Origin of the sequence: Dolomitihabitans soli (assembly GCF_022213955.1) — a bacterium.
In the GTDB taxonomy this organism is placed as follows: domain Bacteria; phylum Actinomycetota; class Actinomycetes; order Streptosporangiales; family Streptosporangiaceae; genus Streptosporangium_A; species Streptosporangium_A soli.
This window is the reverse complement of record NZ_JAKNTW010000052.1, coordinates 1-56,705: the sequence shown is the minus strand read 5'-3', so window position 1 is coordinate 56,705 and position 56,705 is coordinate 1. Positions and strand designations below refer to the sequence as shown.

At 69.9% G+C, this 56,705-nt stretch carries 53 protein-coding genes; 36 read left to right on the top strand and 17 right to left on the bottom strand.

Features of this window, described 5'->3' with window-relative positions; all coding sequences use genetic code 11:
• Positions 1–87: 87 nt before the first annotated feature.
• The 9 genes from atpB to MBA17_RS47875 all read left to right on the top strand — a co-directional run bounded on the left by atpB (position 88) and on the right by MBA17_RS47875 (position 7,438).
• Positions 88–876, top strand: coding sequence for a F0F1 ATP synthase subunit A (gene atpB / locus MBA17_RS47915; protein WP_238505633.1), 789 nt, complete (start codon positions 88–90; stop codon positions 874–876).
• Positions 877–949: 73 nt separating this feature from the next.
• A complete protein-coding gene (gene atpE, locus MBA17_RS47910) occupies positions 950–1,180 on the top strand; it encodes an ATP synthase F0 subunit C (protein WP_238505632.1) in 231 nt (76 codons plus the stop codon).
• A 33-nt stretch (positions 1,181–1,213) separates the two neighbouring features.
• On the top strand, positions 1,214–1,750 hold the full coding sequence (locus tag MBA17_RS47905) for a F0F1 ATP synthase subunit B (RefSeq protein ID WP_238505631.1): 537 nt from the start codon (positions 1,214–1,216) through the stop codon (positions 1,748–1,750).
• A 2-nt stretch (positions 1,751–1,752) separates the two neighbouring features.
• Complete coding sequence (locus tag MBA17_RS47900) at positions 1,753–2,562, top strand: F0F1 ATP synthase subunit delta (RefSeq protein ID WP_238505638.1); 810 nt, start codon at positions 1,753–1,755, stop codon at positions 2,560–2,562.
• A gap of 22 nt (positions 2,563–2,584) precedes the next feature.
• Positions 2,585–4,231 (top strand): F0F1 ATP synthase subunit alpha, encoded by a 1,647-nt coding sequence (atpA, locus tag MBA17_RS47895; protein ID WP_238505625.1) that lies wholly within the window; start codon positions 2,585–2,587, stop codon positions 4,229–4,231.
• Between the two features lie 9 nt (positions 4,232–4,240).
• A complete protein-coding gene (locus tag MBA17_RS47890; protein ID WP_238505624.1) occupies positions 4,241–5,143 on the top strand; it encodes a F0F1 ATP synthase subunit gamma in 903 nt (300 codons plus the stop codon).
• Position 5,144: 1 nt separating this feature from the next.
• Positions 5,145–6,572: a F0F1 ATP synthase subunit beta gene (gene atpD / locus MBA17_RS47885; protein WP_238505623.1), complete on the top strand. Its 1,428-nt coding sequence runs from the start codon at positions 5,145–5,147 to the stop codon at positions 6,570–6,572.
• 61 nt (positions 6,573–6,633) lie between these two features.
• Positions 6,634–7,038, top strand: a complete 405-nt coding sequence (locus MBA17_RS47880; protein WP_238505621.1) for a F0F1 ATP synthase subunit epsilon — start codon at positions 6,634–6,636, stop codon at positions 7,036–7,038.
• Positions 7,039–7,066: 28 nt separating this feature from the next.
• A complete protein-coding gene (locus MBA17_RS47875; protein WP_238505619.1) occupies positions 7,067–7,438 on the top strand; it encodes a DUF2550 domain-containing protein in 372 nt (123 codons plus the stop codon).
• A 30-nt stretch (positions 7,439–7,468) separates the two neighbouring features.
• Here the strand turns inward: MBA17_RS47875 and MBA17_RS47870 are convergent, their stop codons facing one another.
• Entirely contained in the window at positions 7,469–8,059 is a 591-nt protein-coding gene (locus MBA17_RS47870; protein ID WP_238505618.1) for a cob(I)yrinic acid a,c-diamide adenosyltransferase, read from the bottom strand.
• 107 nt (positions 8,060–8,166) lie between these two features.
• On the opposite strand from MBA17_RS47870, the gene MBA17_RS47865 reads away from it, so the two are divergent.
• The 5 genes from MBA17_RS47865 (at position 8,167) to MBA17_RS47845 (ending at position 12,038) form a co-directional block, all read left to right on the top strand.
• Positions 8,167–9,132 carry an ABC transporter ATP-binding protein gene (locus MBA17_RS47865; protein WP_238505617.1) on the top strand — a complete coding sequence of 322 codons (966 nt, stop codon included), beginning with the start codon at positions 8,167–8,169 and terminating at the stop codon, positions 9,130–9,132.
• The gene (locus MBA17_RS47860; RefSeq protein WP_238505616.1) at positions 9,129–9,929 is read left to right on the top strand and encodes an ABC transporter permease; all 801 of its coding nucleotides are present in this window, start codon (positions 9,129–9,131) and stop codon (positions 9,927–9,929) included. The genes MBA17_RS47865 and MBA17_RS47860 overlap by 4 nt, the downstream gene beginning before the upstream one ends.
• A gap of 13 nt (positions 9,930–9,942) precedes the next feature.
• Positions 9,943–11,076: a sensor histidine kinase gene (locus MBA17_RS47855; protein ID WP_238505614.1), complete on the top strand. Its 1,134-nt coding sequence runs from the start codon at positions 9,943–9,945 to the stop codon at positions 11,074–11,076.
• The gene (locus tag MBA17_RS47850; protein WP_238505612.1) at positions 11,073–11,666 is read left to right on the top strand and encodes a response regulator transcription factor; all 594 of its coding nucleotides are present in this window, start codon (positions 11,073–11,075) and stop codon (positions 11,664–11,666) included. The genes MBA17_RS47855 and MBA17_RS47850 overlap by 4 nt, the downstream gene beginning before the upstream one ends.
• A gap of 66 nt (positions 11,667–11,732) precedes the next feature.
• Positions 11,733–12,038, top strand: coding sequence for an STAS domain-containing protein (locus MBA17_RS47845; protein ID WP_238505611.1), 306 nt, complete (start codon positions 11,733–11,735; stop codon positions 12,036–12,038).
• 41 nt (positions 12,039–12,079) lie between these two features.
• Here MBA17_RS47845 and MBA17_RS47840 read toward each other — a convergent pair whose 3' ends face one another.
• The 3 genes from MBA17_RS47840 to nucS all read right to left on the bottom strand — a co-directional run bounded on the left by MBA17_RS47840 (position 12,080) and on the right by nucS (position 15,071).
• A complete protein-coding gene (locus tag MBA17_RS47840; RefSeq protein ID WP_238505610.1) occupies positions 12,080–12,661 on the bottom strand; it encodes a TetR/AcrR family transcriptional regulator in 582 nt (193 codons plus the stop codon).
• 110 nt (positions 12,662–12,771) lie between these two features.
• Entirely contained in the window at positions 12,772–14,256 is a 1,485-nt protein-coding gene (locus tag MBA17_RS47835; RefSeq protein ID WP_238505608.1) for an aldehyde dehydrogenase family protein, read from the bottom strand.
• Positions 14,257–14,408: 152 nt separating this feature from the next.
• Positions 14,409–15,071 carry an endonuclease NucS gene (gene nucS / locus MBA17_RS47830; RefSeq protein ID WP_238505606.1) on the bottom strand — a complete coding sequence of 221 codons (663 nt, stop codon included), beginning with the start codon at positions 15,069–15,071 and terminating at the stop codon, positions 14,409–14,411.
• A gap of 106 nt (positions 15,072–15,177) precedes the next feature.
• On the opposite strand from nucS, the gene MBA17_RS47825 reads away from it, so the two are divergent.
• From MBA17_RS47825 to MBA17_RS47810, 4 genes are all read left to right on the top strand, one after another.
• Entirely contained in the window at positions 15,178–15,501 is a 324-nt protein-coding gene (locus MBA17_RS47825) for an ATP/GTP-binding protein (protein ID WP_238505604.1), read from the top strand.
• 30 nt (positions 15,502–15,531) lie between these two features.
• On the top strand, positions 15,532–16,245 hold the full coding sequence (locus MBA17_RS47820; RefSeq protein ID WP_238505602.1) for an alpha/beta hydrolase: 714 nt from the start codon (positions 15,532–15,534) through the stop codon (positions 16,243–16,245).
• Positions 16,246–16,277: 32 nt separating this feature from the next.
• Complete coding sequence (locus tag MBA17_RS47815) at positions 16,278–17,036, top strand: SDR family NAD(P)-dependent oxidoreductase (protein ID WP_238505597.1); 759 nt, start codon at positions 16,278–16,280, stop codon at positions 17,034–17,036.
• 78 nt (positions 17,037–17,114) lie between these two features.
• Positions 17,115–17,888: an alpha/beta fold hydrolase gene (locus MBA17_RS47810; protein ID WP_238505596.1), complete on the top strand. Its 774-nt coding sequence runs from the start codon at positions 17,115–17,117 to the stop codon at positions 17,886–17,888.
• Between the two features lie 166 nt (positions 17,889–18,054).
• On the opposite strand, the gene MBA17_RS47805 is transcribed toward MBA17_RS47810, so the two are convergent.
• The 3 genes from MBA17_RS47805 to mce all read right to left on the bottom strand — a co-directional run bounded on the left by MBA17_RS47805 (position 18,055) and on the right by mce (position 21,274).
• Positions 18,055–19,191, bottom strand: coding sequence for an AI-2E family transporter (locus tag MBA17_RS47805; protein ID WP_238505594.1), 1,137 nt, complete (start codon positions 19,189–19,191; stop codon positions 18,055–18,057).
• Positions 19,192–19,312: 121 nt separating this feature from the next.
• Positions 19,313–20,623 (bottom strand): DivIVA domain-containing protein, encoded by a 1,311-nt coding sequence (locus MBA17_RS47800; RefSeq protein ID WP_238505589.1) that lies wholly within the window; start codon positions 20,621–20,623, stop codon positions 19,313–19,315.
• 222 nt (positions 20,624–20,845) lie between these two features.
• On the bottom strand, positions 20,846–21,274 hold the full coding sequence (gene mce / locus MBA17_RS47795; protein WP_238505588.1) for a methylmalonyl-CoA epimerase: 429 nt from the start codon (positions 21,272–21,274) through the stop codon (positions 20,846–20,848).
• 82 nt (positions 21,275–21,356) lie between these two features.
• Here mce and MBA17_RS47790 point away from each other — a divergent pair, with 82 nt between their 5' ends.
• Positions 21,357–22,544, top strand: coding sequence for an acetyl-CoA C-acetyltransferase (locus MBA17_RS47790; RefSeq protein WP_238505582.1), 1,188 nt, complete (start codon positions 21,357–21,359; stop codon positions 22,542–22,544).
• Between the two features lie 5 nt (positions 22,545–22,549).
• Complete coding sequence (gene meaB / locus MBA17_RS47785) at positions 22,550–23,491, top strand: methylmalonyl Co-A mutase-associated GTPase MeaB (protein ID WP_238505580.1); 942 nt, start codon at positions 22,550–22,552, stop codon at positions 23,489–23,491.
• Positions 23,492–23,494: 3 nt separating this feature from the next.
• On the opposite strand, the gene MBA17_RS47780 is transcribed toward meaB, so the two are convergent.
• Both MBA17_RS47780 and MBA17_RS47775 read right to left on the bottom strand, forming a co-directional pair.
• Entirely contained in the window at positions 23,495–24,187 is a 693-nt protein-coding gene (locus MBA17_RS47780; RefSeq protein WP_238505578.1) for a DUF4230 domain-containing protein, read from the bottom strand.
• A 31-nt stretch (positions 24,188–24,218) separates the two neighbouring features.
• Complete coding sequence (locus tag MBA17_RS47775) at positions 24,219–25,712, bottom strand: hypothetical protein (protein WP_238505577.1); 1,494 nt, start codon at positions 25,710–25,712, stop codon at positions 24,219–24,221.
• Positions 25,713–26,119: 407 nt separating this feature from the next.
• Here MBA17_RS47775 and MBA17_RS47770 point away from each other — a divergent pair, with 407 nt between their 5' ends.
• From MBA17_RS47770 to MBA17_RS47735, 8 genes are all read left to right on the top strand, one after another.
• Entirely contained in the window at positions 26,120–26,626 is a 507-nt protein-coding gene (locus MBA17_RS47770) for a MarR family winged helix-turn-helix transcriptional regulator (protein WP_238505575.1), read from the top strand.
• Between the two features lie 131 nt (positions 26,627–26,757).
• Positions 26,758–27,192: a YbaB/EbfC family nucleoid-associated protein gene (locus MBA17_RS47765; protein WP_238505573.1), complete on the top strand. Its 435-nt coding sequence runs from the start codon at positions 26,758–26,760 to the stop codon at positions 27,190–27,192.
• Positions 27,171–27,470: a hypothetical protein gene (locus tag MBA17_RS47760; protein WP_238505571.1), complete on the top strand. Its 300-nt coding sequence runs from the start codon at positions 27,171–27,173 to the stop codon at positions 27,468–27,470. Before MBA17_RS47765 ends, MBA17_RS47760 begins: the two co-directional genes overlap by 22 nt.
• Positions 27,471–27,474: 4 nt before the next feature.
• Positions 27,475–31,548 carry a WXG100-like domain-containing protein gene (locus MBA17_RS47755; RefSeq protein ID WP_238505570.1) on the top strand — a complete coding sequence of 1,358 codons (4,074 nt, stop codon included), beginning with the start codon at positions 27,475–27,477 and terminating at the stop codon, positions 31,546–31,548.
• Position 31,549: 1 nt separating this feature from the next.
• Complete coding sequence (locus MBA17_RS47750; RefSeq protein ID WP_238505568.1) at positions 31,550–32,272, top strand: hypothetical protein; 723 nt, start codon at positions 31,550–31,552, stop codon at positions 32,270–32,272.
• A gap of 245 nt (positions 32,273–32,517) precedes the next feature.
• Positions 32,518–34,191 carry a coenzyme B12-dependent isobutyryl-CoA mutase large subunit gene (locus tag MBA17_RS47745; RefSeq protein ID WP_238505566.1) on the top strand — a complete coding sequence of 558 codons (1,674 nt, stop codon included), beginning with the start codon at positions 32,518–32,520 and terminating at the stop codon, positions 34,189–34,191.
• A gap of 261 nt (positions 34,192–34,452) precedes the next feature.
• Positions 34,453–35,448: a winged helix-turn-helix domain-containing protein gene (locus MBA17_RS47740; RefSeq protein ID WP_238505561.1), complete on the top strand. Its 996-nt coding sequence runs from the start codon at positions 34,453–34,455 to the stop codon at positions 35,446–35,448.
• Between the two features lie 49 nt (positions 35,449–35,497).
• Positions 35,498–36,460, top strand: coding sequence for a tetratricopeptide repeat protein (locus tag MBA17_RS47735; RefSeq protein WP_238505557.1), 963 nt, complete (start codon positions 35,498–35,500; stop codon positions 36,458–36,460).
• A gap of 291 nt (positions 36,461–36,751) precedes the next feature.
• Here MBA17_RS47735 and fdhD read toward each other — a convergent pair whose 3' ends face one another.
• Genes fdhD through MBA17_RS47710 form a run of 5 tightly spaced genes read right to left on the bottom strand, consistent with a single transcriptional unit; the run spans position 36,752 to position 43,245 of the window.
• A complete protein-coding gene (gene fdhD, locus MBA17_RS47730; protein ID WP_238505555.1) occupies positions 36,752–37,582 on the bottom strand; it encodes a formate dehydrogenase accessory sulfurtransferase FdhD in 831 nt (276 codons plus the stop codon).
• 5 nt (positions 37,583–37,587) lie between these two features.
• Positions 37,588–38,457 carry a 2Fe-2S iron-sulfur cluster-binding protein gene (locus MBA17_RS47725; RefSeq protein WP_238505551.1) on the bottom strand — a complete coding sequence of 290 codons (870 nt, stop codon included), beginning with the start codon at positions 38,455–38,457 and terminating at the stop codon, positions 37,588–37,590.
• Positions 38,454–40,271, bottom strand: coding sequence for an NAD(P)H-dependent oxidoreductase subunit E (locus MBA17_RS47720; protein WP_238505550.1), 1,818 nt, complete (start codon positions 40,269–40,271; stop codon positions 38,454–38,456). Before MBA17_RS47720 ends, MBA17_RS47725 begins: the two co-directional genes overlap by 4 nt.
• A gap of 6 nt (positions 40,272–40,277) precedes the next feature.
• On the bottom strand, positions 40,278–42,203 hold the full coding sequence (locus MBA17_RS47715) for a molybdopterin oxidoreductase family protein (RefSeq protein ID WP_238505549.1): 1,926 nt from the start codon (positions 42,201–42,203) through the stop codon (positions 40,278–40,280).
• A 52-nt stretch (positions 42,204–42,255) separates the two neighbouring features.
• Positions 42,256–43,245 carry a 2-dehydropantoate 2-reductase gene (locus tag MBA17_RS47710; protein ID WP_238505548.1) on the bottom strand — a complete coding sequence of 330 codons (990 nt, stop codon included), beginning with the start codon at positions 43,243–43,245 and terminating at the stop codon, positions 42,256–42,258.
• An 80-nt stretch (positions 43,246–43,325) separates the two neighbouring features.
• Here MBA17_RS47710 and MBA17_RS47705 point away from each other — a divergent pair, with 80 nt between their 5' ends.
• The 7 genes from MBA17_RS47705 (at position 43,326) to MBA17_RS47675 (ending at position 52,997) form a co-directional block, all read left to right on the top strand.
• On the top strand, positions 43,326–44,483 hold the full coding sequence (locus MBA17_RS47705) for a molybdopterin molybdotransferase MoeA (protein WP_238505547.1): 1,158 nt from the start codon (positions 43,326–43,328) through the stop codon (positions 44,481–44,483).
• A gap of 135 nt (positions 44,484–44,618) precedes the next feature.
• On the top strand, positions 44,619–46,334 hold the full coding sequence (locus MBA17_RS47700) for a thiamine pyrophosphate-binding protein (protein ID WP_238505546.1): 1,716 nt from the start codon (positions 44,619–44,621) through the stop codon (positions 46,332–46,334).
• Positions 46,335–46,345: 11 nt separating this feature from the next.
• Positions 46,346–47,572 carry a formyl-CoA transferase gene (frc, locus tag MBA17_RS47695; RefSeq protein ID WP_238505545.1) on the top strand — a complete coding sequence of 409 codons (1,227 nt, stop codon included), beginning with the start codon at positions 46,346–46,348 and terminating at the stop codon, positions 47,570–47,572.
• Between the two features lie 3 nt (positions 47,573–47,575).
• The gene (locus MBA17_RS47690) at positions 47,576–49,711 is read left to right on the top strand and encodes an acetate--CoA ligase family protein (RefSeq protein WP_238505544.1); all 2,136 of its coding nucleotides are present in this window, start codon (positions 47,576–47,578) and stop codon (positions 49,709–49,711) included.
• Positions 49,712–49,843: 132 nt separating this feature from the next.
• Positions 49,844–51,352, top strand: a complete 1,509-nt coding sequence (locus tag MBA17_RS47685) for an Nramp family divalent metal transporter (RefSeq protein WP_238505543.1) — start codon at positions 49,844–49,846, stop codon at positions 51,350–51,352.
• Between the two features lies 1 nt (position 51,353).
• Positions 51,354–51,899 (top strand): hypothetical protein, encoded by a 546-nt coding sequence (locus MBA17_RS47680; RefSeq protein WP_238505542.1) that lies wholly within the window; start codon positions 51,354–51,356, stop codon positions 51,897–51,899.
• Between the two features lie 54 nt (positions 51,900–51,953).
• Entirely contained in the window at positions 51,954–52,997 is a 1,044-nt protein-coding gene (locus MBA17_RS47675; protein ID WP_238505541.1) for a TerC family protein, read from the top strand.
• A gap of 184 nt (positions 52,998–53,181) precedes the next feature.
• Here MBA17_RS47675 and MBA17_RS47670 read toward each other — a convergent pair whose 3' ends face one another.
• From MBA17_RS47670 to MBA17_RS47660, 3 genes are all read right to left on the bottom strand, one after another.
• Positions 53,182–53,373 (bottom strand): hypothetical protein, encoded by a 192-nt coding sequence (locus tag MBA17_RS47670; protein ID WP_238505540.1) that lies wholly within the window; start codon positions 53,371–53,373, stop codon positions 53,182–53,184.
• 298 nt (positions 53,374–53,671) lie between these two features.
• Complete coding sequence (locus MBA17_RS47665) at positions 53,672–54,394, bottom strand: GntR family transcriptional regulator (RefSeq protein WP_238505539.1); 723 nt, start codon at positions 54,392–54,394, stop codon at positions 53,672–53,674.
• Between the two features lie 125 nt (positions 54,395–54,519).
• Positions 54,520–55,860: an MFS transporter gene (locus MBA17_RS47660; protein WP_238505538.1), complete on the bottom strand. Its 1,341-nt coding sequence runs from the start codon at positions 55,858–55,860 to the stop codon at positions 54,520–54,522.
• Positions 55,861–55,966: 106 nt separating this feature from the next.
• On the opposite strand from MBA17_RS47660, the gene MBA17_RS47655 reads away from it, so the two are divergent.
• Positions 55,967–56,705, top strand: a 739-nt coding sequence (locus MBA17_RS47655) for an ATP-grasp domain-containing protein (RefSeq protein WP_238505537.1), incomplete at its 3' end; no start/stop codon positions are given.

The window sequence follows — 56,705 nt, the reverse complement described above, 5'->3', positions numbered from 1 at the left end:
TCATCTGCTCGATCTTCCTGATCCCTCGCCACAAGGTCACAGGACAGCGGAAGACATCCTGATCCACCACGACGAAGGGAACGCCGAGTGAGCGCCGCGCCGCTTCTCGCCGCCGACGAGTTCCAGGCCCCCGGGCTGGGCCTGTTCGACTGGCCGCCGCTCGTGGAGGGCGCGGCCTGGTTCAACAAGCCGGCCCTGCTGGCACTGGTCGCGGCGCTGCTGGTCATCGTGTTCGTCTACGCCGCGTTCTCCCGGCCCAAGCTGGTGCCGCGTGGTGTGCAGAACATCGGTGAGCTCGCTTACGAGTTCACTCGGGAGCAGATCGCCCGGCCGTTCCTCGGCAAGGACAGCGACCGGTGGATGCCGCTGCTGTTCAGCATGTTCCTCTTTGTGTGGATCATGAACTTGTTCGGGTCCATCATCTTCGTCCAGTTCCCGGTGATGTCGCGGATCGGCTACCCCGCCGTGCTGGCGATCGGCGTGTGGGTGCTGGTGATGTATCTCGGCATCAAGCACCAGGGCCCGATCGGCTTCTTCAAGAACGTCATGTTCCCGCCGGGACTGCCGGGCTGGATCTACGTGATGGTCGCTCCGATCGAGCTCGTCTCGACGTTCTTCCTGCGGCACATCACCCACGCGATCCGGCTCTTCGCCACCATGATGGCGGGCCACCTGATCATCGCGCTCTTCTCCGAGGTCGGCTGGCACTTCCTGTTCGTCCAGCTCACGCCGCTCGGCGCGCCGGTCGGGGTGCTGGGTGTCATCATGACGATCCTGCTGACCGCCTTCGAGTTGTTCATCCAGGCCCTTCAGGCCTACGTGTTCGCGCTGCTGACCGCCATGTTCATCAATGACGCTCTGCGCCCCGCGCACTAAGACTTACCGCCCCCACAATCGCCCGACTGTTCCGGTGGATACTCCATCGGTCGATAGAAAAGGAAACGAAAGCATGAGTGGTGTGCTTGCTGAGGTGACCGGCAACCTCGGTTCGATCGGGTACGGCCTCGCCGCCATCGGCCCCGGTGTCGGTATCGGCATCATCTTCGGCCAGGGTGTGCAGGCGATCGCCCGCCAGCCTGAGGCCTACGGCCTGATCCGCCAGAACATGATTCTGGGCTTCGTCTTCGCCGAGGCGCTCGCCCTGATCGGTATCGCGCTCGCGTTCGTCTTCCGGGCCTGACGGCGACCGGGCCCCTGACGGGAGGCAGCACCTATGTATTTGCTAGCCGCTGAAGAGAACAATCCGCTGATTCCGCATCCGGCCGAGATGGTCGTCGGTGGTTTCGCGTTCTTGCTCGTCCTGTTCTTCGTCGGCCGCCTCTTGGTGCCGCGTATCCAGAAGACCCTTCAGGAGCGCACCGAGGCGATCGAGGGCGGTCTGAAGAAGGCCGCCGACGCGCAGGAAGAGGCGCAGCAGGCGCTCAAGGAGTACCGCGAGCAGCTTGCCGAGGCCAGGCACGAGGCCGCCCGCATGCGGGATGAGGCTCGTGAGCAGGGCGCCCAGATCAAGGTCGAGCTCCGCGAGGAGGCGCAGGCCGAGGCCCGCCGCCTCGTCGAGGCCGCGCACGTCCAGATCGAGGCCGACAGGCAGCAGGCGTTCGCGCAGCTTCGTACGGAGATCGGCCGGTTGTCCACCGACCTGGCCGCCCGCATCGTGGGTGAGTCCCTTGAGGACGAGGCCAGGCAGCGCCGTACCGTCGACCGGTTCCTTGAGGAGCTGGAGAGTTCCAACACGCAGGCGGTGCGCTGATGATGCGCGGCCTGAGCAGGACCTCGCTGGCCGAGGTCGAGGAGCGTTTCAACGCGGTGGCGGGCGGTGCCGACCTCGGTGCGCTCGCCGGCGAGTTGTTCGCCCTTGCGGACCTGCTCGACCGTGAGCACGGGCTGCGCCGTGGCCTGTCCGACCCGGCCCGTCCGGCGGAGCAGAAGGCGCAGACCCTGCGGATCCTGCTTGAGGGCAAGGTCGGCGACGCCACGCTGGAAACCGCGGTGGCGGCGGTCGAGGCCAGGTGGGCACGCGCCGGCGACCTCGCCGACGCGCTGGAGCGGCTGGGCGTGATCGCGGCTTCGGCCGCGGCCGAGGCGGCCGGTCAGATCGACGACGTCGAGGACGAACTGTTCAGGTTCGGCCGCATCGTCGAGGGCAACCCCGGCCTGCGCGCCGTCCTGACCGACTCCGGCGTGCCGGCCGCGCGTAAGGGCGAGCTGCTCGCCTCGCTCATCGATGGCAAGGTGGCGCCGATCTCCGCGACGCTCATCACGCAGGTCGTGACGAGCCCACGGGGACGTAGCCTGGAGAAGGGCCTGACGGAGTACGGCCGTCTGGTCGCCGCCCAGCGGCAGCGACTGGTCGCGGTGGTGCGCAGTGCCGTCCCCTTCAGCGAGGAGCAGAAGCGGCGGCTGGCCGCCACGCTCAGCACCTCCTACGGCCGCGACGTTCACCTGAACGTCGAGGTGGATCCGCGAGTGCTCGGTGGGTTCTCCGTGCGAATCGGAGACGAGCTCATCGACACCACCATCGCGGGACGTATCGAAGAAGTCCGCCGCCGGTTGGCCGGCTAGGCGAATAGGGAGACAGAGAGAGATGGCGGAGCTGACGATCCGGCCGGACGAGATCCGGAACGCGCTTGAGCGCTTCGTCCAGGCGTACGAGCCGGAAGGCGCCGCGCGCGAGGAGATCGGGACCGTCGTCGACTGTGGCGACGGTATCGCCCATGTCTCCGGCCTTCCTTCGGCGATGGCGAACGAGCTGCTTGAGTTCGAAGACGGCACGCGTGGCCTGGCACTGAACCTTGACGTCCGAGAGATCGGCGTCGTGGTCCTGGGTGACTTCAGCAAGATCGAGGAAGGCCAGACGGTACGGCGGACCGGCGAGGTCCTGTCCGTGCCCGTCGGCGACGACTTCCTCGGACGCGTGGTCGACCCCCTGGGCAACCCACTTGACGGCAAGGGCGCGATCGAGTCGACCGAGCGGCGTGCACTTGAGCTGCAGGCCCCCTCGGTCGTGCAGCGTCAGTCGGTGAAGGAGCCGCTGCAGACCGGTCTCAAGGCGGTCGACGCCATGACGCCGATCGGCCGCGGCCAGCGCCAGCTGATCATCGGCGACCGCGGCACGGGCAAGACCGCGATCGCCGTGGACACGATCCTCAACCAGCGCGACAACTGGCACTCGGGTGACCCGAGCAAGCAGGTGCGCTGCGTCTACGTCGCGATCGGCCAGAAGGGCTCGACGATCGCGCAGGTCAAGGCTCGCCTGGAGGAGGCGGGCGCGCTGGAGTACACCACCATCGTCGCCGCCCCGGCCTCCGACCCGGCGGGTTACAAGTACATCGCCCCTTACACCGGTTCGGCCATCGGCCAGCACTGGATGTATCAGGGCAAGCACGTGCTCATCGTCTTCGACGACCTCACCAAGCAGGCCGACGCCTACCGCGCCGTGTCCCTGCTGCTGCGCCGCCCGCCGGGCCGTGAGGCGTTCCCCGGTGACGTCTTCTACCTCCACTCGCGTCTCCTGGAGCGCTGCGCCAAGCTCTCCGACGACCTCGGCGCGGGTTCGATGACGGGCCTGCCCATCATCGAGACCAAGGGCAACGACGTCTCGGCGTTCATCCCGACCAACGTCATCTCCATCACCGACGGCCAGTGCTTCCTGGAGACCGACCTCTTCAACCAGGGTGTGCGGCCGGCCATCAACGTCGGCGTCTCGGTCTCCCGAGTCGGCGGCTCGGCCCAGGTCAAGGCCATGCGGAAGGTGGCGGGCACGCTCCGTCTCTCCCTGTCGCAGTATCGCGACCTGGAGGCCTTCGCCTCCTTCGCCTCCGACCTCGACGCGGCCTCCAAGGCCCAGCTCGAGCGGGGTATGCGCCTGGTGGAGCTGCTCAAGCAGTCGCAGTACAGCCCCTTCCCGGTGGAGAAGCAGGTCGTGTCGGTGTGGGCCGGCACGAGCGGCGAGCTCGACGAGGTGCCGGTCGAGGACATCCGGCGCTTCGAGACCGAGTTCCTCGACTACCTCGGGCGCGAGAGCAAGGGCGTCTTCGACAGCATCAGGGAGACCGGGCAGCTCAGCGACGACACCGTCACCACCCTGAAGGACGCGGTCACCGAGTTCAAGAAGGGCTTCGAGACGGCTTCGGGCGAGCTCCTGGTCAAGGACGAGCCGGTGGAGGCGCTCGGTGCCGACGAGGTCGGCCAGGAGAAGATCACCAAGGTCGTCCGCAAGGCCGAGAAGTAGTAGGCGGCCATGGGAGCTCAACTAAGGCTGCTGAGGCGGCGGATCAAGTCGGTCAAGTCGACCGCCAAGATCACGCGCGCCCAGGAGCTCATCGCCTCTTCGAAGATCATGAAGGCGCAGGCGCGGATGCAGGCGGCCCTGCCGTACGAGCGTGAGATCACTCGCGCCGTGTCGGGGGTCGTCAGCAACACCGCCAGCGTCGACCACCCGCTGACCGTGGAGAAGGACCAGCCGACCCGCGCGGGCGTGCTGATCATCACCAGCGACGGCGGCTTCTGCGGTGGCTTCAACGCCAACGTCCTGCGCGAGGCCGAGGCCCTGAAGGGCCTGCTCGAAGGGCGCGGCATCACGGCTGTGCCGTACGTGGCGGGCACCAAGGGCGTCACCTGGCACAGCTTCCGCAGCAGGGAGATGGGCGGCCGGTGGACCGGCTTCTCCAGGCAGCCGTCCTATCGTGACGCCAAGGAGATCGCCGAGACGCTGATCGAGTCGTTCAAGGCGGAGGACGGGATCGACGAGATCCACATCGTCTCCACCGAGTTCGTCTCGATGCTCACGCAGACCGTCGTGGTCAAGCGGATCCTGCCGTTGGAGGTCGTCGAGACCGAGGCGGAGACCGAGGACGCCATCCTGCCCTACTTCGAGTTCGAGCCGACCGCGGAGGCGGTGCTGGAGTCGCTGCTGCCCCGCTACGTGGAGTCGCGCATCTTCACCGCGTTGCTCCAGTCGGCCGCCTCCGAGGAAGCCGCACGCCGCCGGGCCATGAAGTCGGCGACCGACAACGCCAACGAACTGATCAAGACGTTCACCCAGCAGATGAACCAGGTTCGGCAGGCGGAGATCACCCAGGAAATCAGCGAGATCGTCGGTGGCGCGAACGCGCTGGCTGACGCCGCAGCGGGGAAAGAGTGAAATGACTGCACAGACTGTTGAGACCGGCGTGGGCCGCGTCGCGCGGGTCACCGGTCCCGTCGTCGACGTGGAGTTCCCCGTCGAGGCGATGCCCAAGCTCTACAACGCGCTCACCGTCGAGGTCACCCTCGCCGGCAAGACCAGCACGCTGACCCTGGAGGTCGCCCAGCACCTGGGTGACAACCTGGTCAGGGCCATCTCCATGCAGCCGACCGACGGTGTGGTCCGCGGCTCCGCGGTGACCGACACCGGCGCGTCCATCTCGGTGCCCGTCGGCAACGTCGTCAAGGGCCACGTGTGGAACGCGCTCGGCGAGTCGCTCGACGTGCCGACCGCGTCGCTGAAGATCGAGGAGCGCTGGGGCATTCACCGCCCGTCGCCCCCGTTCGACCAGCTCGAGTCGCGCACCGAGCTGCTGCCCACCGGCATCAAGGTCATCGACCTGCTCACGCCGTACGTGCAGGGTGGGAAGATCGGCCTGTTCGGTGGTGCGGGGGTCGGTAAGACGGTCCTCATCCAGGAGATGATCCGCCGGGTCGCCCGTAACTTCGGCGGCACCTCCTGCTTCGCCGGTGTCGGCGAGCGCACCCGTGAGGGCAACGACCTCTGGGTGGAGATGGAGGAGGCGGACGTCCTCAAGGACACCGCCCTGGTCTTCGGCCAGATGGACGAGCCGCCGGGCACCCGCCTGCGGGTCGCCCTGTCCGCTCTCACGATGGCGGAGTACTTCCGCGACGTGCAGAAGCAGGACGTGCTGCTGTTCATCGACAACATCTTCCGGTTCACCCAGGCGGGTTCCGAGGTCTCCACGCTCCTCGGCCGCATGCCGTCCGCGGTGGGTTACCAGCCCACCCTGGCGGATGAGATGGGTGTGCTCCAGGAGCGCATCACCTCGACGCGCGGTCACTCGATCACCTCCATGCAGGCGATCTACGTGCCCGCGGACGACATCACCGACCCGGCGCCGCACAACGCGTTCGCGCACCTCGACGCGCAGACGGTGCTCTCCCGGCCGATCTCGGAGAAGGGCATCTACCCCGCGGTGGACCCGCTCGACTCCACCTCGCGGATCCTCGACCCGCAGATCGTCGGCGTGGAGCACTACGCGGTCGCTCAGGAGACGAAGCGAATCCTGCAGAAGTACAAGGAACTGCAGGACATCATCGCCATCCTCGGCATCGACGAACTGTCGGAAGAGGACAAGGTGACGGTCCAGCGGGCACGCCGGATCGAGCGGTTCCTGTCCCACCCGATGTACGCCGCGGAGGCGTTCACCGGTCAGCCGGGCGAGAACGTCCCGCTGGACGAGACCATCGCCTCGTTCAAGGGCCTGTGCGCCGGCGAGTACGACCACCTTCCCGAGCAGGCGTTCTTCATGGTCGGCGGCATCGAGCAGGCCATCGCCAAGGCCAAGGACCTCGCCCGCTAGTCGCCTCGGTGCCGGTACGGCGAGCCGTACCGGCACCTCATCGGAAAGGAGACTCGTCGAAGTGGCGAAGCTGCGAGTAGGGGTCGTTTCACCGGAGCGCGAGATCTGGTCCGGCGAGGCGGACATGGTCATTGCCAAGACCGTGGACGGCGAGATCGGTATTATGCCTTCACACGCTCCTGTGCTCGGCGTTCTGGTCGAGGGTGGTGTCCTGCGTGTGAAGCGTGGTGGCGACGAGGGCGACCTGGTCGCCGCCGTTCACGGCGGGTTCATCTCAGTGGCCGACAACGAGGTGTCGGTGCTGGCCGAGCAGGCGGAGCTGGGCTCGGAAGTGGACGTAGCGGCCACTCGCGACGCCTTGCAGCGTGCTCAGGCCTCGGTCGACGCCGACGCGGAGGACGCTGAGGCGGCGCTTGAGGCCAAGCGGGCCAAGGCGCGGCTGCGTGCGGCAGGCGAAGAGGTCTAACTTAATTGTGAATCAGGTGGGGGCTGCGATGTCGGCGACGCTGGCGGTTTTGATAGGCGTGCTGCTGATCGCGGCCCTCATGCTCATTCGCGGGCTGGTTCTCGCCCGTTATCGAGGTTTTGTCCCCTGTCGCCTCAGCGACGGGGGAAGGAGCTGGCAGAACGGAGTAGCCCGGTACGCCGACGGGGAGCTCCACTGGATTCCGCTCCTGGGCCTGCGGATGAGGCCGCGCCACGCTATCGCGAGGCGCGGCCTTCGTGTTTCCGGCCGGAGGCCGCAGGGCGAGCTGTGGGCCGTCGACTGCGGTGCGGTGTCGCTGGCGATGAGCGAGGACGCGCTCACCGGCTTCCTCGCCTGGCTGGAGTCGGCCCCGCCGGGCGCCTACCTGGACGTGGCCTGACACGCCCGAGGGACGACTCCGGGCTAACGGTCAGGTGCGGGTGCCGCCGGGCTTCCAGAGGATCTCGTCACCGTCGGCGGCGATCCGGCACAGGATGAACAGCAGGTCGCTGAGCCGGTTGAGATACTTCACCGCGAGCGGGTTGACGTCGTCGTGGGCCTCGACGGCCGCCCAGGCCGTGCGTTCCGCTCGCCGTACGACGGTGCGGGCGACGTGCAGGTGCGCGGTGGCGGGGGTGCCGCCGGGCAGGATGAAGCTGCGCAGCGGTTTGAGCCGCTCGTTGAAGAGGTCGCACTGCGCCTCCAGCCACTCGACGTAGGACGCCTCGACGCGTAGCGGGGGGAACTCCGGGTTCTCGGTCACCGGGCACGCGAGGTCGGCGCCGAGGTCGAACAGCTCGTTCTGGACGCGGTCGAGCACCTGCGCGATGTCGGGGGCGAGCCCGAAGGCCAGTGCCACGCCGAGGGCGGCGTTGGCCTCCTCCACGTCGGCGTAGGCGGCCAGCCGGGGATCGGTCTTGGCGGTGCGGCTCATGTCGCCGAGCGCGGTCGTGCCGTCGTCGCCGGTGCGAGTGTAGATCTTCGAGAGTACGACCGGGTTGTCCTTGTCAGCGCGGGTCATGCCGCCCAGCGTAATGACAGATGTCATTCCCGCCACCCGTGAGACGCATGTCGGCGCGGTGATTTCGGCGACTACCCGCCGGGTGGCGGCGCGGCGAGGATCGAGGCATGCGAACGACACAGGCGGCGATCGAGGTGGACGGCCTGCGCCAGGGCTACGGCGACTTCGAGGCGGTCCGGGGGATCTCCTTCACGGTGCGCGAGGGCGAACTGTTCGCCCTCCTGGGCACCAACGGCGCGGGCAAGACCACCACGATGGAGGTGCTGGAAGGCTTCACGAAGGCCCGCGGCGGGCAGGTCCGGGTGCTCGGCCTGGACCCCCACCGGCAGCGGCGCGAGCTGCGGCCACGGGTGGGGATCATGCTCCAGGAGGGCGGCTTCCTCGGCGATCTCACGGTCGCCGAGACGATCGCGATGTGGCGCGGCATGGCGGCCGACGTGGGTCGCCGGCCGATGACGGACGCCCTCGCGCTGGTCGGGCTGGAGCACCGGGCCGGAACCCGGGTGCGGCAGCTCTCCGGCGGCCAGAAGCGCCGCCTGGACCTCGCGTTGGCGGTGCTGGCCCGGCCCGAGGTGCTCTTCCTCGACGAGCCGACCACCGGGATGGATCCCGAGGCGCGCCGTGACACCTGGAAGGTCATCCAGGACCTGAAGGCGGAGGGGGTCACGGTGCTGCTCACCACGCACTACCTGGAGGAGGCCGAGCGGCTGGCCGACCATCTGGCGATCATGCACGAGGGGGTCGTCCACACCCACGGCTCGGTCGAGACGGTGGTGGCGGCCGCGGGGGACCAGGTCGCCTTCCGGCTGCCGATCTCCCCGGAGGCGCTGCGGGCGCGAACCGGCGACGGGCTGCCGTTCCTCGCGGGCGCGGCTCCGGCGGCGGTGGTCGCGGGCGAGGTGACCCGCGTGACGTACACGCTGCCGGCCACGTCGTCGCCGGACGGCGCGCACGCCGCCCTCCGGCCGTTGATGGCCTGGGCGGAGAAGTGCGAACTGCCCCTGGAGCGGCTGGAGATCCGCAGGGGGACCCTGGAAGACGTGTTCCTGCGAGTGGTGGGAGATGCCCGATGAGAACCGATGTGATGCACGCCGTACGGCTGGCGCGGGTCGATCTGAAGCTGCTCGGCCGGAACCAGACCGCGATGATCAACGTGGTGCTGTTGCCGCTGATCATGGGCTGGCTGTTCACGGTGACGCTCGGTGGGGAGCAGCTCGCGGGCGTGTCGATGACCCTGTTCGTGCTGACCGGGTTGCCGGGCGTCATGCTGGGGTTCGCGGTGTTCGTCCATCTGGTCATCACCTTCACCGCGCGACGTGAGGAACTGGTGCTCAAGCGGCTGCGCGGCGGGCAGGCGTCTCCCGTGGGCATCCTCGGCGGGTCGGCGCTCGGCGCCCTGGCGATCTGGGTGTTCCAGGTGGTGCTGGTGGTCTTCTGGACCAACCGAATGGAGGATGACGGCCTGCCGGGCAACGTGCCGCTGCTGTTGCTGGGCGGGCTGCTGGGGGTGGCGGTGTTCGCGCTGCTCGCGGCGGCGGTGTCGGGGATCACCAGGAGTGCGGAGCTGGCGCAGGTGGCGGTGCTGCCGGTGGTGCTCCTGATCATGGTGGCCTCGCCGGTTTTGATGCCGCTGTCCGCGATGCCGGCCGCGATTCGGGTGGTGGCCGAGGTGGTGCCGGTGACGCCGGTCATCGAGATCATGCGGACCGCCTACGTGGGCAGGGACTTCTTCGACTACGGGGGCCAGGTGATGGGGATGGGCGAGCAGTGGGTCGCGGCGCTGCCGTCGATCGGGATCCTGCTGGTCTGGATCGCCGTGGGCACGCTGCTGGCCAGGTGGCTGTTCCGGTGGGATCCGCGGCACGGCTAACGTGGAGGCCACCATGTCCGCACCCTCCCCCGTGTCATCGGATTACGAGCGCCTCAGAAAGGTGACCTTGTGGTCGCTGGCCATGATGGTGCTGGTCGCCTGGCTGGGTGCGGGTCTGGCGGTGTTCGCGGCCCCGTGGCCGCCTTCCACGGGTGCGCTGGTGTTCCCGGTGGCGGCTCTCATCGCCTTCAGCGTGCTCTATCTGCGCGCCGCCGCCAGGGCGGTGGAAGGGTGTTCCCCGGTTGTGGGCGAACTCACCGCGGCCGGTCTGCTCTCGGCCGCGGTGATTCTCTCGCAGGGCGCCGTTCCGTGGTCCTGGGGGGTCATCGGGGCGGCGTGGACCGGCATGGTGGCGTTCGGCGGGACGTTGTGGCGGGTGGTGGCCGCGTCCGCCGCAACCGGCGCGATCTGCTTCGTCGCCGCTCTCGGGAGCGGCGATCCGTTTCCCGCCCTGTTCAACGCCGTGTTCATGTCCGCGATGCTGTCCGGCGCGAACCGGTTCCAGCTCTGGTTCTGGAAGGTCGTCAAGGCCGCGAACGAGGGGAAGGAGGCGCAGGCGAGGCTGGCGGTCACCGAGGAACGGCTGCGTTTCTCTCGTGACCTGCACGACCTGGTGGGACACAGTCTCTCGGCCATCGCGGTCAAGAGCGAGGTGGCCACCAAGCTGGCCGCCGCCGATCCCGCCCGTGCCGCCGCCGAGATGGCCGAGGTGCGCCGGCTGGCACGGGAGGCGCTGCGTGAGATCCGTACGGCGGTGCGCGGCTACCGCACGGTCGACTTCCAGGCGGAGCTGCACAGCGTGCGGGCGGTCCTGGACGCGGCGGGCATCCGGTGCGCGCTCACGACGCCGGCGGCCGAGGTGCCCGCCGAGCTGGGCACGCTGCTGGCCTGGGTCGTCAGGGAGGGCACCACCAACGTGCTGCGCCACAGTACGGCGACGCGGTGCCGGATCGAGGTGACCGTGGACGAGCGGCTCGTCACCCTGGAGATGGTCAACGACGGCGCCGGAGCAGGCGGGGCCCGGGGCACCGGCCTCGACGGCCTGGCCGAGCGGGTCGCCGCCTTCGGCGGTGAGGTGACGGCCGGTCCGGCGGACGGCGGGGAGTTCGTGCTCAGGGCCGTGGTTCCAACTGGAGGGATCAGATGATCCGGGTGTTGCTGGCCGACGACGAGCACCTGATCAGGTCGGCGATCGCCACGTTGCTCGGCCTGGAGCCCGACATCGAGGTGGTGTCGCAGGTGGCCAGGGGGGACCAGGTGGCCGCGGCGGTCACCGCGGAGCGGCCCGACGTGGTCGTCCTGGACATCGAGATGCCCGGCATGGACGGGCTCACGGCCGCGGAGGGCCTGCCGGGGCAGGCGGTGCTGATCCTGACGAGTTTCGGCAAGCCCGGATATCTGCGGCGGGCGCTGGCCGCGGGGGTCCGCGGGTTCATTCCGAAGGACTCCTCGGCCGACGAGTTGGCCGCGGCGATCCGCAAGGTGCACGCGGGCGGGCGCTACCTCGATCCTGAGCTGGCCGCCTCGGCGATGATGGCGGGGGAGAGCCCGCTGACCGACCGGGAGCGTGCCGCGCTCGCGCTGGCGGCGGAGGGCGCGTCGGTGGGCGAGATCGCCGTCTCGCTGCACCTCACCGAGGGGACGGTGCGCAACTACCTGTCGAGCGCGATGACCAAACTGGGCGCGACCAACCGGATCACCGCGATCACGACTGCCCGGGAGATGGGCTGGTTGTGACCAGGCACGCATGGACGCATCCGATGTGGGCAGGGGATCGAACACATTCTATTGACTGGAGGTCGAATGCGGTCCGGAAGGCAGGTGGTCCAGGTCGGGCAACGGCTCGACGTCGGGACGGTGTCCTCCGTGCGCGACCGGCTGCACAAAGCGCTCGACCAGGGCAAGGGCGACCTGGTCGTCGATCTCACCGGGTTGGAGATGATCGACTCCACCGGTCTGGGGATGCTGGTGGGCACCCACCGCCGGGCGCTCGAAACCGACCGGCGGCTGGTGCTGCGCGGGGTGCCTCCGCGGATCATGCGGGTCCTGACGGTCACCCGCCTCAACAGGGTGCTGCGGGTGGAGTCGTCGACCGCGGCCATGGCCTGACCCTGCTTGCCAGGTTTTCGCGTGCCAGGTCTTCACTCGACCTAGTGGGTGAAAGACCTGCGAAAGATGTGTACTGCGGTGCTGACGAGCTGGTCGGCGGCGGGTGGGTCGTCGGATAAGACCCACTCGATGAGTAACTCCTGTAACGCTCCGATCAGCCCGAGAATGAGCAGGCGGGAGTTGTGGGGGAGCCGTTCGGGATACGCCTCGACGGCGTCCTGCATGATCTGGGTGAAGCCTCGTACGGCCCGCTGCCTGGCGGTGACCAGGCAGTCTCCGGCCCGGCGCACCTCCACATGCATTATGTGCGCCCTACGCGGATCTTTAGTGATAAAAGCGACATACTCTGAAATGCCGGATTCAATGCGGTCGTTTAGTGTGTCCGGCGCCTTCGCCACCGCCTCGGAGACCGCCTGCAACGTCTCATCCACGCACCGGTCGTAAATCGCCTGCATCAGCGACTCGCGCCCGGAGAAGCACTCGTAGAAGGCGCGGTTGGAGACCCGCGCCGCCGTACACAGCCGCTCTATGGTCGTCGCCGGGAATCCCGGGTTGGCGAACAGCGTGTACGCCGCACTCATGAGTCGTTCCCGTCGGTCGGCGAGCCGTTCCTCGGCCGACATCCCCCGGTACGCCCTACCCGTCACTTTCCACCTCGTGCCCAGCGTGATCGCGGCCCCCCCAGAGCCCACCATTATGGACGCAAGATCCTTTTTCGGGAAGAGTCAGGACATTAGTGCTTCCGTCGCCCATGCAAGAAGGTCACCAGCTTGACCAACCGGTCAAGCTCGGCCTGACCCCTGCCGAAGGACGTGAGCTTCATCCCCGGCAGCGCGAACCGCTGGCGGGAGATGGACTTGGGCCGGGCGAACTCCCTGAGCCCGTCCGCGCCGTGGATGCGCCCGAACCCGGAGTCGCCCACCCCGCCGAACGGCAGGGCCGGGATTCCGGCGAACGAGATGACCGAGTTGATCGCGGTCATCCCGCCGCGCATCCGGCGCGCGAGATCCATCGCCCTGCGGGTGTTCCCCGAGAAGACCGTGCCGGCCAGGCCGTACGCCGAGGCGTTGGCCTTCGCCAGCGCCTCCTCCGTGTCGGCCACCCGCTTGACCGTGATCGTCGGCCCGAAGGTCTCCTCCGTCACGGCCGGGCTGTCCTCGGGCACGTCCGCCACGATCACCGGATCGACGTACGGCGCGCGCACCGACTCGGGGCCGCCCAGCAGGGTCCGGCCGCCGGCCGTCGCCGCGTCGATGTGCCGCTCGATGATCGCCAGCTGGCCGGGCATGGTGATCGGGCCGTACTGCTCACCGGCCTTCACCTGGCGCGCCCGGCCGGTCAGCTCGCGCAGGAACTCGTCGTACACCGCGTCGACGACGTAGACCCGCTCCACGCCGACGCAGGTCTGACCGGCGTTGGACAACGCGCCCCACAGGGCGGCGTCGGCCGCCGCGCCCAGGTCGGCGTCCACGTCCACGATCAGCGCGTCCTTGCCGCCGCACTCGGCCACGATGGGCGTGAGGTTCGCCGCGCAGGCCGTCATCACCCGTTTGGCGGTGGCGGTCGAGCCGGTGAAGGCGATCTTGGCGATCCCCGGGTCGGACGCCAGCGCGGCGCCCGTCTCGCCCAGCCCGGTGACGACCTGGAAGACCGGCTGCTCGGGCACCGACTCCCGCATCAGCTCGGCCAGCAGCAGGCCCACGCCGGGAGTCAGCTCGCTCGGCTTGAAGACGACGGCGTTGCCCGCGGCGAGCGCGTACGCGATCGAGCCCATCGGCGTGAACACCGGATAGTTCCACGGCCCGATCACGCCGACGACGCCGAGCGGCTGGTACTCCAGCGTGGCGGCGAGATTCACGCCGAGCAGGCCGGAGGCGACCCGGTGCGGGCCGAGCACCCGCTGCGCGCGGCGGGCGGCCCAGTCGAGGTGGGTGATGGCGAGCACGATCTCCAGGGTGGCGTCACCCTCCGGCTTGCCCGTCTCCTCGTGGACCAGGGACGCGATTCGTTTGAGGTTCTGCGTGATGACGGCCTTGTAGTCGAGCAGCCGGGCCCTGCGTCCGGCGTATCCGAGTTCCGCCCACCAGGAGGCGGCCTCGCTCGCCCGGCCGACCGCGGCGCGCACGGCCGCGGCGTCGTGGACCGGGTGGGTGCCGACCGTGCCGCCCGTGGCCGGGTTCAGCGAGTCGAACGTGCGGTTCTCGGTAGTCGCCGTCATGCGGGTCACGATAACTCCGTATCATCGCTCGGTAAACCGTCACTTACCGAGGAGTCCGCGGTCCATCGCCGTGGTGACGGCCGCCGATCTGCGTCAGGGCGGCTACGTCCGGTGGTCCGCCCTGTTCTCCGGACGGAGGACAGGGCGGGAGGTCAGAAGAGGGTCGGGTTCTCCGGGGCGATGCCGCGCAGCGTGTTGTAGTCGAGCACCACGCAGCCGATGCCGCGGTCGGTCGCCAGGACCCTGGCCTGCGGCTTGATCTCCTGTGCCGCGAAGAGGCCCTTGACCGGGGCGAGCAGCGGGTCGCGGTTGAGCAGCTCGAGATAACGGGTGAGCTGTTCGACGCCGTCGATCTCGCCGCGCCGTTTGATCTCCACCGCGACGGTCGCGCCCGTCTGGTCGCGGCAGAGGATGTCGACCGGGCCGATCGCCGTGGGGTATTCCCGCCGGACCAGGCTCCAGCCCTCGCCGAGCGTGCTGATGTGCTCGGCGAGCAGCTCCTGCAGGTGGGCCTCCACGCCGTCCTTCTGCAGGCCGGGGTCGACGCCCAGCTCGTGGCTGGAGTCGTGGAGCAGCTCCTCGATGGTGAGGATCAGCTTCTCGCCCGTCTTGCCGTGCGTGACGGTCCAGGTCTCGCCGTCCTCACGCAGCTTGCAGGGCGGGTTCATCCAGTTGAGAGGCTTGAACGCGCGGTCGTCGGCATGGATGGACACCGAGCCGTCCGCCTTGATCAGGACCAGCCTGGGGGCCATGGGGAGATGGGCGGTGAGCCGCCCCACGTAATCCACGCTGCAACGCGCGATGACCAGCCGCATGACCGCCAACCCTACCGGCCATCCCAGGTCGTCATCCCCCGATCCGCCGGAGCCGTTGCGGTGGGACGTTTTGGGGCAACTGCCGGAGCCTGGGAGACTGGCACGTGTGAGCCCCCGCCGCGCCCGCCGTATGGACCCCTACAACAGGGGACGCCGCGGCGCGCCCGCCACCAGACCCACCGAGGGCTTTCCGGGCGGTATGGACCGGGTGGAGGACTGGCCCGACGGCGAGTGGCGAGTGCGCAGGCTCACCGGCGCCGCCGCCGACAAGACCTACCGTTGCCCGGGATGCGACCAGGAGATCGGGTCCGGGTTGCCGCACATCGTGAGCTGGCCCAACTGGACGGGTGGCGAGGGAGAGCGGCGGCACTGGCACACGGCGTGCTGGCGCAAGCGTCTCGACCGAGGCCCCGGCCGTAGCAGGTACTGAGGTAGCAGGTACTGAGAAGGAGTCGCACAGATGGATATTCGGGCGTCCACGGTGCTGCCGGCCAGGCGCGAGCCGATCGAGCTGCACACCGCCGACGGGCTGACCCTGGTCGGCGAGCTGGCCCTGCCTGCCGAGCGGCCACCGGTGGCCACGCTGATCTGCCTGCATCCGCTGCCCACCCACGGCGGCATGATGGACAGCCACGTCCAGCGCAAGGCCGCCCTGCGGCTGCCCGCGCTCGCCGACCTCGCCGTGCTGCGCTTCAACACGCGCGGAACCACCTCCGAGCGCGGCACCTCCCAGGGCGAGTTCGACGAGGGCGAGAGCGAGCGCTTCGACGTGGCCGCCGCGATCGAGTACACCGAGTTCCACGATCTGCCGCACCCGTGGCTGCTGGGCTGGTCCTTCGGCACCGAGCTGGCGCTGCGGTGGGGCCGTGACCCGCTGGTCGAAGGGGCGATCCTGCTCTCGCCGCCGCTGCACCGGGCCGGTGACGCCGATCTGACCGCGTGGGCGGAGTTCGGCCGGCCGCTGGTGGCGCTGGTGCCGGAACTCGACGACTACCTGCGCCCCGAGGAGGCCATCAAGCGCTTCGCCCTGGTGCCGCAGTGCGAGGTGGTCCCGGCGCGGGGGGTCAAGCACCTGTGGGTCGGCGAGCCGTCCGTCCGGATCGCGCTGGGGGAGATCGTCAAGCGGGTCAATCCGGCGGCGTACCCCCTCCCGGTCGAGGTCCCTTCGCCATAGAATATTGTTCGGGTCAGCTGAGAGGTGGCGGAGTGCAGGCGTTCGATCTTTCCGGCAAGAAGGCGTTCGTGACGGGGGCCTCGCGGGGCATCGGCAGGGCGATCGCGCTCGCCTACGCCGAGGCGGGGGCCGACGTCGCGCTCGTGTCCCGTTCGGCCGACAGCCTCGCGGAGGTGGCCAAGGAGGTCGCGGCATTCGGGCGCGAGGCCGTGGTCCTCCCCTGTGACGTCACCGACCGCGACGCGATCACGCACGCCGTACGGCAGGCCGTCGAGGGGCTCGGGCACGTCGACATCGTGGTGAACAACGCGGGCGGGTCCAACTTCATGGTTCCGTTCAAGGATCTGCGGCTGGCGGGCTGGGACAAGCTCATGCGGCTCAACCTCGACTCGGCCATGGTGGTCTGCCACGCGTTCGCGCCGCACCTGCTGGAGCGGGGCGCCGGCTCGGTGATTAACGTGGCGTCCGTGGCGGCGCTCGGCGCGCCGTTCCTCGCGCCCTACGCCGCGGCGAAGGCCGGCCTGGTCGCCCTGACGAAGAGCCTCGCCCTCGAATGGGCCGGAAGCGGGATCAGGGTCAACGCGCTGTGCCCCGGCTGGACCGCCACCGAACTGAACCGCACCCTCTGGGAAGACGAGCAGGCCAGCAGGAACACCATCGGGAGCGTGCCGATGCAGCGCTGGGGCACGGCCGAGGAGATGGCCCATCCGGCGGTCTTCCTCGCCGCGCCCGCCTCCGCCTACATGACCGGACAGGTGCTGTTCATCGACGGCGGGGCCACCACAGCCTGAATTGTTACGGTCGGGATGTATGACCGGTAGTGGCCGGAGGGGATGGCAGAGAGCCGCTGTCAGGTTACGTTGTTCTGCGTGCATCTGTACTCGCGATCAACCGGCAGCGGCGTGCCGGTCGTCCTGCTTCACGCCTTCCCGCTCTCCTCGGCGATGTGGCTGGCCCAGCGTGAAGGGCTGGCCGGCTCCTGCCGGGTGATCACACCCGACCTGAGGGGGTTCGGCGGCTCGCTGCTCGATGACGAGCCACCCTCCATGGACGCGATGGCCGACGACGTGGCCGGCCTGCTCGACTCCGAGGGGATCGAGCGCGCGGTGATCGGCGGTCAGTCGATGGGCGGCTACGTGACCATGGCCTTCTGCCGCCGCCACCCGGAGCGGGTGCTGGGCGTGATCCTCGCCGACACCAGGGCGAGCGCCGACCCCGAGGCCGTGCGCGCCAACCGGGAGCGGATCGCTGCCGAGACGGCCGACAACGGCACCGGCATCCTGGTCACGGAGGTGTTGCCCGGTCTCCTCGGGCCGACGACCAAGGAGCGGCGCGGGATGGTCTTCGGCCGGGTCCGCGGCCTGGTCCAAGCCGCCCCCCGCGGTGCGGTGGCCTGGGCCTCGCGGGCCATGGCCGGCCGGCCGGACTCCTTCGACACGCTGCGCGCGCTGAGCGTGCCCGCCCTGGTCATCGTGGGCGAGGAGGACGACCTGACGCCGCCCGCCGACGCGGAGGCCATGGCGGAGGCCGTTCCGGCGGCCACGCTCACCGTCATCGAGAAGGCGGGCCACCTGAGCGCGGTGGAGCAACCCGAGGCGTTCAACGCGGCGGTCGCGGAGTTCGTGGGCCGGTTGAAGGAGTGAACGACGTCCTCCCCGGCGAGGATCGTCGACGCCGGGGGACCCCTGCCCGCGCGGATCACGCAACGGGCGGACGCCCTCCGGCGGGCCGGTCGGAGGCGCACCCGGTCAGTGGTGGGCCGGTCGAGGCCGCACCCGGTCGGAGGGGGGCCGGTCGGAGGTGCGCCGGTCAGAGGCGGGACTGGCGGGGCATGACGACCTCGCGGATGATCAGCGAGATCGCCGCCGCGACCGGGATCGCGAGCAGGGCGCCCACGATGCCCAGCAGCGCGCCGCCGAACAGCGCGGCGATCACGGTGACCGCCGGCGCGACGTCGACCGAGCGCTTCATCACCCGGGGATAGATCACGTAATTCTCGACCTGCTGGTAGACCAGGAAGAAGACCGCGCAGGCGATGGCCAGCGGCAGTGACTGCAACAGTCCGACCGCGCTCACCAGAACCGCGCCGATCGTCGCGCCGACCAGCGGGATCAGGTCGGTGACCGCGACCACCAGGGCCAGGGCCAGGGCGTACTTGGCCCCGGCCACGGTCAGGAAGACGTACGACAGCACGCCCGCGATCACGGAGATCAGCACGTTGCCGGCCACGTAACCGCCGATGCCGTCGAGGATCTCGTCGCCCATCGCCCGGGTCCGCGCACGCCGGCTGGTGGGCACCAGCCCGAAGAGATAGTCCTTGATCGTGTGCAGTGAGCCGAGGAAGTAGAGCGTCAGCACCAGCAGGGTGATCCCGGAGAAGAACGCGCCGAGCACCACCGCGCCCGCGCCGAGGATGCCGCCGGCCACCGTGCTGCCCAGCGCGCCGCCCGCGATGTACTCCTGCAGCCGGGTGAGGAGCTGGTAGTCGGCGTCGAGTTGCCTGATCGTCGGGTTGGCGAGCAGCTCGTCGATGTAACCGGGGAACGCCTGGACGAACTCGGTCGACTCCTGGCTCACCGGCGGCACGATCGCCAGCCCGAACAGCACGAAGAAGGCGATCACCCCGGCGAACACGATCAGGATCGCCCACCGCCTGCCCAGCCGCCACCGCTGGAGGGTCTCCACCACGGGATTGAGTCCGACGGCCAGGAACATCGCCACCACGATGAGGACGATCACGCTGCGGGCGCTCATCAGCGCCTGCGCCAGCCCGATCGCGGTGAGCACGCCCAGCGCCCCGGTCAGCCCGAACAGGAACGGGCTCTTGCTCAGCGGCTTCCCCGGCAGGCCGTACGGCAGGGCGGCGTGGGCCGTGTCGTCGCCGGGGGGCGGATCCTGCTGGCCCGTGGGCTCGGGCGGGACGTCCTGCTTGGCGTCCAGGGTCACGCTGCTCCTCGGATCGGAGTGATGGGCGGGAGATCTCTGGCGGAAAGGCAAGGAGAGCCTAGCGACCGGGTGGTCGCCAGACTCTCCCCTGTAGCCGTCCCTAACGCCCCGTGTCGGTGTGCTACTCCTGCCACCACTCCGCGTCGTCCGCTGACGCGGCTCCCTTGGCCGCGGCCGGAGCCGGGGCGGGCGCCGGTGCGGCGGGCGCCGGCTTCTCGGCGCTGGCCGAGGGTGCGATGGCGGGCTTGGGCGGTGCCGCGGCGATGGCGGGCTCGGCGGGCTCGGTGCCCGGGAGCGCCGCGCCGCCGAGCAGCTGGCGGAGCTGCGCGAGGTGGCTGGTGATGCTGTCGCGCTGGCGGGTCAGCTCGTCGACCTGGCGCTGCGCGGAGGAGCGGCTGCGCTCGGCCTCCGCCTTGGCGTCATGCACTATCGACTCGGCGCTGGCCTTGGCCTCGGCGACCACCTGGTCCGCGTTCTTCTTGGCGTTGGCCAGGAGTTGCTTGGCGTGCGTGTCGGCCTCGCGGCGGGTCTGGTCGGCCTGCTGGGTGGCCTTGGTCGCCCGCTGCTCCGCGGTGGCGGCGCGCTGCTCGGCCTCGGCGACCAGCTTCTGCGTGTTGGCCTGGGCGGTCGCGTGGCGCTCGGCCTCCTGGCGCTCGGCGTCCTCCCTGCGGGCGGCGAGCTGGATCTCGAACTCGGCCTCGTCCTGGGCCCGCTTGGCCTCGGACTCCTCCAGGACCCGCTGGGCCTGGGCGCGCATCTCGTCGGCCTGGCGCTTGGCGGTGGTCAGGACCTCGTCACGCTCGCGCTTGGTGGAGGCGCGGAGCTGGGCCACCTCACGCTCGGTGGTGGTGCGCAGCTTGGCGATCTCACGCTCGGCGTCGGCGCGCTTCTCCGCGACCTCGTGGTCGGCGGTGGCGCGGAGCTTGGCGACCTCGCGCTCGGTGGTCGCGGTCAGCTCGTCGGCCTCACGACGTGCGGTCCCGCGGGTCTCCTCGGCCTCACGCTCGGCAGAGGTGCGCATCTCATCGACTTCACGGGTGGCCAGAGCCCGTTTCTCGGCCGCCTCGTTCTCGGCCGCCGCCCGTACGTCGGCGGCCTCGACCTTCGCGGCGGCCTTTATCTCGTTCGCCTCCGACCGCGCCGCCTGGACGAGCTCGGTGGCCTGTTCCTCCGCCAGGCGCAGCAGCTGCTCGATCCGGGCACCCAGGCCGGAATAGGTGGGGCGCTCCTGCTCCTGGAGCTGGCGCTGTGAGTCGGACAAATCGCGCTGCAGGCCCTGGACCTGCTCTTTTGTCTGCCGCAAGTCGGTATCGAGCGACTTGAGGTGATCGTGGACCTGGTGCCGGTCATAGCCCCGGAGGACCACGTCGAACTCACGCGCTGGGGCGTCTTCAAAGAAATTGTTTAGTTGGGCGTCGATGTCGGACTGCATGGAGGCTCGATCCTGGGTTGTCGAGACGGCTACACGGGCCGGACGGGGCTGCTGGCATCCAGGGCGTGAAAGCCCCTGCCGAACCCCACGCTAACGCGCGGAGATGGCAGGAACCACGTCCGGTGGTAGGCCAGCGTACTCCGCCGCTGCCGTGTTGGAGGCCCCGTCAGACTTTCTGCGCGACTTGTTACGTATGAACGTTTCTTGGGTCAGGAAAAGCGGTTAAGGCACCTGTTTCGGACTCTCGACCAGTTCGGTCAAGACGCCGCCGACGTCTTTCGGATGCAGGAACGCGATCGAGGCGCCCATCGACCCGTGCCGTGGACGCTCGTCGATCAGCCGGACGCCCTTGCCGCCGATCTCCGCCAACGCCCTGGTCACGTCCGGTACGCCGTACCCGATGTGGTGGACGCCCTCGCCCCGGGCGGCCAGGAATCTGCCCACCGGCGTGTCCGGGCTCAGCGGCTGCAGAAGCTGGATGTAGGACGCGCCCTGCTCGCCGTCGGCCACGTGCAGCATCGCCTCACGCACCCCTTGCGACTCGTTGACCTCGCGGCTCACCACGGTCAGCCCGAAGGTGGACTCGTAGAAGGCGATCTTCTCCTCCAGGTTGTGACAGGCGATCCCCACATGGTCGATGCGGAGAAACATGTGACCCACCTCCATGGCAGATGTCCGGCTCCTGCTGGGTATGGTGTCAAAGTCGCCCCCTATCGGTCGCTGGAGGCCCCTGATGTCTGGTTCCGTCATCCTGGCCGGGGCGCGCACGCCCGTCGGCCGCCTGCTCGGCGCGTTGTCGAGCATGTCCGCGGCCGAGCTCGGCGGCATCGCGATCAAGGCGGCGCTCGACCGGTCGGGAGTGGCGCCCGAGGACGTCCAATACGTGATCATGGGGCAGGTCCTGCAGGCCGGAGCCGGTCAGATCCCCTCCCGCCAGGCCGCGGTCAACGCCGGCATCCCGATGACCGTGCCCTCGGTGACGATCAACAAGGTGTGCCTGTCGGGCCTCGACGCGATCGCCCTCGCCGACCAGCTCATCCGGGCGGGCGAGTTCGACATCGTGGTGGCCGGCGGCATGGAGTCCATGACCAACGCCCCGCACCTGCTCCCCGGCATGCGCAAGGGAGTCAAGTACGGCGGCGCGGAGGTGGTCGACGCGATGGCGTACGACGGCCTCACCGACGTCTTCGACCAGGTCTCGATGGGCGAGTCGACCGAGCGGCACAACAGCCGTCTGTCCCTCACCCGCGAGGAGCAGGACGCGTTCTCCGCCCGCTCCCACCAGCTCGCCGCCGCCGCGATCAAGAACGGCGTGTTCGACGACGAGATCACGGCCGTGCCGGTCCCGCAGCGCAAGGGGGAGCCGGTGCTGGTCGCCGTCGACGAGGGCGTGCGCGGCGACACCACGGTGGAGACGCTCGCCAGGCTCAGGCCCGCCTTCAGCAAGGACGGCACGATCACGGCCGGCTCCGCCTCGCAGATCTCCGACGGCGCCTGCGCGGTCGTGGTGATGTCCCGGGCCAAGGCGGAGGAGCTCGGCCTGCCCTGGCTCGCCGAGATCGGCGCGCACGGCAACGTCGCCGGCCCCGACAACTCGCTGCAGTCGCAGCCGGCCAACGCCATCAAGCACGCGCTCGGCAAGCAGGGGCTCGACGTCGGCGACCTCGACCTGGTGGAGATCAACGAGGCGTTCGCCGCGGTCGTGCTCCAGTCGGCCAAGGAGCTCGGGCTGCCGCTCGACCGGATCAACGTCAACGGCGGCGGGATCGCGCTCGGCCATCCGATCGGCGCCTCGGGCGCGCGGATCGTGCTCGCGCTCGCCCACGAGCTCAGACGGCGGGGCGGCGGCCTCGGCGCGGCCGGGTTGTGCGGCGGAGGCGGTCAGGGCGACGCCCTGATCATCCGCGTGCCCTCGGCCTGACGCCGGTGGACGCGGTCAAGCTGGTCGAGCTGGCCAGGGAGGGGCGGCCGAGGGCGGTGGCCCGGCTGATCTCGCTGGTGGAGAACGCCTCACCCGAGCTAAGAGCGATCACGGCCGAGCTCTGCACGGGCCCGCGCAGGCAGCCGCCGGCCACGGTCATCGGCCTCACCGGCTCGCCGGGGGTGGGGAAGTCGACCTCGACGGCGATGCTCGTCCGGGCGTTCCGCGCGCAGGGCAAGAAGGTGGGCGTGCTGGCGGTCGATCCCTCCAGCCCGTTCACCGGGGGAGCGCTGCTCGGCGACCGGGTGCGGATGCAGGACCACGCGACCGACTCCGGCGTGTTCATCAGGTCCATGGCCAGCCGCGGCCATCTCGGCGGCCTCGCCTGGGCCACGCCCCAGGCACTGCGGGTGCTCGACGCGGCGGGCTGCGAGGTGATCCTGATCGAGACGGTGGGCGTCGGCCAGGCCGAGGTCGACATCGCCTCGCTCGCCGACACCACGATCGTGCTCCTCGCCCCTGGGATGGGCGACGGCGTCCAGGCGGCGAAGGCGGGCATCCTGGAGGTCGGCGACGTGTTCGTGGTGAACAAGGCCGACCGGGACGGCACCCAGGCCGCGGTCCGCGAGCTGCGCAACATGATCGCCCTGGTCGAACGGCCGTGGAAGCCGCCGATCGTGACCACGATCGCGTCCCGTGGCGAGGGCGTCGAGGAGCTCCTCGTGGCGTTGGCCGCGCACCGGACGCATCTCGTCGGCTCGGGAGAACTGGAAGGGCGGCGCCGCGCCAGGGCACGCGAGGAGATCGAGGCGATCGCCGTGGCCGCGTTGCGCGGGCGGTTCGCCTACCTGCACGGCGACCGGCGCCTCGACACCCTCGCCGCAGGCGTGCTCGCCGGTGACTCCGATCCCTACACCGCGGCCGACGAACTGCTCTCCGCGCTGTGACCGTCAGGGCTCGTCGGCGAACTTGACGGAGACCTTCTCGAACCCGAGCGACTTCAGCATGCCCTCGAGCATCCGCTTGGTGTTCTGGTCGGCCCGGTTGCGCAGGTCGCTGGCCGCCGCGGCCTCCGCGATCTTCTTCTCGGCCAGCACGTAGAGCTCCTGCTGGTTCTGCGGGGAGGACGACAAGAACTCCTGCACCCGGTCGAGGATGCCGCGCTGCTGGTGGTAGACGTAGGACCGCCGGTTGTCGAGGTTGGGCTTCTCCAGCGCGGCTCGCGGCAGCCGTACGGTCACCTCGGTTCGGTCGGGTGACATGGTGAGCGCGTTCGAGGCGATGGAGGAGAGGTCGACGTAGGCGTCGACGCCGCCGGCGCCGACGAAGAGGGTGCGGCTGCCCTTGATCGCGTCCGGCAGGAACGCGGCGTCCTTCTCCAGGTCGACGACGACCTGGAAGTTGCCCGTCGCGGCTTCGAAGCGGCTCAGGTCGTGGATCGACTCCAGCAGCACGGGCTGGCTGCGGTCCACGCTGCGCTCGCCGAACGGGTTCAGCCAGGTCCACGTCAGCCGGGCGCCCACGACCAGCAGGACGATCACGACGAGGAGGCCGGCGAGGAACCGCCAGCCGCGGCGACGGCGGGGCTGGTCCGCGGGGGCGATGGGAGTAGCGCCTGGGGGAGTGGAAGCCTGGCGGGTCACGCGTCTTCTCCTTCCCCCGGGTGCGGGGATATCACCTGTTTTCCGGGGTTCCCCCGTCGTCGTGCCGATCTTGCCGTGATGGGCTGGAATGACGGTAATCGCGCGGGTGCTGCGGTTCGCCGGCCCGCTGGGGTGGCTCCTCCGGCGGAGCCTGCGGCTCGGCCGTCGGCTCCGCCGGTTTCGGGGCGGGCTCCTCCGGAAGCGGTGTCGGCTCCACGGGCTCGGGTTCGGGCGCCGGGCTGGGCTCCGCCGGAGCGGTGGGCGGGATGGGCTGGGGCACGACCGGGACGCTGGGCGCGGACTGCTCGGGCGCCGGGCCGCCGTGCGGTGAGTCGGCGTGCACCTGCGGACCGCCGCCGAAGTGCTCGGCGCGCAGCGCGCACCTGGCGAAGTCGGAGTAGAACAGCCGCAGCCAGTCACGCCGCTGGGCCTCGGTCAGGCTGGAGAACCAGGCCGCCGCGAACTGGTGCTCGGGCAGCGGTCCCACGGGCAGCGACTCGCCCCGCAGCCACGCCATCACGATCCCCCGGTATCCCGAGCCGCGTGCGCCCCTGCACTTCGCCGCCAGACCGTCGAGGAACTCAGCCGCCGCCTCGTCGGCGAAGCCCGCCGCCAGATCGTCCACGTGCACGGTCGCCACGCCTGGTCCCTGGCCGCTGCCGGTGCGGCGTGGATGCTGCTCGACCCTGGTGAACTCCGCGGGCGTGCCGCTCAGCCGAGAGGCGATCTTGGTGAAGGCGGCGCCCAGGTCGGTCAGCCCGCTGCGCATGCCGGGATGCACGCAGATCGTGATCGGCCACTCCTGGCAGCTGTACACCACCGGCTGGGCCGACACGGTCTGCGGCTCGCTCACCAGCCTGGCCAGCCCGGTCGCCGCCGCCAGCACCGCGAGCATCGCCGCGGCGAGCACCAGCGCCTGCCGGGTGACCAGCGCCGCCCAGCCGAGCAGCAGTGCGCCGCTCACTCCCACCAGCCAGAGCGTCTGGTCGGTGAACGCCGAGGCGCTCAGCCCCTGGAAGACGTCGTACGGCTCGCGCGTGGCGGGCGCTAGGCGATCCGCCCAGGCTCCGCCGTCGGCCAGCCGGCTGAACAGCGCGTAGCAGCCCAGCCCGGCCAGCACGGGCGTGCCGATCCACGGCAGCAGCCAGCCGGCCACCCAGCCGATCGCGACGTAGAGCGCCAGCCCCGCCATGCCCATCGCCAGCCCGCTCGGCGCCAGCCGTCCCGCCTGCTCGTTGAGCATGCTGTTGGCCGCCAGCAGCAGGGCGGTCGCCGCGAACGCCGCCACGGTCACCACCATGATGGCCAGCGGCACCTTCATCGCCTGCCAGGTGGTGAACGCACGCCCGGCGCTGGCCCGCCGCTTGCGCAGCGCCACCCAGCAGGCGAACGCGGCGGCGACCGGCCCGGTCAGCCGCAGCGAGCCGATCACGGCCACCATGATGTTCTCCCAGGCGTCCACGCCGGGGATAAGGACGCTCCACGCCGCCACCAGCCCTAAAACGAGCAGGACGGCGACAGTCACGGCAGCACTCTGCCTGAGTTCCGCGCGTGAAACGCCCTTCTGCTCACGCACCGTCACATGTGCGCCGGTCGCCCGGGCACACTGCGTCGGTCGATACGATCACTCCACGTCGCCATCGCGACGTCCAGTCACTGTTCATCAAAAGCACCCCCCGTGCCTCGATCAGGCGGACTCCCCAGCCCCCGTGCCGGTCCCCTCGACACCGACGGTCCTGGCCCGCACCCCTGCAGGCCCGGCTGAGCACGGCCGATCCCGGCCGCGTGGCCACTTGGCCTCCGCCTCACCAATCGATGCGAGAACCATAACTGAGCGTGATGTTTGGCGTACGGCTTCTTGGTCAAGCTCCGAGATTTGCTTGCTCGACGTAACCGGGCGAACCGGGATGTGGCCGCGCTACGGTAAGCGCTGTGCCTACAGGTGAGCCGCTGAACCTGCCGTTCGACCCGATCGAGCGCGCCGCCAGTAGCTGGCGCGTTCACTTCGGGCCGTCCTCGGCCATGGCCGCCGTCACATCGATCATGAGAGCGCACCAGATCCTGCTCTCGCAACTGGACGCGCTGCTCAAACCGTATGACTTGACCTTCGCCCGGTACGAAGCTCTCGTGCTGCTGACCTTCAGCAAGACCGGATCTCTCCCTTTGTCCAAAATCGGGGAGCGTCTCATGGTCCACCCCACGAGCGTCACCAACACCGTGGACCGTCTCGAACGCGCCGCCCTGGTCCGCCGCCGCCGCAACCCCGAGGACGGCCGCGGCGTCCTCGCCGACATCACCCCCCAGGGCCGCGACCTCGTACAGCGAGCCACCGCCGACCTGATGGCCGCCGACTTCGGCCTGACCATGTACGGCGAGGCGCAACTCGACGAGATGTTCACCCTGCTCCGCACCCTGCGGGTGGCCGCCGGCGACTTCTAGGGGCGTCCTCGCCGTGACTCGGCTACGAGCCGTGGAGCACCAAGTAATTCAACTATTAACTACCGTCTCGCCTGTCAAGATGTGATGTTTTGTACGAGTTAAAGTTGAACAACATATGAAATGGTGCTCGTGTGACAGATGTGTTCCGGGACACGGTGGAGGATCTGGCCGCGGAGTATGACCGGCATCTTCGGCAGGTCAAGGAGCTGTTCGGCAAGCTCGACGAGGTCGAGTCCACGGTCAGGTCGGACGACGGCATGGTGACCGTGACGGTGGGACGGCACGGGCAGGTGCGCGCCATCGAACTCAATCCGCGTGTATACCGGAGGTTGTCGCCGTCAGAGCTCTCGCGTTCGCTGATGACGCAGATCAACCAGGCCACGGAGGCCGTCGCCCGGCAGTCGAAGGAGCTCATGGAGCCGCTCGTGCCGGAGGGCCTGCCGTACGAGGACATCTTCGGCGAAGGGGTGGGTCTCGACTCGTTTCTGCCCCAGCCTGTGGAGCTCGACGACCCTGTGGAGTTCGACGGCAGGGAGGGAAGGGCATGGCGAGCTCCTACACCCTGAACGTGTTTCGGACGGCGCTGGTCCGCGAGTCCAAGGTCGTCGGCGGGCGGCGGGACAACGTGACCTCGGCACGCGACACGCTGCGCGCCGCCTTCGACCGCGACCGGCGGGCTCTTGGAGACGACGAGTACGGGGCCGAACTGGAGAAGAAGATGCCCGGGATCGAAGCGGGCATCTTCAACGCGTTGCAGGCGTACATCGATGATCTGGACGGCCTCGCCACCGGGCTCCGCGTGAGCGCCGCGAGGTACGAGCAGGCCGAGCACCCCAACCGCTGACCTTATGGCATTCGATGGCTTTCTGATCCCCGACTGGGCCAAGCCCTATGTCGGCTGGGTGGTCGGGATGAACTGGCCCGAAGGCGACGAGACGCGGTGCTTCCGGCTCGCCGACGCGTGCGTGTCCGCCGCCTACCAGATCGTCGAGGGCACCGGCGCTGAGCGGCCCTGGTCAGCCGACAAGATCGGCGACGCCTGGGACGGCGCGGCGCACCTGGCCTTCGCCGAACATGTCGCCCGGGTGACCGATCCGCTGGAGGCCGAGCCGGTCACCCGGCTGATCGACACCGCTATCGCGATCAACAACATCGGTGTGCAGATCCAGTACGCCAAGTACATGATCGAGGCCACGGTGTGGCTGCTGATCCTGCAACTCGGTTACCTGCTGGCCATCGCCGTGACCAGCAGCGGCGCGAGCCTGGCGCTCATTCCCGCCCGCCTGCAGCTCGCCCGGATGACCATCGCGCAGATCGCCAAACGGACCCTGGCGAATATCGCGATCTTCGCCGGCATCGTCGCGGGCATGGACGCCGGGATCCAGCTGACGCAGATCGCGAAGGGCCGCCGGGACGATCTCGATGGACGCCAGCTGGTGATGTCCGCGCTGGCGGGCGGCGCGATGGGCGGCCTCATGGGAGGGCTTACCGGCGGCCTGACCCGCCTGGCCACCCCCGCCCTGCGGGCCGGACTGACCCGGGCGGAGATGACCGCGGCGGAACGACTCCTCGCCGCCGCCAGCTCCTCCATCTACGGCCAGGCCGCGCAGTACGCCGTGACCGGCGGCATCACCACCGCCGGCAGCCTGCTCTCCCAGGGGAACTTCAGCTGGGACCTGTTCGCCAAAGGCTTCACCTCCAGCGCCCTGGGTGCGGACGGTCAGCACCTGGGCGGGCTCACGCCGGGCGGCGGCGAGCCCCCCGCGCATCCCACAGCCTTCGCTCCGCCGTCCGGGCCCACGCCGCACGGCCCCGCTGCCGGAACCGGCCCGGTTATCCCGTCCATGGCCGACACCCCGCCCGGCCATGGCAGCTCGCTCAGCCAGGCCGACGTCATCACTCCCAAGGCGCCTCCCCCGCAGGAGGAATCGGTCCACGCGCCGCGTAGCGGGCAGGACGCCCCCGCCACGGTCGTGCGGCCGCATGCCCTACCCGGCGACGACCAGCCAAGCGGCGGAAGACAGCGCCAGGAGCGCGGCGCTGGGCCCGAACCGGCACCGCGCACCGGCGACGCGGGACGCACCCAGACAGCCGAGCCACAACGGGCCCCTCGTGCGGCGGACCGTACCGAGGATGGCGGTCCGGGGGTTCCTCGTGGGGTGGATCGTGGTGAGGGCAGTGGTCCGGGTGGCCCCCGTGGAGCGGATCACGTCGAAGGCGGGTCTTCTCGTCCGGCGATGCCCGGTGACGCGCATCCACCCGGCCGTCTGGATCAGATTCTCAACCACGGAGGCCGGCCGGAGACGCCCGACGGCCACGCCGTGCGCGCACCGGAGCCGCCCGTCGGCCACGCCGTGCGCGCACCGGAGCCGGATGCGCTCCACGCCGTGCGCGCGCCGGAGACGCCCGACGGCCACGTCGCGCGCGCACCGGAGACGCCCGACGGCCACGCCGTGCGCGCATCGGAGCCGGATGCGCTCCACGCCGCCGTCCCCGATGAGCGGACACCGGGTGAGCGAACGCCGGCGGCGGACGTGCCGACGCGAAGCGAGCAGCTGTCCGGCACCGACACCCCGCCACCCGCGTCATCCGGCGCGCACGTGGCCGGCACCGCCACATCGTCCGGCGTGGCGGATTCGGCGCCCGGTGCCCCGCGGGCGCCGTTCGAGTTCGAGAGGTTCTTCAACGATCCCCGGTGGGCGGCGGAGGCCACCCAATTCGAGCAGCGGCTGGGCGCCTACTACTTCAACGATCCGCAGACCGCCGACGCGGCCCGCACGGCGGTGAGCAAACTACGAGACGTTCTCCTTGAGCTCACCCCACGGAAGGCGGACGAGAGCTACGCCGACCTCAGGCGCCGGGTGGAGAGCGCCTTCTTCCGCGATGACGAAGGCGCGCACAGCAGCGTCGGGCAGGTCGGGACCAGAGTGCGGTTCGATGACCTGCTCGAGTACGGCAACGTGCGGGAGCTGGTGACGGCCTTCTACAACGCGAGCTACTTCAACCACGACAACCCGCAGATCCTGGGCAAGCTCCTGCTCGACATCATCGACAACGAGCGATGGGCGGAAGCGCGGGCCGCCGGACTTGACGTCGGTGAGCTCAGACGCATGCAGCGGCAACTGGACGACAGCCTCAACCGTGCGATCATGGGCAGGCTTGAGAACTGGTTCGACCCGGCCGTACACCGGTTCGACCGCGACCCGTTCGGCACCGGAAACGTTCTCATGGTGTCGGAGCACGGGCTGCGGAATGTCGCCGACGTGGTCCAGAGCCAGGCGAGCAGGCACGACCGTACCCCCGAAGAGCAGCAACGGCTCGGGCTGATCACGACTCCGGAGCACTATCAGGCGCTGCGCGTGCCCCTTGGCATGTTCGAGCGGGCGTTCGTCGAGAGGATCGTCGGCGAGCCCCTGCGCCCGGACACCCTCCTCCCCTGGCGGGAGGGCGTGACCGCGCACGAGACCACCTCCAGCCGATGGGCCAGGCGGATGACGGACGACGGCTTCCCCGTGATCGACGGGGTATCGGCGACCACCACCCGAATGCTGACGGCGGCCAAGTTCCTCGACCTCGGCGGCGCGACGAACGAGCGCTTCCTCGGCGCGCTGATGGGCTGGATGCTGCCGGGGCGGGACCATTCGCTGTTCGAGATCATCCGCGGTGCGCAGATCGCCGGCCTGGGGCGGCTGGACGTCCCGCCGGGCGCCCGGCTCACCCCGGTGGACATGTACCGCGGCCTTCCCGGCCTGGATCTGCGCACGCTGCGGGCCGAAGTGCTGTCGAACCACCTGTTCCCGCACGAGGCCCGGTACCTCCAGCACGCCGACAATCCCAACGGCTTCTCCGAGACTCAGCAGCCCGGCGTGCGGCACGCTGCGGACGAGGTGTGGCCGCAACTGTACAGAGGAAAGGTGACCAACACGATCCTCGCCGACTGGCTGCAGCGCCACGGGATCGACCCGACGGACACGGCCGCGGTCCGGCAACTGGCCGACCGGCTGTCGCCGGCGCACGTGATGGCCCTGACCGTGTACACCATGGACGGCCACTACCTGATCAACAACGTGACGCGCACGCAGCTGTGGACCGGCGGGGTGTCGGAGGCGGCCGTGCGGGTCAGGATGGCCCAGAAGGCCGAAAGCCTGACGGCGAGCTATCTGGACTCCCGCGTGCTCGGCCCCAAAACGCTGCCTCTCCCGCTGGCGCTGATCCACGCGCTGCACACGGGGACGGACCACTACGCCTCGCAGTCGCCGCTGAACGCGCTCTCCCAGGCGTACGTCGACGCGGTCCTCAAGGGCGAAATCGCCAAGCGCGATGGCGAGGAGCACCGCGAGGCGGGTCGTGCGGCGGAGGCTCGGAAGGCCGACGGCGACGCCAGGGATGCCCGTAAGGCGCAGCGTGCGACCTGGACGGAGATCCGCGAACTGCTGAAGCCGGTGATGCCACGCCTGTTCGACGAGATGCGATGGCACGCCGACATGATGTACGACGCCATGATGCAACTGCCCACGCTGGGCACGCCCGAGGCGCCGGTGCGCGCGTACCGCGGCGACTGGATCACGCCAGGGCATTCGCCCATCTACGGATCGCAGCTGTACCCGCATGGCAGCGCGCGCGAGTTCCTCAGCGCGAGCCGGCGGCTGGCGGTGGGCTTGCAATTCATGGCGGATAACCCGAGCAGCCGGAAGGTGCTGGTCGTCTACCAGCTCACCGGTCAGCAAGCGCGAGACATCTCGGTTTTCTCCGCCATCTCGAAGGAGCAGGAGGTCATCCTCCCACCTCACTCGCGCGCACGGCGGATCCAGGATCCCGAGCTGGTGGAGCAGATCCGCAAGGAGGTGGAGCGGCTTACGGAGGACATGAAGCTCAGGTTGGGCCCGGACGACTATGAGATCATTGTGATGGAGGAGGGCTGACGTGTCGGCTGAGTGGGCGGAACTCGACGAAGAGGCGTGGCGGGTCTTCGGCGGCATGCACCTCCTGCTCCTACGCCTGGCCGGCCAGGTCCCCGATGATCTGCTGACGCACGTCCGCACCATGCTGGCCGTGGGCGATCTGGCGGCACTCCCCGACGCGGTGTCGGTGGCGGCGGTGGAGTTCGGCGTGCCGCTGACGGCGGCCGAGGTCGAACTGCTGCGGCGGGTGCCGGTGGTGCTCGGAATCGGCGGCGGCGAGCCGGTCGGGGTGGACCAGGTCACGATCGGCGACGCCGGCCCGGAGGTCGGCCACCGCTTCGCCCCGGTGCCGCCGCACGTTCTGGCGCGCGCGGGGACGCGGATCCCGGCCGAGCTGGATCTGACCGGGGCCCCGCCGGCCGATCTCGCGGACCTGGCCGACGAACTGCGTGACCTCACCGATGACCTCGTGGCTGACGCGCTGGCAGAGCACGGCGGCGTGGTGGCGGTCTGGCGCACCTGGCGGTTCGGGCCGCAGGGACCGCCGGACGGCGCGCGCAGGGTGTACCTCGCGGAGGTGGAGCCGGGCGTGCGGGCCTGGGAGGTGACTTTGGCGGCGCAGCGTGAGTTGCTTCAGATGGACGAGGACTCTCCGCAGGTCGAGGTCTACTGGACCGGCGATGACCTGCCGCCGTACCACCTGGCCGCGCGGGCCGCCACGACCTTGCTTTGGACCCGGCGCTGATCGCGCCGGCCCCGCCACGCGGCGGGACCGGAGGGCGAGGCCGGCGGGGGCCGGCCGGCGGGCGTCCATCGTGGGCGGCCTGTGCTGATGGATCGGCGTCGCGCACCGGCGATACGGGCATGGTTGCGGGCCGGCCGTTTTAGGGGCGGCGTTCGCTGGCCTAAAATAGTAGGACGTCCTAGTATTTCTGTGCCGGGCTACCGCTGGGCGAGACGTACTGCCGTACCGGGACATGGAGGGGCAGCATGGACGCGAGAGAGATCGAAGAGGGCCGGGTACGCTGGGCGGCGCGGTTCGACCGGGTGGCGAAGCGGGAGCAGGAGTTCCGAACGCTCTCCGGGCTGGAGGTAGCGCCCGTCTACGGACCACCGGAAGACGTGGCGGATCCACGGTTCGAGCGGATCGGCTGGCCGGGCGAGTTCCCCTACACCCGGGGGCTGTACCCCACCGGCTACCGGGGCAGGGCGTGGACGATCCGGCAGTTCGCCGGGTTCGGCAACGCGCGGCAGACCAATGAGCGATACAAGATGATCCTCGGCGCGGGCGGCGGCGGGCTGTCGGTGGCCTTCGACATGCCGACGTTGATGGGGCGCGACTCCGACGACCCGTGTTCGCTCGGCGAGGTGGGGCACTGCGGCGTGGCCGTCGACTCCGCGTTGGACATGGACCTGCTCTTCGACGGCATCCCGCTGGGCGAGGTGACCACCTCGATGACGATCAGCGGTCCCGCCGTGCCCATCTTCTGCATGTACCTGGTCGCCGCCGAGCGTCAGGGGACACCGGTCGGGCGGCTCAACGGCACGCTGCAGACCGACATCTTCAAGGAGTACATCGCGCAGAAGGAGTGGCTGTTCGCGCCCGAGCCGCACCTGCGCCTCATCGGCGACCTGATGGAGTACTGCTCGGCCGAGATCCCCGCCTACAAGCCGCTGTCCGTCTCCGGCTACCACATCCGCGAGGCGGGCTCCACGGCCGCACAGGAACTGGCGTTCACCCTGGCCGACGGGTTCGGATACGTCGAACTCGGTCTCTCCCGCGGCCTCGACGTCGACGTGTTCGGGCCGGGGCTGTCCTTCTTCTTCGACGCGCACATCGACTTCTTCGAGGAGATCGCCAAGTTCCGCGCCGCCCGCAGGATCTGGTCCCGCTGGATGCGCGACGTGTACGGCGCGCGCACCGAGAAGGCGCAGTGGCTGCGCTTCCACACGCAGACGGCCGGGGTCTCCCTCACCGCGCAGCAGCCGGACAACAACATCGTCAGGACCGCCGTCGAGGCGCTGGCGGCGGTGCTCGGCGGGACCAACTCGCTGCACACCAACGCGCTCGACGAGGTGCTCGCGCTGCCCTCGCAGAAGGCCGCCGAGATCGCCCTGCGCACCCAGCAGGTGATCATGGAGGAGACCGAGGTCATGAACGTCGCCGACCCGCTCGGCGGCTCCTGGTACGTCGAGGCGCTCACCGACAGGCTGGAGGCCGAGGCGGAGGCGATCTTCCGCCGGATCCGCGAGATGGGTTCCGACGGGACCATGACCTCCGGCATCCTGCGCGGGATCGAGGACGGGTGGTTCATGTCCGAGATCGCCGAATCCGCCTTCGACTACCAGCGGAAGCTGGAGAAGGGGGAGAAGCGGATCGTCGGGGTCAACTGCCACACCGCCACCGTCGAGGAGCCGCTGGAGATCCTGCGCGTCAGCCATGAGGTGGAGAAGGAGCAGAACCGCGTGCTCGCCGAGCGCCGCGCCGGACGCGACCAGGGCGCCGTCGACGCCGCGCTCGGCCGCATGGTCGCCGCCGCCCGCGGCACGGAGAACATGATCCCCGCCATGCTCGACGCCGCCCGCGCGGAGGCGACCCTGGGAGAGATCTGCGACGCGCTGCGTGCGGAGTGGGGCACCTACTCGGAGCCCGCCCAGTTCTGACCTCTTGGCGGCTGTGCTCTCCGGGCACTCCGGGGTTCTGGGAGCCGGTCGCGGGTCGACGGGCGCCGTGACGGCGGCCGGCCAGGTGAGCTGGAGTGCCATGGGTCCACGGACACCGGCCGCGTGCGGCGCGGGGCGGTGGGTGGCTTGCCGTACTTGTTGTGTTACGTGGTGTTCATTTTCAGGTTTGTTGAAGCATTCGCCAGGGGATCCTTGTGCCCGTTATCGTGCTTTAACGGGTTAAAGGGACACGGGGGAAAGGTGCCTCGTACACAGAACGGCGTGTGGAGCGAACTGCGGATCGGCGCCACGCCGAAGGTGATGGTATCCATCTCTCCGCAGGTCACAACGCTGGCGATGTTGACCGACGCGGTCGCCGGGCGGCGGAGGGGACTGCCCGAACGTTGGCGGCGTACGGTGGCGGAGGCGGTCGGCCCCGAAGGCTGGGAGGCGATGCGCCCGCTCGGCGCGCCCGGACACTCGGTCGGGCCGGACAGCATCGTGCCGCTCACCCCGCTGGGTGACGTGCCGGTCGAATTCCAGGTCGCGTGGTTGCGTGACGCCTCACCGGACGTGCTGGTGGGCGATCTGGAGCAGGCGTTCGGCGGCGAGCCGGTGCCCAGGCACTGGCGGTCCGCCGCCGACGATCCCCAACGGTGGCTGCACGGCTACGCCGCCGCGGTCGACAACGTCTGGTCGGTCACCGAGCCCCTGTGGCGGCGGGCCAGGTCCGCACTCGACCGGGAGGTCGAGCGGATCGGGGCGGCCGTCGTGCGCGGCGCGCTCGACGGGTTGCTGAGCTCGCTCAGCGATCGGATCGTCTACACCGGCAACGCCCTGCGAATCGGCGACCTCGAACCCAGCACGTTCGAGCTGGGCGACCGGCAGCTGATCCTGGTGCCCACCCTCGCCGGACGCGACTCGATCATCGTCAATCTGGACAACCCGGCGCTGGTCTGGATCGCCTACCCGCTGCCGGGCGCCGAGTCGCTCTGGCGTGACACGACGGGCGCGGGCAACACCGAGCAACTCGTGGCGGTCCTCGGCGACGTCCGCGCCGGCCTGCTCGCCGGGCTCGACCACGCCACCACCATGAGCCGGCTCGCCGGTCAGGTCGGTACCGTGCCCAGCGCGATCACCTACCACTGCGAACGGCTCGTCGCCGCCGGCCTGATCAGCCGGGAGCGCCGCGGGCGCGAGGTCTGGGTGTCCCGCACCCGGCGCGGCGACGACCTGCTGGAGCTGTTCGAGATCTGAGGCCCCCCACCTCGTACGGGCATGCGTGCTTATGCGGCAGGATTGGAGTATGAGCCCAGCGGACATCAATCGACCCGGATCGCTCTACGGTGCCGTGGACCTCGGCGCGCGCAAGCAGGCACTGGAGGCACAGGCCCGCCGGGAGGCCACGGCCGCCCAGGGAACAGGCGACACCACCGGAAAGGCGTCGGTCATCGACGTCACCGACGAAACATTCTCCACCGAGGTGATCGAGCGCTCCATGCGTGTCCCGGTCATCCTCGACCTGTGGGCCACATGGTGCGAGCCGTGCAAGCAGCTCAGCCCGATCCTGGAGAAACTCGCCGCCGAGGCGGGCGGGAAATGGGTGCTGGCCAAGGTCGACGTCGACGCCAGCCCCCAGGTCAGCCAGGCGTTGCGGGTGCAGAGCATCCCCACCGTGCTGGCCATCTTCCAGGGGCAGGCCGTGACCGGCTTCCAGGGCGCGCTCCCCGAACCCCAGGTGCGCCAGTTCGTCGACCAGCTCCTGGAGGCACTGGCGCAGTATCTGCCGCCCGGCGGCGAGCAGGACGACGAGGCCGGTCCCCAGGAGGAAGGCCAGGAGGCTCCGGCCGGGCCGCCGGTCGACCCCGACCTGCTCGCGGCCGAGCAGGCGATCGACGACGGCGACATGGACGCCGCGGAGGCCGCCTACCAGCGGCTGCTCGCCCGATCGCCGAGGGACGAGGACGCCAGGATGGGTCTCGCCGGCATCGGGCTGATCAAGCGGACCGACGGTCTCGACCCGGCCGACGTGCAGCGCCGCGCCGCCGACGGCTCCGACGTGACGGCCCAGTGTCAGGCCGCCGACCTGGAGATGTTGAGCGGTGAGGTGGAGAAGGCCTTCCAACGGCTGGTCGCCACCGTCAGGCGCACCTCCGGTGACGACCGTGACCAGGCCCGGGTGCATCTGCTCGGCCTGTTCGACACCATGCCCGCCGACGACCCCGCGGTCGCCGCCGCCCGCCGGTCGCTGGCCGGCGCCCTGTTCTAGGGCGCGGATCCTCAGGGCAGCCGTTCTGGAACGAACGGCTGCCGCAGGGTGGGCTGAGAGGAGCCGGTCGACGTAAGGGGGCGGACCGTCGACCGGCTCCTCGCTCGGCGGGGCGGACTCAGCCGGCCGGGGGAGGGCCACCGTGGCGCGGAGCCGTCCACCTGCACCGTGACGGTGCGGGAGCGCGGCGGCGCCTGCACGCGCCGCGACGGCCCGGGACGGGCCACGTCGCCCGGACGATGTCCAGGCCGCAGTGCGCGACGCGGCGCCACCGGATGGCCCGGTGCAGACTCATGGGCAGTCCGTCAGGCGGTGTTCTCCCGCGTAGACGTTCATCGAGGCGCCCCTGACGAAGCCGATGAGGGTCAGCCCGGAGGCGGCGGCCAGCTCGGCGGCGAGTGAGGAGGGGGCGGACACCGCGGCCAGCGCCGGGATGCCCGCCATCAACGCCTTCTGCACGAGCTCGAAGGACGCGCGCCCCGACACCATCAGCATGCTGGAGCGCAGCGGCAGGCGGTCGCCGCGCAGGGCCCAGCCCACGATCTTGTCGACCGCGTTGTGCCTGCCGACGTCCTCCCGCACGCACAGCGCCTCGCCGTCGGCGGTGAACAGCCCGGCCGCGTGCAGGCCGCCGGTGCGGTCGAAGACGCGCTGGGCGGATCTCAGCCGGTCGGGGAGGACCGAGACCGTGGCCGCGGGCAGGCGCAGCGGGTCGTCGTCGACGGTCCATCTCGCCACCGTGCGGACCGCGTCGAGGCTGGCCTTGCCGCACACGCCGCAGGACGAGGTGGTGTAGAAGTTGCGCTCCAGAGATCCGTCGGGCACCGGGACGCCCGGCGCGAGCCGGACGTCGAGCACGTTGTAGGTGTTGGAGCCGTCCTCGGTGGCGCCCGCGCAGTAACGGATCGTCGTGATGTCGGCGGCCGAGCCGATCACGCCCTCGCTCACCAGGAATCCGGCCGCCAGGTCGAAGTCGTCGCCCGGCGTGCGCATCGTCACGGTGAGCGGCCGGCCGTCGAGCCGGATCTCCAGCGGCTCCTCGGCCGCCAGCGAGTCGACACGGCGGCTGACGCCCGTCTCCCTGACCCGCACGATGGGCCGCCGGGTGATCACACGGCTCAATCGGATCAGTCCTTCTGAGTCTGTTTGGCGGACCGGCCGTTCTGCACGTGCTGGAAGCCGAAGCGCCCCTTGATGCAGAGGTTGCCGTGGGTCACCGGGTTGTCGTGCGGCGAGGTGACCTTGACGATCTCGTTGTCCTGGACGTGCAGGGTGAGGTTGCAGCCCACGCCGCAGTAGGCGCAGATCGTGGTGGTCTGGGTCTGCTCCTCCTCGTGCCAGGTGCCGGCGGCGCGCATGTCGAACTCGGTCTTGAACGACAGCGCCCCCGTCGGGCAGACCTCCACGCAGTTGCCGCAGTAGACGCAGGCCGAGTCGGTCAGGGGCGCGTCGTGCTCGGTGGAGATGTGGGAGTCGAACCCGCGCCCGGCGACCGTGATGGCGAAGGAGTTCTGCCACTGGTCGCCGCAGGCGTCGACGCACTTGTAGCACATGATGCACTTGCCGTAGTCGCGGACGTAGAGGTCGTTGTCGACCTTGACGGGCTGCTCCACGGTCGCGGCCTCCTGGCCGAACCGCTGCGGATCCGCGTCGTACTCGGCGATCCACTCGGCCGCCCCGGGCGTGGTGGACAGGTCGACGGAGGAGCCGAGCAACTCCAGGACGAGCTTGCGGCTGTGCCGTACGCGTTCGCTGTCGGTGCTGACCTTCATGCCCTCCTCCGCGCGGCGGGAGCAGGCGGGGACCAGGGTGCGGGAACCCTCGACCTCGACCACGCACACCCGGCAGGCGTTCTTCGGCGTCAGAGTGTCGCCGTAGCACAGCGTCGGGGTGTCCTGGCAGGCGTCGAGGATCGTCGAGCCCTCGGGGAGCCGGACCGGCTCCCCGTCCACGGTGATCTCGACGAGTCTGCGCGGCGGCGGCAGGGGGACGCTCATGATGCCTCCTCGGAGGTGAAGACGCCCAGCCGGTCGATGGCCGACTCCACGGCGTTCCAGGCGGTCTGGCCGAGGCCGCAGATGGACGCGTCACGCATGACCTGCCCGACCTCGCGAAGCAGCGTGAGGTCGCCGGCCTGGGGTTTTATCGCGAGTCTGTGCAACGCCTCCTCCTGGCGCACGGTGCCCACCCGGCAGGGCACGCACTGGCCGCAGGACTCGTCGCGGAAGAACTCGGCGATCCGCAGCAGGATCTTGACCAGGTCGGCGCCGTCGTCGAGGACGAGGACCACGCCGGAGCCGAGTGTGGTGCCGGCGGCGCGGGTGCCCTCGAAGGTGAGCGGGATGTCCAGCTCGTCGGGCCGGACGAACGCGCCCGCCGCGCCGCCGAGCAGTACGGCGCGCAGCGAGCGGCCCTCGGGGACGCCGCCGGCCAGGTCGAGCAGGTCGCGCAGGGTGGCGCCGAACGGCAACTCGTAGAGACCCGGCCGGCGCACGTTGCCCGACAGGCAGAACAGCTTGGTGCCCGTCGATCCCTCCGTGCCGGTGGCCGCGTAGGCGCTCGCCCCCGACAGCAGGATCGGCAGGACGTTGACCAGCGTCTCCACGTTGTTGACCACGGTCGGCTTGCCGAACAGCCCCTTCTCCACGGGGAAGGGCGGCTTGCTGCGCGGCTCGCCGCGTTGCCCCTCGATGGAGTTGAAGATCGCGGTCTCCTCGCCGCAGATGTAGGCGCCGGCACCGCGCCGGATCTCGATGTCGAAGGCGAACCCCTGCCCCATGACGTCGTCGCCGAGCAGGCCGCGGGCCCGGGCGGCGGCGATCGCGCCGGTGAGGCGGTGGAAGGCGCGCGGATACTCGCCCCGGAGGTAGATGTAGCCCTTCCGGCAGCCGGTGGCGTAGGCGGCGATCGTCATCGCCTCGATGAGCGCGAACGGGTCGCCCTCCATGATCACCCGGTCCTTGAAGGTGCCGGGCTCGCTCTCGTCCGCGTTGCAGACCAGGTAGTGGGGATGGTCGGGCTGGCGGGCCGTCGCCTCCCACTTGCGCCCGGTCGGGAAGGCCGCGCCGCCCCGCCCGACCAGCCCCGCGTCGAGCACCTCGCGGATGATCCCGGCCGGCCCGAGCGTGAACGCCCGCCGCAGCGCGGCGTATCCGTCGGTGGACCGGTAGTCGTCGAGGCTGCCCGGATCGACCACGCCGACCCGCCGCAGCAGCACCAGTTCGTCGCCGGCTCCGGGGCCGGAGTGGAGGGACTGGGGGACCGCCGCTTCGACGGGCGGCTCGGCGAACTCGGTCAGGGCGGCGTCGGCCGGGCCGTACACCGCGTGGGCGGGCGGGTCGCCCGCCTCCAGCGCGAGGGCGGCGGGGGCGCGCTCGCACAGGCCCAGGCAGGGGCTGCGCTGCCAGGAGAGCCCGGGCGGGCCGAGCCGTTCCTCCAGGGACGCGCACAGCCCGGCCGCGCCCCTGGCCTCGCAGACCAGGTCGGTGCACACGTGCAGCACGCGGCTCGGCCGGGGCTTGAGCGAGAACATCGAGTAGAAGGTGGCCACGCCGTACGCGTCGGCGGGCGGGACGGTCAGCCGGCGGCAGATGTAGTCGAGCGCGCCCTCGCTGATCCACCCGATCCGGTCGTTGACCGCGTGCAGGGCGGGCAGCAGGAGGTCGCGCTCCTGCTCGCCGGCGGCGGCGAAGCGCAGGTCGTCGTCGGTGCGTGCGCCGCCCACCCAGCCCGACGCGGGGGGGCCGAGGAGCGCGTCGATCGCGGCGCGCTCCTCATCGGTCGGCTCCGTGTCACGAAACCGCAGGTCCATGCGCTGTCACCCGGCCTTCGCTGGAACGAGCTTGTCGATGCGGACGGCCGCGGCCTTGAACTCCGCGGTGCCGGCGATGGGGCAGGTCGCCTCGATCGTCAGCGAGTTGGTGTCGACCTCGTCGGGGAAGTGCATGGTCATGAAGACCAGGCCGGGCCGCAGCGCGGGGTCGATGAAGACGGGGGCGACGACCGTGCCGCGCCGGGAGCTGATCCGGACCTCCTCGCCCGCGGTCAGGCCGAGCCTGCGGGCGTCTTCCGGGCACAGCTCGACGGTCTCGCCGCGCCGGAGCGGTGAGGCGAACCCGGAGGACTGGACGCCGGTGTTGTAGGAGTCGAGGCGGCGCCCGGTGGTCAGGCGCAACGGGAACTCCTCGTCGAGCACGTCGACCGGCGGGGAGTGCTCCAGCACGGCGAAGGGAGCCGGCGTGCCGCGCGCGACCGGGTCGGTCGCCCACAACCTGCCGTGCAGGTACGGCGGCTCGATCGAGTCCTCCGACGGGCAGGGCCACTGGATGCCCTGGTGCTCCTCCAGCCGGCTGTAGGACATGCCCGTGTGGGCGGGGGAGAGCCTGCGCAGCTCGTCCCACACCTCCTCGGCGCCGTCGTAGTGCCAGTCGTGGCCGAGGCGGCGGGCGAGGTCGCAGAGGATCTCGATGTCGTCGCGCGCCTCGCCGGGCGGCGTCAGCGCCTTGCGCACCCGCTGCACCCGGCGCTCGGAGTTGGTGAAGGTGCCGTCGGCCTCGCACCAGGCCGCGCTGGCCGGCAGCACGACGTCGGCCATCTGGGCGGTCTTGGTCAGGAAGATGTCCTGCACGACCAGGTGGTCGAGCATGCCCAGGCGCTTGATGCAGCTGAGCGAGTCGGCCTCGGACTGCACCGGGTTCTCCCCGATGAGGTAGCAGGTGGTGACCTCGCCCTCGCCCATCGCCTCCAGCATCTCGGTGAGATTGAGGCCGTGGCGGGGCTGGATGGTGTTCGACCACACCTGTTCGAATCGGGCGCGGACCTCGGGGTCGAGGAGGTCCTGGAAGCCGGGCAAGCGGTTCGGGATCGCCCCCATGTCGCCGCCGCCCTGCACGTTGTTCTGTCCGCGCAGGGGGGACAGGCCGGAGCCGTAACGCCCGACATGCCCGGTGAGCAGCGCGAGGTTGATCAGGGCGCGCACGTTGTCGGTCGCGTTGTGGTGTTCGGTGATGCCGAGCGTCCAGCAGAGCTGGGCGCGGTCGGCCGTGGCGTAGGCGTGGGCCAGCCGCCTGATCGCCTCGGCGGGCACGCCCGTCACCTGCTCGGCGACCTCGGGCGTCCACGGCTCGACGGACCTGGCGAACTCCTCGAAGCCGCTGGTGGCCCGCTCGATGAAGGCGGTGTTGTGCAGGCCGGCATGGATGATCTCGCGTGCGACGGCGTGCGCGAGCGGGATGTCGGTGCCCACGTTGAGCCCCAGCCACAGGTCGGCCCACTGAGCCGTGCCCGTGCGCCGGGGATCGACGGCGAACATCTTCGCGCCCTTGCGGATGCCCTTCAGCACGTGCTGGAAGAAGATCGGATGGGCGTTGCGCGCCGCCGACCCCCACATGACGATCACATCGGTGTCCTCGACCTCCTGGTAGGAGGAGGTGCCGCCACCGCTGCCGAACACGGCGGACAATCCCGCCACGCTGGGGGCGTGACAGGTGCGGTTGCAGGAGTCGACGTTGTTGGTGCCGACGACCACGCGGGTGAACTTCTGTGCCACGTAGTTCATCTCGTTGGTGGACCTGGCGCACGACAACATGGCGAACGCGTTGGGCCCGTGCGCCTCGATGTTGCGCCTGAACCCCTCCGCCGCCCGGTCGAGCGCCTCTTCCCAGGTGGCCCGGCGGAGCACTCCGTCGTCGCGCACCAGCGGGTGGGTGAGGCGGTCATACGGCTCGGCGCGCTTTTGCTTCATGCCGATCCCTCCATCGAATGCTGTATGCAGTCTACGGTATGTGTACGTGGCGCTAGGCGACAACCTGGGCCTGCGCGGTGATCTGCTCGTTGAGCAGGTCGGCCACCGCGTGGATCGCCCGCAGCGTGGGGACCTGCGTCCCGGTCAGGTCGGCGAGCTCGACCACGGCCGCGAGGATCACGTCGAGTTCGAGTGGTTTGCCCTTTTCCAGGTCCTGCAGCGTCGAGGTCTTGTGCGCGCCGGCCCGCTCGGCTCCCGCCAGCCGCCGCTCCACCGAGATCCCCGGCCGGCAGCCGACGCGCTCGGCCACCGCGAGGGTCTCCCGCATCATCGCGACCACCAGCTCCCGCGCGGCGCGGTGCCGGCAGATCCCGACCATCGTGGCCCGGGCCAGCGCGCTGATCGGGTTGAAGGCGATGTTGCCCATCAGCTTGACCCAGATGTCGTTGCGGAGATCGGCTTCGACCGGGCACTTGAGCCCGCCGGCGATCATCGCCTCGCTGAAGGCGGTGCACCGCCGGGAGATCGAGCCGTCGGGCTCGCCGATGGAGAAGCGCGTGCCCTCCAGGTGCCTGACCACGCCGGGCGCCTCGATCTCGGTGGCCGCGTAGACCACGCAGCCGATGGCGCGCTCCAGCGGCAGCGCGGTGGTCACCTCGCCGCCGGGGTCGACGCTCTCGATCCGATAGTTCTCGTACGGCCCGGCGAGACGGTGGAAGTACCACCACGGGATGCCGTTCTGCGCGGCGATGATGCCCGTGGTCTCGTGGAGCAGCGGATTGATGAGGGGGGCCGCCCTGCCGTACCCGTTGGCCTTGAGGCCGAGGAAGACGTAGTCGACCGGGCCGACCTCCCAGGGGTCGTCGGTGGCGTGCGGGCGGGCGGCGAAGTCTCCCCGCGGGCTGAGCACCCGCACTCCGGAGGCGCGCAGCTCGCGAAGGTGCGGACCGCGGGCGATCAGGTGGACGTCGACGCCCGCTCTGTGCAGGGCGGCTCCGACGTACGCGCCGATGGCGCCGGCGCCAAGAACAGCGACTCTCACAAACGGCTCCGTTCTCAGTTGCCCCTTGCATTCGGTATACAGTATGGAAATCATCACGGTCAAGATATGGGGGTCGGCCCATGACGGTCACGACTGCTCGCGCCGCGGCCATGCCGTGGCAGACGGCCAGGGCGCTGGCGGAGGGGGTCGCGGCCCCTCTTCCCGCCGTGCGGGTGGCGCTGTGCGAGGCGGCGGGCCGGCGGCTCGCGGAGCCGCTGCGCTCACTGGTGCCCGTCCCCGGGTTCGACACCGCGGCGATGGACGGGTTCGCGGTCGCGGGCGCACCGCCCTGGCGGATCGTCGGCGGTGTGCTCGCCGGGCAGCGTCCACCCGAGGGGGTGTTGTCCCCCGGCACCGCCGTCGAGATCGCGACCGGCGCGGAGGTTCCGCCGGGCGCCGACGCGGTCCTCCCGGTGGAGGCGGCCGACCGGTCGGGCGACCTGGTGTGGGGCGAGGTGACGCCGGGGCGGCACATCCGCAGGCGGGGCGAAGACTGCGCGGAGGGGCTCGACGTGGTCGCGCGGGGCGCGATGGTCACGCCCGCGCTGCTCGGGTTCGCCGCGAGCCTCGGCCACGACACGCTCACGGTACGGCCGGCGCCCCGGGTGGCCGCGCTGGTCACCGGTGACGAGGTGGTGACCGGCGGGCTGCCGGGCCGGGGCCGGGTGCGCGACGCGATCGGCCCGATGCTCGACGGGCTGGTCCGGTGGGCCGGCGGACGGCTCGCGGACGTCGTCCGGGTGGCCGACGACGCCGGGGCGCTGACCGCCGCCCTCTCGTGCCGCGCCGACGTGGTGGCGGTGTGCGGGGCGTCGTCGAGAGGGCCCGCCGACCACCTCGGGGAGGTGCTGCGCGACCTCGGCGCGGAGTTGCTCGTCGACGGCGTCGCCTGCCGCCCCGGGCATCCGCAGGTGCTGGCTCGGCTGCCGGGCGGGACGATCCTGGTCGGCCTGCCGGGCAACCCGTTCGCCGCGCTGGCCGCCGCCATGACGCTGCTGGTGCCGGTGCTCGGCGGGCGCGAGCGGGCGCACGGGGTGTGGTCCGCGCTGGCGGGAGAGGTGCGCGCCCATCCGTCTGACACCAGGTTGGTGCCGGTGCGCGGGTCGCAGCGGGGCGCCGTTCCGGTCGGGCACGAGGGTCCGGGCTCGCTCAGGGGCCCTGCGCTCGCCGACGCGCTGGCCGTGGTGCCACCGGGCCACCGGGGCGGTCCGGTGGAGTTGCTGGAGCTTCCGATGTGAAAGGTGTGACGAAGGCCGTGACGGCAAAGGTCTAGACATCGGCCGGTGATGGGGTTAACCATAAGGATGCACATACGGTATGCAGTATGCAGCAGACTGAATTCCGCGCAGGCGGGGAGATAGGGAGAGGCCGCAATGACCAAGACTGCGCCCGAGAGCACACCCTCGCTCACGGTTCGCGAACCCGAGGTGATCTCCGGGGGCCATTTGGTGGCGAAGGCGCTGAAGGCCGAGGGGATCGAGGTGATCTTCACCTTGTGCGGCGGTCACATCATCGACATCTATGACGGGTGCGTCGATGAAGGCATCGACGTCGTCGACGTCCGGCATGAGCAGGTGGCCGCGCACGCGGCCGACGGCTACGCCAGGATCACCGGCCGCCCTGGGTGCGCCGTCGTCACCGCCGGCCCCGGCACCACCGACGCGGTCACCGGTGTCGCCAACGCGTTCCGCGCCGAGAGCCCGATGCTGCTGATCGGCGGGCAGGGGGCGCTGAGCCAGCACAAGATGGGCTCCCTGCAGGACCTGCCCCACGTCGACATGATGTCGCCCATCAGCAAGTTCGCCGCGACCGTGCCCGGCACCGAACGAGTGGCCGACATGGTGTCGATGGCCTTCCGCGAGTGTTACAACGGCGCGCCCGGGCCGTCCTTCCTGGAGATCCCGCGCGACATCCTCGACGCCAAGGTGCCCGTCGAGAAGGCCAGGATCCCCCAGACCGGCCAGTACCGCGCCTCGACCCGGCAGGCCGGCGACCCCGAGGCCATCGAGCGCCTCGCCGACCTGATCTCCCACGCGAGCAAGCCGTGCATCCTGCTGGGCAGCCAGGTCTGGACCTGCCGGGGCAGCGACGCCGCGATCGACCTGGTCCGCGCGCTCAACGTGCCCGCCTACATGAACGGCGCGGGCCGCGGCACCCTCCCGCCCGGCGACCCGCACCACTTCCAGCTGTCCCGCCGCTACGCCTTCACCAACGCCGACCTCATCATCATCGTCGGCACCCCGTTCGACTTCCGGATGGGCTACGGCAAGCGCCTCTCACCCACCGCGACCGTCGTCCAGATCGACCTCGACTACCGCACGGTGGGCAAGAACCGCGACATCGACCTCGGCATCGTCGGCGACGCGGGCCTGGTCCTGTCCTCGGTGGCCGCCGCCGCGAGCGGCCGGGTGAGCAACGGCGCGGCCGGGCGGAAGGAGTGGCTGGAGGAGCTGCGCGCGGTCGAGACCGCCGCCTACCAGAAGCGCCTGCCGCGCCAACTGTCCGACGCGGACCCGATCGACCCCTACCGGCTGGTCCACGAGATCAACGAGTTCCTCACCGAAGACTCCATCTACATCGGCGACGGCGGCGACATCGTCACCTTCTCCGGCCAGGTCGTCCAGCCCAAGTCGCCCGGCCACTGGATGGACCCGGGTCCGCTCGGCACCCTCGGCGTGGGCGTGCCGTTCGTGCTCGCCGCCAAGTACGCCCGCCCCGACAAGGAGGTCGTGGCCCTCTTCGGCGACGGCGCCTTCAGCCTCACCGGGTGGGACTTCGAGACGCTGGTCCGCTACAACCTGCCCTTCGTCGGGATCGTCGGCAACAACTCCTCGATGAACCAGATCCGCTACGGCCAGATCCAGAAGTACGGCGAGGGCCGCGGCAGGGTCGGCAACACGCTCGGCGACGTGCGCTACAGCGAGTTCGCCAAGATGCTCGGCGGCTACGGCGAAGAGGTCCGCAGTCCCGCGGAGATCCGGCCGGCCATGGAGCGCGCCCGCGCGTCCGGCAAGCCGTCCCTGATCAACGTGTGGGTGGATCCGGAGGTCTACGCCCCCGGAACCATGAACCAGACCATGTACAAGTAAAGGGGCATGCGATGACCAAGGCTCTGGAAGGCGTGCGTGTCCTCGACATGACCCACGTCCAGTCCGGTCCTTCGGCCACCCAGTTGCTGGCGTGGCTCGGGGCCGACGTGGTCAAGCTCGAGGCGCCGTCCGGCGACATCACCCGCAAGCAGCTCCGCGACCTTCCCGGGGTGGACAGCCTCTATTTCACGATGCTCAACTGCAACAAGCGGAGCATCACGCTCAACATGAAGTCGCCCGAGGGCAAGCAGATCTTCACCGACCTCGTCGGCTCCTCCGACATCATGGTGGAGAACTTCGGCCCCGGCGCGATCGACCGCATGGGCTTCACCTGGGACCGGCTCCGCGAGCTGAACCCCCGCCTGATCTACGCCTCGATCAAGGGCTTCGGGCCGGGCAGATACGCCGACTACAAGGCGTACGAGGTGATCGCCCAGGCGATGGGCGGCTCGATGACCACCACCGGCTTCGAGGACGGGCCGCCGCTGGCGACGGGCGCCCAGATCGGCGACTCGGGCACCGGCATCCACGTGGTGGCCGCCATCCTCGCCGCGCTCTTCCAGCGGGAGCAGACGGGCAGGGGCCAGCGGGTGCAGGTGGCGATGCAGGACGCGGTGCTCAACCTGTGCCGGGTCAAGCTCCGTGACCAGCAGCGTCTCGCGCACGGCCCGCTCTCCGAATACCCCAACGAGAACTTCGGCGACGAGGTGCCCAGGTCGGGCAACGCCTCGGGCGGCGGCCAGCCGGGCTGGGCCGTCCGGTGCGCTCCCGGTGGTCCCAACGACTACATCTACGTGATCGTCCAGCCGGTCGGCTGGGCCCCGCTGTCCCGGATCATCGGCCGGCCCGAGCTGGCCGAGGACCCCGAGTGGGCGACCCCGGAGGCCCGCCTGCCGAAGCTGGACAAGATGTTCCAGATCATCGAGGACTGGAGCGCGGGCCTCGGCAAGTGGGAGGTGCTCGACCGGCTCAACGCCGCGAACATCCCATGCGGTCCCATCCTGTCCACCCAGGAGCTGATCGAGGACCAGGCGCTGAGGGACAACGGGATGGTGGTCACCGTCGAGCATCCCGAGCGTGGTCCGTTCACCACCGTCGGCAGCCCGCTCCAGCTCTCCGACTCGCCGGTCGACATCGTCAGTTCCCCGCTGCTCGGCGAGCACAACGAGCAGATCTACGGCGAGTTGGGCATCTCCGCCGACCGCCTGGCCGAACTGAAGACGAACGGAGTGATCTGACGCATGAGCCACGACCAGACCGCGGTGCGAGAGGTCCTGGAGAAGGCCAGGGCCGAGGGCCGCACGGCGCTGACCGCGCCCGAGGGCAAGAAGATCTGCGACGCGTACGGCATCGCCACGCCCGGTGAGGGGGTGGCCGCCTCCGCCGAGGAGGCCGCGCGGCTCGCCGAGGAGATCGGCTTCCCCGTCGTGCTCAAAGTGGTCTCGCCCGACATCCTGCACAAGACGGAAGCCGGGGGCGTCCTCGTCGGTGTCGCCACGGCGGCCGCCGCGCGCGCCGGTTACGACCAGGTCATGGCCTCCGCGCTGGCCTACAACCCGGAAGCGGTGATCGACGGCATCCAGGTGCAGCGGATGCTCGGTGGCGGCCAGGAGGTCATCATCGGCGCGGTCACCGATCCGACCTTCGGAAAGGTCGTCGCCTTCGGCCTCGGTGGGGTGCTCGTCGAGGTCCTGCGTGATGTGACCTTCCGAATTACCCCACTTTCGGGTGATGATGCACTAGGGATGCTCGACGACATCAGAGCGGCGGAGGTGCTGCGCGGTGTGCGGGGGGCCGAAGCGGTCGCTCGTGAGCCCCTTGCTGACATGATCCAGCGCGTCAGCGCGCTCGTCGACGACTTCCCCGAGATCACCGAGATCGATCTCAACCCCGTCTTCGCCGACGCCCGCGGCGCCACCGCCGCCGACGTGCGCGTCCTGCTCGCCGCCGGTCCGGTCGTGGAGCCCGCACGGCTGGGACGCGACGAGATCCTCAGCTCGATGAACCGGATCTTCAAGCCGCGCTCGGTCGCGGTGATCGGGGCGTCGGCCGAGGATGGCAAGATCGGCAACTCGGTCATGCGCAACCTGATCAACGGCGGTTACCGGGGCAACATCTACCCGATCAACCCCAAGGCCACCGAGATCCTCGGCCTGCCGGCCTATCCGAGCATCACTGCGGTGCCGGGCGACGTCGACGTGGCGGTCTTCGCCATCCCCGCCAAGTTCGTGCCGGCCGCGCTGGAGGAGGCGGGCGCGAAGGGGGCGGCGGGAGCCATCATGATCCCGTCCGGCTTCGCCGAGACCGGCAACGTGGCGGGCCAGCAGGAGCTCGTGGAGATCGCCAGGCGGCACGGCATCCGGATGCTGGGCCCCAACATCTACGGCTACTACTACACGCCCGAGAACCTCTGCGCGACCTTCTGCACGCCGTACGACGTGCGCGGGAGCGTGGCGTTGACCTCGCAGAGCGGCGGCATCGGGATGGCCATCCTGGGCTTCAGCCGTACCACCAAGATGGGCGTGTCGGCGATCGTCGGGGTGGGGAACAAGGCCGACGTCGACGAGGACGACCTGCTCACCTTCTTCGAGCAGGACGACAACACCCGCTGTGTCGCCATGCACCTCGAAGACCTCAAGGACGGGCGGGGCTTCGTCGAGGTGGCGCGCCGGGTCGTCAAGACCAAGCCGGTGATCGTGCTCAAGGCCGGCCGTACGGCCATGGGGGCCCGGGCGGCGAGTTCGCACACCGGGGCGCTGGCCGGCGACGACAAGGTGTACGACGACATCCTGCGGCAGGCCGGGGTCGTCAGGGCGCCGGGGCTGAACGAGATGCTCGAATACGCCAGGGCCCTGCCGTTGCTGCCCACGCCCAAGGGCGAGAACGTCGTGATCATCACGGCGGCGGGCGGCTCCGGCGTGCTGCTCTCGGATGCCTGCGTCGACAACGGGCTGACGCTCATGGACATCCCACCCGACCTCGACCAGGCCTTCCGCGCCTATATTCCGCCGTTCGGCGCGGCGGGCAACCCGATCGACATCACCGGCGGCGAACCACCCACCACCTACGAGAACACCATCAGGCTTGGCATGTCAGACCCCCGGATCCACGCGTTGATCCTCGGCTACTGGCACACCATCGTCACCCCGCCCATGGTCTTCGCCGAGCTCGCGGCGCGGGTCGTGGGCGAGTGCCGGGCGGCGGGACACGACAAACCGGTCGTGGTCTCCCTCGCCGGCGACACCGAGGTCGAGGCCGCGTGCGAATACCTCTTCGACCACGGCATCGTCGCCTATCCCTACACCACCGAGAAGCCGGTCGCCGTGCTCGGCGCCAAGTACCAATGGGCCCGGGCATCGGGGTCGATGGGCGGCTGACCGGCAGCACCACGACATCACTGTACGAACAAGGAGTCCCGCGGGCACGGGCGCGCTTCCCGTCCCGCGGAGCTCCAAGGGGGCCATCGGGGTCGACACCCGGATCCGCAAATCTCCCGAGGAGGTCCAAGCGTGGACACTTCATCAACACCGGCGGCGACGCCGCACAGCTCGGCGGGTCCCACCCCGCCGGACCAGGAAGAACGGGTATGGCACGCCGGCAAGCTGGAGCCGATGCCCATCCGCAAACTGCCCGACGCGCCCCCGTCGGTACACCTTCTCGGGCCCACCGTGTTCCTCGTCGCGCTCGGCGTCGGAATGGGCGAGTCGTACATGTGGCCACGCCTGGTCCTGCTGTTCGGGCCGGAGATCAGGTGGCTGTTCCTGATCGGCGTCACCCTCCAGGCCGTGGTGATGCTGGAGATGGCGAGATACGCCATGGCGACCGGGGAGAGCATCTTCTTCGGCGCGGCGCGGGTCTTCAAGCCACTGATGTGGTTCTTCTTCGTCGTCGCGATCCTCGTCTACATCTGGCCGGGGCACCTGTCGGCGGGAGCCGCGGCCTTCGAACAGATCACCGGAATTCCATGGCTGATAACGGCGTGCGTCGGGCTGGTCCTGGTCGGCGTGCTCTTCAGCCTCGCGAAAGTGATCTACAACCTGCTGGAGAACGTGCTGTCGATCCTGATCGGCACGCTCGTCATCAGCACCGCGGTCGTCGCGGCCATCGTCGGCACCTGGGGCGACGTCGTCACCACGATCAGCGGCATGTTCGCCTTCGGCTACCTGCCGTCGGAAGCGATGTCGGCGGCCTGGTTCCCGGTCATCGTGGGCTCGATCGCCTTCGCGGGGCCCTCGGGCATGCAGCAGATGTGGTACACCCTGCACCTGCGCGACTCCGGCGCCGGAATGGGCGCGCACATCCCGCAGGTCCGCGGGCTGCGGCACGCGGGCGAAGAAGAGGCCATGCCCTCGCGGGGCTTCATGTTCGACACCGACAACCCGGCGGAGCTGGCGAAGTGGAAGGGCTGGCGCCGCTGGGTGACCTTCGACGCGCTGCTGCTCTTCTGGGGCATCACGATGCTGGTGACGATCTCCTTCACCGTGATCGCGCAGGCCGCCGCGCGGCAGAACCCGGGCGTGCGTGATGTGATCGAGTCCGGGGAGCGGGAGGCGGCGCTGAACGCGATGGCCGACTCCTTCGCCTCCGCGGGCAGCTCGGTCCTCGGCGCGGTCTTCCTCGGTTTCATCGCCCTGATCGGCATGAACGCCACCCTCGGCCTCTTCGACTCCTTCTCGCGTGGCCAGGCGGACATGACCTACCACTTCGTCAAGGGGGCCAAGAGGCTGCGGATGTCGCACCTCTACGCGGTCTTCCTCTGGGGAGTGATCGGCTTCGGCATCCTGATCCTGCTGTTCGGCCCCGCGGACGGGCCGAGCGGGATCCTCGACACCCTCGCCTTCCTGTCCACCTTCGCCATGGGCGCCTACTGCGTCACCCTGCTGCTGGTGAACAACCGGATGCTGCCCAAACCGATCCGGCCGAAGATCTGGACGAACCTGATCATCGGCTTCGGGGCGGTCTTCTATCTGGGAATGCTGTTCTACAGCCTCTTCCAATTCGGCGTGGTCGTGGGCTGACATGACCGCCGAACGTGTACGACGACTCGGTGAGCTCGCGCTTCCTGGGTTCGCGATCGGAGTCGCGGCCGGCGTCATCGCCGGTGGGCTGTCCCTCATCGCAGGGCAGCCCGCCGGTTGGGGCCTGGCCTCCGCTCTCGCCCTCGGACTCCCGCTGGCCGTCTTCGGCGGGATGTACGGCGTGCTGATGGGCAAGGAGATCTTCAGGCCGGGGGTCTTCGCGCCCGCCGGGCTCTACTGGATGGTCGCCTTCCCCATTTCCCGGCTGTGCCACGAGACGGTCACCAGCACTCTGGTGACCGGATCTCCCCAGCTCCGTGAGGACCTCCTGGCGTTCCTCGCCTTCCAGGCGCTGATCAGCCTGGGCTTCGCCATCGGATTCATCTGGCTGCACGAGCGGATCACGCCGCGGTGGCTGATGCGCATCCAGGCCGGCAATCCCGAAGCCCGCCGGTTGCTCGCGAAATACGTCCAGCACGCCGAGATCCTCTGGCAGGGACGAGAACAGCGGCGGACCGCACGGGCCCGCAGCAAAGGAGCGAGTTGACTTCCTCCCCACGCCAAATAGAGGCGGGGATTCCAACCTTCGAAGGAGCTCTCGATGAGCCTGCCCGCCTGGGTGTGGATCGTGACCATCGTGGGTTTCGTGGCGGTGATCGCATTCGATTTCCATCTCGTGGCGCGCAACCCACATGAGCCGTCATTCCGGGAATGCACCGCGTGGGTGTCCTTCTATGTCCTTCTGGCGATCATCTTCGGGGTTGGAGTTCTCCTCGTCGCCGGCCCTCGGTACGGCGGGGAGTTCTTCGCCGGATGGATCACAGAATATTCGCTGAGCGCCGACAATCTTTTCGTTTTCGTGCTCATAATGAGCCGTTTCTCGGTGCCGAGGAAATATCGGCAGAAGGTGCTTCTCGTCGGGATCGTGCTGGCGTTGCTGATGCGCGGGATCTTCATCGCGGTCGGCGCCGAGGCGATCACGCGGTTCGACTGGCTCTTCTACCTGTTCGGCGCGTTCCTCATCTACACCGCGTGGAAGCTGATCGGCCATCAGGAGGAGGAGGCGGAGTTCTCCGAGAACCTCGCCCTTCGCACCGTGCGCCGGGTGTTTCCCACCACCGACCAGTACCACGGCGCCGCCGTCACCACGAGGGTCGACGGCCGCCGCATGGTGACCCCGATGCTGATCGTGATGGTCGCCATCGGCACCACCGACCTGCTGTTCGCCCTCGACTCGATTCCCGCGATCTTCGGCCTGACGAAGGAGCCCTACCTCGTCTTCACCGCCAACGCCTTCGCCCTCATGGGGCTGCGTCAGCTGTTCTTCCTGATCGGCGGCCTACTGGACCGGCTCGTCTACCTGAGCAAGGGCCTCGCGCTGATCTTGGGCTTCATCGGGGTCAAACTCGTCTTCGAGGCCCTCTACCACGACGGCGTCTCCTGGGCGCCGCAGATCTCGATCGCCCTGTCCCTGAGCGTGATCGTCGGCACTCTCGCCGTCACCGCGGTCGCCAGCCTGCTGAAGAACCGTTACGACCGCCTCAGGGCCGCATCCTCCACCGAGAACCAGGCCACCGAGAACCAGGCCACCGAGAACCAGGCCACCGAGAACCGGTCCGACAGGGAACCGGCCGACGTGGACTGATGTGGACTGACGTGGCCGACGCGGACAACCGGCGGGGCCGTCATCAGGCCCGCTGCCAGCGGCTGAGGTCCTGGCCGCTGCCGAGACCGCTGCCGGGCTGACTTAGCGGGAGCGGGTGTCGCCGGTGTACCGGGCACCCGCTCTCCGCCGCGCCGCGGGGGGTGAGCGGCGGAACCGCCGTAGGTTACCGGCCGGCCTTGAGGCTCTCGTCGGCTGCCCAGCGGCGTAGGTGCCTGTCGGCATCGCTGCTGTCGATCATGAGCTCACGCTGCTTGGCCATCGCGGTCGCCAGGCCCAGCCCCAGCGGACGGCCGTCGGCCAGCTGGCCCAGCGGCGGTTTGATCAGGAACCGCAGGCTGTTCTTGAGCTTCGGCACGTGAATTACCTCCTTCTTTCTCATTCATTCTCCGCCGCCCGCGTTTCTCGCGAGCGGAGTCTGTGTGACGTTCATGTCAACGCGTCCCGCGCCCCCCGCCCATCCCCTGACCAGAACTCCGCAGCCTGTGCCCGTGCTGGCCTGGGGGCGGCTGACCGCGCCGCCGTACGCGCCTGAAACGGGCGTCGTCGCGAGCTCACGCCGGCAGCGGGCCGCGTGCCGTACGCGACCGTTTCCGGACACGGGCCTGGACGAACGGGCGGCGGCGAACCCGGTCAGGTGGTGGGCGGGTCGGTGGTCAGCGGGAGCGGCGGCGCCTGGCCGGGACGGGCTCGGCGGCGGTGTCGTCGGTGTCGTCGGTGCGTTGTTCGAGGTAGGACCGGCGGGTGTGTTCCGTGTGGTCCCGCATCACCTCGGCCGCGCGGTGACTGTCACCGGCCTCGATCGCGTCGATGAGGGCGGTGTGCTCCTCCCACGACTTGGCGCCGCGATGGCGGGCCACGGGGGTGTAGTACCACCTGACGCGCCGGGACACCTGCGCCGCCAGCTCCGCCAGGACCTTGTTGCCCGAGAGGGCGGTGACGTAGGCGTGCAGCTCCGCGTTCGAGGCGACGGCGCCGTCGACGTCGCCCGCGTTGTGCGCCGCCTCGCCCCGCGCGCAGATCTCGCGCAGGTGGGCGGTGCCGCTCTCGTCGGAGTTCAGCGCCGCCAGCCGGGCGGACTCGGTTTCGAGCAGCCCGCGTACGGCCAGCAACTGGTCGGCCTCCTCATGGGTGGGCAGGTGCACGAAGGCGCCCTGCCCCGGCCGCAGATCGACCCAGCCCTCCCCGCTCAGCAACTGGAGCGCCTCGCGGACGGGCTGCCGCGACACCCCCAGAAGATCGGCAAGCTCATTTTCCACCAAATGCTGACCAGGGCTCAGGCTGCTCGTGATTATGAGTTCGAGGATCGCCTCGAAGACGCTTTCTCGAAGAGGCACAGGCCGTGCGATTCGCTGGGTCGCCATTTCCGTTCGCAACATTTCTCAGCTCCAATGAGAGGGGCGACCGGGTGGTTTGGCCCACGCTGTATCTCCACGATCCAGTCGACTGAGTACAGTATACCGTCCAGAAATGTTCTCTATCCGTGAACCTGGTCACAGCCATTTCACGCGGCTGCGGCGGGGTGCGGCACGGGAAGCGTGTCGGGCCGTCCGGGCTGGCGGAGACCGCGTGCGAGCACGATCGTGGTGAGGCACAGGCCGGCGGCGACCAGGCACGTGGTGGGCGACGGGCCGAACACGGCGACGCTTGCCATGCCCACGCCCACCGCCCCGCCGAGGCCCTTGGCGGCATAGATGACCCCGTGGATCTCGGCGGTGCGCCGATCCCCGAAGTACTCGCGGACCAGGCCGGCGATGAGGGGATAGAAACCCCCGCCACCCAGCCCGGCGAGGCAGACGAAGGCGGCCAGGAGCAGATGCGACCCGGTGGCGACCGCGCCCGCGAGTGCGAACTGGCCCACGGCCAGCAGCGTCAGCACCCCCAGCAGCGCCGCCCGCCTGCCCGCCTGCTCGGAGATCGCGACGGACACCGACCGCCCCGCCCCGTTCAGCGCGACCAGCACCGTGACGGCCGCGACCGCCGCACCCGGCCCGTACGGCGCGGCGAGGACGGCCGCGTAGACGACGTTGAAGAGCGAGACGGCGCCCGCGAGCACCAGGATCACCGCCATCGCCGGCAACGCGGGCGTCCGCATCGCCTCACCGGCCGAGAACTCGCGTACGGCGCGCGGGTTGGTGCGCAGTCCGGGGTTGAGCCGCCCGTCCAGAGCCCACTGCCGGGGATCGATGTGCGCCGGCCACCAGTGCCCGGGGGGATCGCGGAACACCAGCCCGGCCACCGTCACGACCACGAGGATCACGCCTGCCATGCCGTCGAGCACCCACGTCAGCCCCGGCCCCGCGGGCGACGCGTGCAGGGCGATGATGAGGGGGACCGCGCCGTAGGCGAACGCGCCGGTGACGAAGCTGACGCGCGCGGCGGAGCGCTCGGGGTACCACTTGGCCACGGTGGAACTGCAGGTGGCGTAGACGAGACCGCCGCCGAGGCCGCTGAGCAGGGAGTATCCGGCGAAGGCCAGTAGGTGGTCACCGGCGTGGGCGAGCGCGAGCGGGCCCACGGCGCTGAGCGCGGCCCCGACGAGCATCGTGGCGCGCGGGCGGAGCCGGCGGCGCTCCATCAGCGCGGCGGTGGGGAGGCCGACGACCGCCTGGCAGAGGGTCCACCCGGCCAGCAGCCAGAGCGCCTGACCGGTGGACCATCCGTGCGCCGCGGCGATCATCGGCAGGGTGGCGCCGTAGCCGTACTGCAGGACGCCGATGGCCGCCATCGCGGCCCAGGCCGCCCACAGCATCGTCGACCTGGGGCGATCTGGGGTGATGCCGGTGAGATAGACGCGGCCACGCCAGTCGCGGACCTCACGGCCGCGCGTTCTGAGAGTCTCCATACTGTATGTGATATGCAATTCTGGCCCCAATGTCGAGCCCTGGACGCAGAATGGACCATACGGTATACAGTCTACTAAGTCGTCCGGCGGAAGCGAGGCGCAACGCGTGGATCTGTACGAATACCAAGCGAAGGAGCTGTTCGCGGCCCACGGAGTCGCGACCCTCCCAGGTCAGGTGGCGCGGACCCCCGAGGAAGCGCGCGAAGTCGCAGCGCGGCTGGGGGTCCCCGTCGTGATCAAGGCACAGGTGAAGACCGGAGGCCGCGGCAAGGCGGGCGGCGTACGGCCCGCCCCCGGGCCGGCCTCGGCCGAGGACATCGCGCGCGACATCCTCGGCATGGAGATCAAGGGACATGTCGCGCGGAGTGTGCTGGTCGAGGCGGCCCAGGTCGTCTCGGCGGAGTATTACCTGGCCTTCCTGCTCGACCGGGCCGAGCGCACCTTCCTGGCCATCTGCTCGGTGGCGGGCGGCATGGACATCGAGGAGGTCGCGGCCACCCGGCCCGAGGCCCTGGCGCGGCTGCCCGTCGACCCGAACGCCGGAGTCGACATCCCCGCGGCCCGCCGCCTGGCCGTACAGGCGGGCCTGCCCGAGGAGGTCATCGAGCCGGCGGCCGAGGCGATCGTCCGGCTGTGGCGCGTCTTCGTCGCGGCCGACGCCACCCTCGTCGAGGTGAACCCGCTGGCCGCCACGGCCGACGGCCGGGTCATCGCGCTCGACGGCAAGGTCACGCTCGATGACAACGCGTTGTTCCGGCAGAAGGAGCATGTGGCGTTCGAGGACAAGGGTGCGGAGGATCCGCTGGAGGCGCGGGCGAAGGAGAAGGGTCTCAACTACGTCAAGC

What these genes read in the sequence shown, in the direction of transcription:
- MBA17_RS47720 (WP_238505550.1), bottom strand. Translation starts at nt 40,271, where the DNA reads ATGGACCTGCGGTTTCGTGACACGGAGCCGACCGATGAGGAGCGCGCC.
- MBA17_RS47725 (WP_238505551.1), bottom strand. Translation starts at nt 38,457, where the DNA reads ATGAGCGTCCCCCTGCCGCCGCCGCGCAGACTCGTCGAGATCACCGTG.
- MBA17_RS47800 (WP_238505589.1), bottom strand. Translation starts at nt 20,623, where the DNA reads ATGCAGTCCGACATCGACGCCCAACTAAACAATTTCTTTGAAGACGCC.
- nucS (WP_238505606.1), bottom strand. Translation starts at nt 15,071, where the DNA reads ATGCGGCTGGTCATCGCGCGTTGCAGCGTGGATTACGTGGGGCGGCTC.
- MBA17_RS47835 (WP_238505608.1), bottom strand. Translation starts at nt 14,256, where the DNA reads ATGACGGCGACTACCGAGAACCGCACGTTCGACTCGCTGAACCCGGCC.
- MBA17_RS47865 (WP_238505617.1), top strand. Translation starts at nt 8,167, where the DNA reads ATGCGAACGACACAGGCGGCGATCGAGGTGGACGGCCTGCGCCAGGGC.
- MBA17_RS47855 (WP_238505614.1), top strand. Translation starts at nt 9,943, where the DNA reads ATGTCCGCACCCTCCCCCGTGTCATCGGATTACGAGCGCCTCAGAAAG.
- MBA17_RS47680 (WP_238505542.1), top strand. Translation starts at nt 51,354, where the DNA reads ATGACCGCCGAACGTGTACGACGACTCGGTGAGCTCGCGCTTCCTGGG.
- MBA17_RS47905 (WP_238505631.1), top strand. Translation starts at nt 1,214, where the DNA reads ATGTATTTGCTAGCCGCTGAAGAGAACAATCCGCTGATTCCGCATCCG.
- MBA17_RS47755 (WP_238505570.1), top strand. Translation starts at nt 27,475, where the DNA reads ATGGCATTCGATGGCTTTCTGATCCCCGACTGGGCCAAGCCCTATGTC.
- MBA17_RS47850 (WP_238505612.1), top strand. Translation starts at nt 11,073, where the DNA reads ATGATCCGGGTGTTGCTGGCCGACGACGAGCACCTGATCAGGTCGGCG.
- MBA17_RS47875 (WP_238505619.1), top strand. Translation starts at nt 7,067, where the DNA reads ATGTCGGCGACGCTGGCGGTTTTGATAGGCGTGCTGCTGATCGCGGCC.
- MBA17_RS47845 (WP_238505611.1), top strand. Translation starts at nt 11,733, where the DNA reads ATGCGGTCCGGAAGGCAGGTGGTCCAGGTCGGGCAACGGCTCGACGTC.
- MBA17_RS47675 (WP_238505541.1), top strand. Translation starts at nt 51,954, where the DNA reads ATGAGCCTGCCCGCCTGGGTGTGGATCGTGACCATCGTGGGTTTCGTG.
- MBA17_RS47900 (WP_238505638.1), top strand. Translation starts at nt 1,753, where the DNA reads ATGCGCGGCCTGAGCAGGACCTCGCTGGCCGAGGTCGAGGAGCGTTTC.
- MBA17_RS47705 (WP_238505547.1), top strand. Translation starts at nt 43,326, where the DNA reads ATGACGGTCACGACTGCTCGCGCCGCGGCCATGCCGTGGCAGACGGCC.
- atpD (WP_238505623.1), top strand. Translation starts at nt 5,145, where the DNA reads ATGACTGCACAGACTGTTGAGACCGGCGTGGGCCGCGTCGCGCGGGTC.
- MBA17_RS47790 (WP_238505582.1), top strand. Translation starts at nt 21,357, where the DNA reads ATGTCTGGTTCCGTCATCCTGGCCGGGGCGCGCACGCCCGTCGGCCGC.
- MBA17_RS47890 (WP_238505624.1), top strand. Translation starts at nt 4,241, where the DNA reads ATGGGAGCTCAACTAAGGCTGCTGAGGCGGCGGATCAAGTCGGTCAAG.
- atpE (WP_238505632.1), top strand. Translation starts at nt 950, where the DNA reads ATGAGTGGTGTGCTTGCTGAGGTGACCGGCAACCTCGGTTCGATCGGG.
- atpA (WP_238505625.1), top strand. Translation starts at nt 2,585, where the DNA reads ATGGCGGAGCTGACGATCCGGCCGGACGAGATCCGGAACGCGCTTGAG.
- MBA17_RS47745 (WP_238505566.1), top strand. Translation starts at nt 32,518, where the DNA reads ATGGACGCGAGAGAGATCGAAGAGGGCCGGGTACGCTGGGCGGCGCGG.
- MBA17_RS47665 (WP_238505539.1), bottom strand. Translation starts at nt 54,394, where the DNA reads ATGTTGCGAACGGAAATGGCGACCCAGCGAATCGCACGGCCTGTGCCT.
- MBA17_RS47820 (WP_238505602.1), top strand. Translation starts at nt 15,532, where the DNA reads ATGGATATTCGGGCGTCCACGGTGCTGCCGGCCAGGCGCGAGCCGATC.
- MBA17_RS47870 (WP_238505618.1), bottom strand. Translation starts at nt 8,059, where the DNA reads ATGACCCGCGCTGACAAGGACAACCCGGTCGTACTCTCGAAGATCTAC.
- frc (WP_238505545.1), top strand. Translation starts at nt 46,346, where the DNA reads ATGACCAAGGCTCTGGAAGGCGTGCGTGTCCTCGACATGACCCACGTC.
- MBA17_RS47690 (WP_238505544.1), top strand. Translation starts at nt 47,576, where the DNA reads ATGAGCCACGACCAGACCGCGGTGCGAGAGGTCCTGGAGAAGGCCAGG.
- MBA17_RS47840 (WP_238505610.1), bottom strand. Translation starts at nt 12,661, where the DNA reads ATGTCGGCCGAGGAACGGCTCGCCGACCGACGGGAACGACTCATGAGT.
- MBA17_RS47760 (WP_238505571.1), top strand. Translation starts at nt 27,171, where the DNA reads ATGGCGAGCTCCTACACCCTGAACGTGTTTCGGACGGCGCTGGTCCGC.
- MBA17_RS47735 (WP_238505557.1), top strand. Translation starts at nt 35,498, where the DNA reads ATGAGCCCAGCGGACATCAATCGACCCGGATCGCTCTACGGTGCCGTG.
- MBA17_RS47860 (WP_238505616.1), top strand. Translation starts at nt 9,129, where the DNA reads ATGAGAACCGATGTGATGCACGCCGTACGGCTGGCGCGGGTCGATCTG.
- mce (WP_238505588.1), bottom strand. Translation starts at nt 21,274, where the DNA reads ATGTTTCTCCGCATCGACCATGTGGGGATCGCCTGTCACAACCTGGAG.
- MBA17_RS47700 (WP_238505546.1), top strand. Translation starts at nt 44,619, where the DNA reads ATGACCAAGACTGCGCCCGAGAGCACACCCTCGCTCACGGTTCGCGAA.
- MBA17_RS47715 (WP_238505549.1), bottom strand. Translation starts at nt 42,203, where the DNA reads ATGAAGCAAAAGCGCGCCGAGCCGTATGACCGCCTCACCCACCCGCTG.
- MBA17_RS47660 (WP_238505538.1), bottom strand. Translation starts at nt 55,860, where the DNA reads ATGGAGACTCTCAGAACGCGCGGCCGTGAGGTCCGCGACTGGCGTGGC.